The sequence below is a fragment of the Microbispora amethystogenes genome (assembly GCF_016863015.1).
GTDB classification, from domain to species: Bacteria; Actinomycetota; Actinomycetes; order Streptosporangiales; family Streptosporangiaceae; genus Microbispora; species Microbispora amethystogenes.
Genome location: NZ_BOOB01000003.1, coordinates 56,485 through 114,155 on the forward strand (window position 1 = coordinate 56,485; position 57,671 = coordinate 114,155).

The window sequence follows — 57,671 nt, forward strand, 5'->3', positions numbered from 1 at the left end:
CGGGTGCCACGACCGCCCCGTTCGCCGACGGAAACGAGAACATCAACGACAACCGGTGGAACAACGACAACAACAACTGGTGGAACAACCAGAACTTCTGGAACCAGGGCCTGTGGAAGGACGGCGTCAACGACCACTCCGGCTTCGGAATCGTCGCCAAGGGCGTCGCCCTCGGATTCCAGGACAAGACGAGCCGCGACAACGCCTGGTTCAACAACAGCTGGTGGGCCAACAACCAGTTCTTCAACAACCGCGACAACAACGACCGGAACTTCAATCACGTGAACCGCGCTCCGGTGAACGAGCGGCCCACGACCCTGGTCGTGCCGGAAGTCGTCAGGGACACCGTCGTGAAGGAGCGCCCGGTCCGCGAGAAGGAGCGCCACGAGAAGAACGACGACTGGAGCTACTGACCTGCTCGGCGCCTCGGGAGAGGAAGGCCCGGTCCGGTGAAGGCGTGACGGGTCGTCCGAGGCCAGGGCCGCCGCGACGGGGTCCGGAGCGACCGTTTGTCGCTCACGGGGGTCCGCTCGTCGTGTGAGGACGGGCCGCATGGCGCTAACTAGGGACCGCTCGTCCGAAGGGCCATCCGGCCACCCGATTACACCTCGTAGTGTTTCGCTCGTCGCAAGACACGCGGGGTAATCACAAAGTGAGCCGATTGTCATCAGGTGGTTACCAAGCGGGGCCCTACTCGGGGGGGAAGGGCCCCGCCCGCGCGTTACCGGGGGGACGCGGCGATCCGGCCATACGGGGGCGCCGGATCGCCGCGAACGCCCCTGACCGGCCACGACATGCGGCGCCGGCGGCCGCGAGCCTCCGTGGACCAGGCGCCGCTCAGCCGCTGCGGAGCTTCTTCAGCAGGTCGATGTCCTCGCGGTGCTTTTCCACCTTGCCGGGGGTCTCGATGCAGAACGGCACGCCGGCGGCCGCCGGGTGCCGCATGAGATCGGCGAACGCCTGCGCGCCGATGTGCCCGGCCCCGATGTTCTCGTGCCGGTCCCTCTTGGACCCGCACGGGTCCTTGGAGTCGTTGGCGTGGACCAGCCTCAGCCGGCCCGGGGCGACCTCGTGCAGGGCGTCCATCATCTCCTTAACGCCGCCCGGCGCGGCCAGGTCGTGCCCCGCCGCGAAGGCGTGACAGGTGTCCAGGCACACGCCCGCCTTCGGATGGTGGTCGAGCGCCTCCAGGTAGGGCCCGAGGTCCTGGACCGTGGCGCACAGCATCCGGCCCTGCCCCGCCATCGGTTCGAGCAGCAGGTCGGGGCCGTCTCCGGGCAGTTCGTCCAGCACCGGCAGCAGGTGCTCGTGGATCTGGCGCATCGCGTCCTCGCGCGACTGGCTGACGGCGGAGCCGGTGTGCACGACCACCCCTCGCGCGCCGGTCTCGGCGCCCCGGCGCAGCGTGTGGCGGATCACCGCGATCGAGTTCTCCAGGGTCGCCGGCGTCGGCGACCCGCAGTTCACGAGATAGGCGGCGTGCAGGAAGACCGGCACGCCCGACTCGCGCAGTTTCGCGTCCTCGGCGGGGTCGCCCGCGCTGAGCGCCCAGCCGCGCGGATTCGTGACGAAGACCTGGATCATCTCCGCGCCGATCTCCGACGCGTACTTCAGCCCGCCCTTGGCCAGGCCGCCCGCGACGAAGACGTGACCGCCGATGAGGTTACTTGGAGTCATGATGCCTCCAGGTTAGTCGCGGCCCCCGTGACCGCTCCCCGTGGCCGCACCCGTGGCCGCACCCGTGGCCGCACCTGTGGCCGCACCGCGGTTGTCCTGTGCGGCCCTGTGCGGCCCTGCGCCGCCCCGTGCCGCCCCGTGCCGCCCTGCGCCGCCCCGTGCCGCCCCGTGCCGCCCCGTGTGCCGGCCCCCTTTGTCACAACGTACAAAGCGGCCCCCGGAGCAGGGCACGCGGTTCGGACCTCGCGCCGCTGGACCCCGCCGCGGGCCCGGCGGTTGACTGACGGGCATGCGCGAACTGAGCCGGGAGGACCTGCGGTCCTGCTGCGCCTCCGCCCGATGGGTGGAGGAGGTGGCCGCGCGCGGGCCGTACCGCGACCTCGACGGGCTGCGCCGCGCGAGCGGGCCGGCGCTCGCCGCCCTGGCCTGGGACGACGTGCTGGAGGCGCTGGCGGCGCACCCCCGCATCGGCGAGCGGCCCGGTGGCGCCGGACGGGAGGCGGCGTGGTCGCGGTCGGAGCAGTCCGGAGCCGCCGACGCCGGCCGGGACGTGCTCGACGCGCTCCGCGAGGGCAACGCCGCCTACGAGAGCCGGTTCGGCCACGTCTACCTGGTCTGCGCGAGCGGCCGGGACGCCGACGACCTGCTGGCGCTGCTGCGCGGCCGGCTCGGCAACGACGAGGAGACCGAGCGCGGGGTCGTCAGGGAGGAGCTGTCGAAGATCGTCTCGTTGCGGCTGGCCAAGCTCTGGGAGGGCCCGTGAGCCTCTCGACGCACGTGCTCGACACCGCCGCCGGGACACCCGCCGAGGACGTGCCCGTACGGCTCTCGCGGCGCGCCGCGCACGGCTTCGTGCCGGTCGCGGAGGGCCGCACCGACGGGGACGGCCGCATCCGGGAGTGGAGCCCGCTCGGCCGGGAGTGGGACCCGGCGCTCGACCCGCGTCCCGGCACCTACCGGCTCGTCTTCGACACCGCCGCCTATCTGGGGGAGGACGCGTTCTTCCCCGAGGTCAGCGTGGTGTTCGCCGTCCGGGAGCCCGGCGGGCACTACCACGTGCCGCTGCTGCTGAGCCCCTTCGCCTACTCGACCTACCGGGGGAGCTAGCCGTGGCCGTTCTGGGACCCAACAGGTATGGCAAGGCCGAGACGAGGGTCGTACGGGTGACCCGGCACGGCGACGCCCACCGGATCAAGGACCTCACGGTGAGCACCGCGTTGTCGGGCGACATGGCCGAGGTGCACCTGAGCGGGGACAACTCCGCCGTCCTGCCCACCGACTCGCAGAAGAACACCGTTTTCGCGTTCGCCAAGAAGCACGGCGTCGGGGCGATCGAGGACTTCGCGCTGCTGCTGGCGCGGCACTTCGTGGACTCCCAGCCCGCGATCCACCACGCCAGGGTCGCCGTCGAGGAGCACGCCTGGGAGCGCAACGGCGCGTTCGGGCACTCGTTCGTCCGCTCCGGACGGGAGGTGCGCACCTGCGTGGCGCAGCACGACGGGACCCGGTCGTGGGTGGTCTCCGGGCTGCGCGACCTCGTCGTGCTCAACACGACCAACTCCGAGTTCTGGGGGTTCGCGAAGGACGAGTACACGACGCTGCCGGAGACCCGCGACCGCGTCCTCGCCACCGCCGTCGACGTGTCATGGCGGCACGCGGACGCGGAAGCCCCTCAGGACTGGGACAAGAGCTACGAGAAGGCCCGGGCGGCCCTGCTCGCGGCCTTCGCCGACACCTACAGCCTGTCCCTGCAGCAGACGTTGTACGCCATGGGCACGCGCGTGCTGGCCGAGTGCCCGGGGGTCTGCGAGGTGCGGCTGTCGCTGCCGAACAGGCACCACTTCCTGGTCGACCTCGCGCCCTTCGGGCTGCCCAACGACGGGGAGGTCTTCTTCGCCGCCGACCGGCCGTACGGGCTGATCGAGGGGACCGTGCTGCGCGAGGACGCGCCCGACGCCGGCCCGGCGTGGGAGTAGCCATGGACTTCCTGCGCCCGCGCACCTGGGCCGAGGCCCTGGACCTCAAGGCGGCACGCCCCGAGGCCACCCCGATCCAGGGCGGCACCGACGTCATGGTGGAGATCAACCTCGACAAGGGCCGCCCCGCCGCCCTGCTCGACCTCACCCCGATCCCGGAACTGCGGGAGTGGTCGCGAGAGGGGGACGTGATCCGCCTCGGCGCCGGGGTGACCTACTCCCGGCTGATCGGGGAACTGGAGGCGCGCCTGCCCGGCCTGGCCCAGGCGTCCCGCACGGTCGGGTCGCCGCAGATCCGCAACCGGGGCACGGTCGCGGGCAACCTCGGCGCGGCCTCGCCCGCGGGCGACAGCCATCCGCCGCTGCTGGCCTGCGACGCGGTCGTGGAGGCCGAGTCGGTGCGCGGCGCCCGGCTGATCCCGATCGGTGAGTTCTACACCGGGGTCAAGCGCAACGCGCTGGCGCCCGACGAACTGATCCGCGCCGTGCGCGTCCCGGTGGCGCGCGGGCCGCAGTACTTCTCCAAGATCGGCACCAGGAACGCCATGGTGATCGCGGTGTGCTCGTTCTCGATCGCCCTGCACGCGGCGGAGCGGCGGGTGGGCACCGGCGTCGGCTCGGCCGCCCCGACGCCCCGCCGGGCCGTCGCCGCCGAGGAGTTCGCGGCCGCGCGGCTCGACTGGCGGGGGCGCTCGCCGCTCGACCCCGATGTGGCCGGCCGCTTCGGCGAACTCGTCGCCGGCGCCGCGGCCCCGATCGACGACGTACGCGGCCGCGCCGCCTACCGCACGCACGCGCTGGCCGTGCTGGCCCGCCGCGCGCTCGGCTGGGCCTGGGCCGACTTCAGGGCCGGCACCGGCGCCGATTCCAGCGCCGGCTCCGGCGGCGGTGACGACAGGGGGAGCCAATGAGGGTGAACCTCACCGTGAACGGCCGTGCGACGGCGGCCGACGACGTGTGGGAGGGCGAGAGCCTGCTGTACGTCCTGCGGGAGCGGCTCGGCCTCCCGGGGGCCAAGAACGCCTGCGAGCAGGGAGAGTGCGGATCCTGCACGGTCTACCTCGACGGCACGCCGGTCTGCGCGTGCCTGGTCGCCGCCGGCCAGGCGGAGGGCCGCGAGGTCGTCACGGTCGAGGGCCTGTCCCGCGGCGACGCCCCGCTCCCCGGCGCCGGACCCGCGCACGGCGACGTCTCCGGGGAGGGGCTGCACGAGGTGCAGCGGGCGTTCCTCGACGCCGGGGCGGTGCAGTGCGGCTTCTGCACGCCCGGTCTCGTCGTCCAGGCCCACGCGCTGCTGGCCGAGGCGGACGGCGTGCCGTCGGACGCCGACATCCGGGAGGCGCTGGCCGGCAACCTGTGCCGCTGCACCGGATACGAGAAGATCCTCGACGCGGTCCGCCTCGCCGCGACCCGCCTCGGCCCGCCGCCGTGACCGCGCCCTCGGCCGCACGCGGACCGGCCGCCGCCCGCCTCCGGCCACCGCCGTGAACGCGCCGTCGGCCGTCTCCGGCGACCGCCGTGAGCGGGCCGTCGGCCGCACGCGGAACGGCCGGCCCCGTGATCGTCCAGCAAGCCGCCCGCCCGACCAGGGAGTCTTCGTTGCGTGATCCCGCACCACGGCGAGTGGTCGTCGAGAACGCCCACATCGTGCCCGTCAGGGGGGAGGAGATCCCCTCCGGCCACCTCGTGATCGAGGGCGACCGGATCGCCGCGATCGGCCCCGGCCCCGCGCCGTACGTGCCGGAGGAGGCCGAGCGGATCGACGGGTCCGGCTGCCTGGCCACCCCGGGCCTGGTCAACACCCACCATCACCTCTACCAGTGGGCGGCCCAGGGCGTGACGCCCGACGGCACCCTGTTCGAATGGCTGGTCGCGAGCTACCGGCTGTGGGCGCGGATGGACGCCGAGGTGGTGTCGGGCGCCGCGACGGCCGGGCTGGCCTGGCTCGCCCTGTCGGGCTGCACGACCTCGTCCGACCATCACTACATCTTCCCCAAGGGCCGGGGCGACCTGTTCGAGGCGGAGATCGAGGCCGCCCGCGCGGTCGGGCTGCGCTTCCATCCCTGCCGGGGGTCCATGGACCGGGGCGCCTCGCGCGGCGGGCTGCCGCCGGACGAGGTCGTGGAGGACATCGACGAGATTCTCGGGGCGACCGAGGAAGCGGTCCGGAAATATCATGACCCGTCCTTCGGGTCGATGCTGCGCGTCGCCGTCGCCCCCTGCTCGCCGTTCTCGGTCAGCGGCGAGCTCATGACCCGCTCGGCGGAGCTCGCCCGCTCCCTCGGCGTACGGCTGCACACGCACGGCGCGGAGACGGCGGACGAGGACGAGCACTGCGTGGAGCAGTTCGGCGTGCTTCCGGTCGACTACCTCGACCGGCTCGGCTGGCTCGGCCCCGACGTGTGGCTGGCCCACTGCGTGCACCTCACCGACAAGGACGTGCGGCGCTTCGCCGAGACCGGCACCGGGGTCGCGCACTGCCCGTCCTCCAACGGCCGTCTCGGCGCCGGCATCGCGCGGATCAGCGACCTGCTGGCGGCGGGCGCGCCGGTCGGGCTCGGCGTCGACGGCGCCGCCTCCAGCGAGATGACCCCGCTGGCCGGGGAGATCCGCATGGCCATGCTCATGCAGCGGGCGAGGTACGGCCCGCGCGCGCTCACCGCCCGCCAGGCCCTGGAGACGGCCACCCTGGGCGGCGCCCGCTGCCTCGGCCGGGAGGCCGAGATCGGCTCGCTGGAGCCCGGCAAGCTCGCCGACGTCGCGCTGTGGCGGCTCGGCGGCTTCCACGCCGCGATCGACGACCCCGTCGTCGCGTTCGCCTACGGCGCCACCCCGCCGCTCGCCCGGCTGCTGGTCGGCGGCCGGACCGTGGTGGACGGCGGCGAACTGCGCACCGTGCCGGGCGATGCCGCCGCACGGGCGGGGGCCGACGCGCACCGCCGCTTGCGCACCGGGGATCATGTCTGAAACGTTTCGGGACGGGACGAAGGTCGATCGAAGGGCCAGGCATGACAGGGCACACGGCAGGGCACACGGCATGACAGGGCACGTCGTCATCGCGCCGGACAAGTTCCGGGGGTCGCTCACCTCTCCGGAGGTGGCCGCGCACGTGGCCGCCGGGCTGGGCGACGTCCCCGTCGTGCCGCTGCCCGTCGCCGACGGAGGGGACGGCACGGTCGACGCGGTCGTGGCGAGCGGGTTCACCCGGGTCGAGACGGAGGTGACCGGCCCGGACGGCACGCCGGTCCCGGCGGCCTACGCGGTGCGGGACGAGCCGGGCGGCCGGGTCGCGGTGATCGAGCTGGCCGAGGCGTCCGGCCTGCGGCGGCTCCAGCGAGGCCTCGCCCCCCTCACCGCCACCAGCCGTGGCACCGGTGAACTGATCGCCCACGCCGTACGGCACGGCGCGGCGCGGATCGTGCTCGGCCTCGGCGGCAGCGCCTGCACCGACGGCGGCGCGGGCATGGCCCAGGCCCTCGGCGTACGGCTGCTCGACGCCGGGGGGAACGAGCTTCCGCCCGGCGGGGCGGCGCTGCGCGACCTGCACACGATCGACGCCTCCGACCGGCTGCGCGGGTTCGAGGTCGTGGTCGCGAGCGACGTGGACAACCCGCTGCTCGGCCCGTACGGCGCGGCGGCGGTGTACGGCCCGCAGAAGGGCGCGAGCCCGGGCGACGTCGCCGTGCTGGAGGCCGGGCTGGCCCGGCTCGCGGCCGTCGCCGCGCACACCCACGGCCTGCCGGGCGCGGCCGAGCACGACGGCCCCGTCGGAGCGATGGGCGTGGCCGGGCGGGAGGGGGCGGGTGCGGCCGGCGGGGTCGGCTTCGGCGCGCTGGTCTTCCTCGGCGCCGAGATCCGGCCGGGCATCGGCTACCTGCTCGACCTGGTGGACTTCGACCGGCACGTGGCGGGCGCCCGGCTGGTGATCACGGGTGAGGGCGCGATCGACGAGCAGACCCTGCGCGGCAAGGCGCCCGTTGGCGTGGCCGCGGCGGCGGCCGGTCACGGCGTGCCGGTCGTGGCCGTCTGCGGCCGCCGCACGGTGGGCGACGACGAACTGAAGAAGGCGGGGATCGAGGCGGCGTACGCGCTGACCGACATCGAGCCCGACGTCGCGAGGTGCGTGGCCGAGGCCGGGCCGCTGCTCGAACGGCTGGCCCGCCGGATCGCGGCCGAGCACCTCACCAGGAGGTAGACGCCGGCGCGGGACCATGCCGGCTGACGCCCGGATCGCGAGAGGAGCGGTGGGTTCTTTGCACGATCACGCGGGGGAAGAGGAGGTCTCACCCGGCGGCGGCCGGCGGTGCGACCTGGTGGTGCGGTCGCGGCGGGTCGTGACCCCGGAGGGGGAGCGGGCGCTCGCCGTCGCCGTGCACGGGGGCCTGATCGAGGCCCTCTGCCCCTACGACGACCCGCCCGAGGCCGACGAGCTGGCCGACCTCGGCGACCTGCCGCTGCTGCCCGGGCTGGTCGACTCGCACGTACACGTCAACGAGCCCGGCCGCACCCACTGGGAGGGCTTCGCGACCGCCACCGCCGCGGCGGCGGCCGGGGGCGTCACCACCATCGTGGACATGCCGCTGAACTCGCTGCCGCCGACCCTGGACGTCGCCTCGCTGGAGGTCAAGCGGAAGGCCGCCGAGGGGCGGTGCCACGTGGACGTCGGCTTCTGGGGCGGCGCGGTCCCGGGAAACCTGCCCGACCTGCGCCCCCTGCACGAGGCCGGGGTCATGGGCGTCAAGTGCTTCCTGTCGCCGTCCGGGGTCGAGGAGTTCCCCGAGCTCGACCACGACGGGCTTCGGGCCGCGCTCGCGGAGGTGGCGGGCTTCGGCGGGCTGCTGATCGCGCACGCCGAGGACCCGGCGCTGCTGTCCGAGCCCGGCGGCCCGGCGTACGACGACTTCCTCAGGTCGCGCCCGCAGGAGGCCGAGCGGCGGGCCGTGGAGCGGGTGATCGCGCTGGCCGCCGAGACGGGCGCCAGGGCGCACATCGTGCACGTGTCGGCCGCCGCCTGCCTCGGGCCGCTCCGCGAGGCGCGGGCGGCCGGGGTGCGCGTCAGCGCCGAGACCTGCCCGCACTACCTGACCCTGGCGGCCGAGCAGGTCACCGGCCCGGCGTACAAGTGCTGCCCGCCGATCCGGGAGGCGGCCAACCGCGACGCGCTGTGGGAGGCGCTCGCCGAGGGGGTGCTGATGGGGATCGTCTCCGACCACTCCCCGTCGACGCCCGACCTCAAGGTGCCCGACTTCGCCGAGGCGTGGGGCGGGATCTCCTCCCTCCAGGTCGGCCTGCCCGCCGTGTGGACCGCCGCCCGCGCCCGCGGGTACGGCCTGACCGACGTCGTCCGCTGGATGGCCGAGGGCCCCGCCCGCCTCGCGGGCCTGCCGTACAAGGGGGCGATCAGGCCGGGCAACGACGCCGACCTGGTGGCCTTCGACCCCGACGCCGAGTTCACGGTCGACGTGGCGGCGCTGCACCACCGCAACCCCGTGTCGCCCTACCACGGGCGGCGCCTCTCCGGCCTCGTCCGCACCACCTGGCTGCGCGGCGCCCCCGTCGACCTCGCCGCTCCGGCCGGTCGCCTGCTGACCCGGGGAGCGCGGTGAACGCCTTCACCCGCCTGCCCGACCTCGCCCTCCGCACGTACGGCGGGTCGGTCGTGGCGGCCAACGACGAGTCGTTCGCCGAGCGGGAGGCCCTGATCAGGCCCGGACCCGCCGAGTTCCGGCCGCACACCTTCGGCGCGAAGGGCCAGGTCTACGACGGCTGGGAGACGCGCCGGCGGCGCGAGGCGGGTCATGACTGGGCGATCGTCCGCCTCGGCATGCCGGGAGTCATCCGGGGCGTCGTCGTCGACACCGCGTGGTTCCGCGGCAACTACCCGCCGTACGCCTCGGTGGAGGCGTGCGCGGCGGAGGGCCATCCGGCGCCGGAGGAACTGGACGGCTGGGTGGAGATCGTGCCGAAGAGCCCGCTCGGGGGCGACGCGGCCCACGAGTTCGCGGTGACCGATCCCCGCCGGTTCACGCACGTCCGGCTGAACATCTTCCCCGACGGCGGCGTCGCGCGGCTGCGGGTGCACGGCCGGGTCGTGCCCGACCCGGCGTTCCTGCGCGGGCTGACCGTCGACCTCGCCGCGCTGGAGAACGGCGGGCTCGTCACCGCGTGCTCGGACGAGTTCTACTCCTCGCCGAACAACGTCCTCGCGCCCGGGCTCGCCCGCAACCAGGCCGAGGGCTGGGAGACGGCCCGGCGGCGCGACGGAGGCAACGACTGGCTCGTGGTCGCCCTCGCCGGGCCCGGCCGGATCGCCGTGGCCGAGATCGACACCACCAACCTGAAGTTCAACGCCCCCGGCTGGGCCTCCCTCATGGGCGCCGACACCGGCCACGCCGCACGGACGCCGCCGGGCCTGGACACCGGCCAGTCGCCCGAGGACGACCGCCGAGCGCCCCTGGACGACGGCCGAGCGCTCCCGCCGGAGGGCGACGCCGGTCGAGCGCCGCTGCCGGACGACGCCGCCTGGTTCCCGCTGCTGCCGAAGACCCGGCTCCAACCGGACACCCGCCACCGCTTCCGCCTCGACGACGACCGCCGCGTCACCCACGTCCGCCTCGACATCTTCCCCGACGGCGGCCTCGCCCGCCTCCGCCTCCCCGGCACCCTCATCCCCTGAGCACCTGAGCCGGTGGAATCGCTGCGAACCGAGGACCCCACGAAGTAGGGTGACAAGACGATTTCGGAGGGTAGCGAAACGAGCACGGTTCGTTCTGCTACACTGGGACCATTACTCCCCGCCGTCCTCCGGGACTGGCGGGGCTTTTTCATGTGGGGGACGACCTCGTGGCCGAACGTGTCGCGGTTTTCCTGGACTTTTAGAACGTCCATCTGAGCGGGCACGGTCTCTTCGAAAGTTACGGTCTGCCGCCGTACAGATGCGTGCCCGATCCTGCCAGGATCGCCGACCTGATCGGTCAGCGGAGATCGCGCACGAGTGAGGTGACGGCGGTGCGGGTCTACCGGGGCCGTCCTGACCCCAACTATCAGCCGTTACCGGCAGCAGCCAACGATGCTCAGGCGGCGCGGTGGACACACGACCGCCGCGTCCAGATGATCCGACGGCAACTCAACTACCGCGGCTGGACGGATGGAACGCCTCCACAGGAGAAGGGCATCGATGTCGCCCTGGCCGTCGATCTCATCCACCTGGCGCTGCGGAGGCAGTACGACGCTCTGGTGCTGTTCTCGAGTGACACCGACCTTCTCCCAGCGGTGGAGACGATCAAGGGGTTGCGACTCGGGCACATCGAGGTGGCTTGCTGGTCGGGGTTCAAGCCTCTCCGGATCAAAGGCACCAATCTTCCCTACTGCCACTTCCTGAACAAGGACGACTGGGCAGCGGTCACTGAGGACTGGACTGACCGCATCTGAGGAGAGGCGGCGCGCGGAGATTCGCAGCGGCGGTGAGGTGGGGGTCAGTGCCAGATCGTGATGGTGGTGCCCTGGGGTTGCTGGCCGAGGGGGTTCTCGCCGACGACGCGCTGGGTGCCGACCAGCTCACGGACCTTGACCTTGAAGCCGGCCGCCTTCAGTTCGGACACCGCGTCCCGCACGGCCTTGAACCGCACGTCGGGCACGTTCACGAAGTCGGGCGCCGCCTGCGAGGGATCGGTCTCCCACGGCCAGTGGAAGCCCTGGTCCGGGCCGCGTGACACGGTCAGGTGCACGGTCGCCCCGGCCACCGTCTCCGCGCCGCCCGAGGGGTCCTGCGCGATCACGGTGCCCGGCGGGGCGTCGTCGGCCGTCTCGTCGATCTGGACGTTGAAGCCCTTGTCGCGCAGGAACTTCTCCGCCTGGTCGCGCATCATCTGCGTGACGTCCGGCATGAGCAGCCCGGCGCTGACCACGAAGTTGACCGCGCCGCCCTTCCTCACGCGCTTGCCCACCAGCGGGTTCGTACGGATGACCTGGTCACGCGGGATCGTCTCGCTCGCGCTCCGGCTGACCCGTCCGGGGGTCAGCCCGGCCTCGGCGATCTTGGCCCGGGCGTCCGCCAGGCTGAGGCCCTCGACCTTCGGCACCGGGATCGTCTCCGGGCCGGCCGACGGGATCAGCTTGAGCACCGCTCCCTTGACCGCCTCGGCGCCCGGCCCCGGCTCGGTGTTCAGGACGACGTCCTTGGGGACCTTGTCGTCGAACACCGGCTTGAGGACCTGCACCTCGAAACCGCGGCTCTGCGCCTCCTGCCGCGCGACCGTGAGGGGCTTGTTCACCAGGTCGGGCACCTTCGTGTAGCGGCCCTCGGAGAACCACCAGCCCGTGAAGGCGACGCCCGCGAGCATGACGAGGGCCAGCACGGCGAGGAACCAGACCGGTCTCGGCCGTGCCCTGCGGGTCCCGCGGCGCCCTCCCGCCTCCGCGGGGCCGGTCATGACGCCGGTCAGCAGGTCCGTACGCGGCTGGATCATCGTCTGGCCGAGCTGCGCGTGCGCGGCCGTGCCGGACGCGGGGGTCGCGCCCGCCGGGGCGACGGGCGCGCGGTGCGCCCCCGTTCCGGCGCCGCTGTGCGCGCCCGTCGGGGAGCCCCCCATGGAGTCGCCCGCGGAGCCCGGGCGGGTGTGCCCGCCGGTGTGCCCGGTCCTCGGCAGCGTGCGGTGGATCTCGACGGCGGCGACCAGCATGGCGGTCGCGTCCGCCGGGCGCCGGGCGGGGTCCTTGTCGGTGGCGGCCGTGACGAGCGCGTCGATCTGCGGCGGGATGCCGGGCACGACCGAGGACGGCGCGGGCACGGTCTCGTGCACGTGCCGGTAGGCGATCGACATCGGCGTCTCACCGGCGTACGGCGGCTGCCCGGTGAGCAGCTCGAACAGCATGATCCCGGCGGCGTACACGTCGCTGCGCGCGTCGGCGAGGCCGGTCGTGACCTGCTCGGGCGACATGTAGCCGATCGTGCCGATCATCATGCCGGTCTTGGTCTGGTTGGTGGCCTCGATCGCCCGGGCCAGGCCGAAGTCCACGACCTTCACCCGGCCGTCGTCGGCGAGCAGCACGTTCTCGGGCTTGACGTCCCGGTGGATCAGCCCCGCCTGGTGGGCCGCGCCGAGGGCGGCGAGCACCGGGATGACCATCTCCAGGGCCTCGCGCGCGGGGAGGCGGCCACGCTGGCGCAGGATGTCGCGCAGCGTCCTGCCGGGGACGTACTCCATCGACAGGTAGACGTTCGCCCCGTCGGTGCCCTGGTCGAAGACCTGCACGATGTTCGGGTGCGAGAGACTCGCCACCGACTTGGCCTCGCCGATGAACCGCTGGACGAACTGCGGGTCCTCGGCCAGCGAACGGTGCATCACCTTGACGGCGACCGTGCGGTCGAGCCGGACGTCCAGAGCCAGGTAGACGGAGGCCATGCCGCCCCGGGCGATCCGGGACTCGACGCGGTAGCGCCCGTCGAGCAGCTGCCCCACGAGCGGATCGGTTAGCGTCGTGTCCACCCGCCCGAGTTTACGGGTCATTTGCCGTCGGGCGTGTTCCCGAACCCCAAACCGAGACCTGGCCGGCTCGCTTTCGCGCGACCCGGAAAGCCGTCCCTCGTCCGAAAACCGGCCTTACCCGGCGCCCAATTGGGAAAGGCGCCGGTCAGGCGGGGCGGACGGGGGAGGACGCCTCGGCGTAGCGGCGGCGGGGGATGCGCCCGGCCAGGCGGGCGAGCCGTCCGGCCGTGACCGCCTGCCGCATGGCGGCGGCCATGAGGCCGGGCCGGTGCGCCCGCGTCACGGCGCTGGCGAGCAGCACGGCGTCGCAGCCCAGCTCCATCGCGAGCGCCGCGTCGCTGGCCGTGCCGATCCCCGCGTCGAGGATCACCGGCACCGTGGCCGCCTCGGCGATCAGCTCGATGCTGTGCGGGTTGCGGATGCCGAGACCCGAGCCGATCGGGGCGCCGAGCGGCATCACCGCCGCACACCCGGCGTCCTCCAGCCGGCGCGCCAGCGCGGGGTCGTCGCCGATGTACGGCAGCACGACGAAACCGTCGGCCACCAGCCGTTCCGCCGCGTCGAAGGTCTCGATCGGATCGGGCAGCAGGGTCCGCTCGTCGGCGATGACCTCCAGCTTGACCCAGTTGGTCTCCAGTGCGTCGCGGGCCAGCCGGGCGGTCAGCACGGCCTCGCCGGCCGTGAAGCAGCCGGCCGTGTTCGGCAGCACCTTGATGTCCCTCGCCCGCAGCAGGTCGAGCACCGAGCCGCGGGCGGCCGGGTCCAGCCTGCGCATCGCGACGGTGGTCAGCTCGGTGCCGGACGCCTCCAGCGCCTGGTCGAGCACCTCCAGCGACGGCGCGCCGCCGGTCCCCATGATCAGCCGCGAGGCGAACTTCTCCCCGCCGAGCACGAAGACGTCGCCGGAGGCGTCCTGTTCCGTCATTCCCGTCATCCTCCGTTCAACCACCCTGCACCGCGGTGAGCACCTCGACGCCGTCGCCGTCCTCCACCCGTGTGGAGTCCCAGGCGCCGCGGCTCACCACCTCGCCGTTGACCGCCACCGCGACGCCCGCCGTGAGCGCCGTGAGGGTCCGTACGGCGTCGCCCACCGTCGCCCCCTCCGGCAGCTCGGCCGGGCCTCCGTTGATCGTGACCTTCATGAGTGGAATCTCCCTGGGTCGCAGGACAGGGCGGCCTCCGGCACCGCGCCGCCGGTGAGGAGCGCGGCGACGGCCTCGGCGGTGACCGGGGCCAGCAGCACACCGTTCCGGCCGTGCCCGGTCGCCGCGAGGACGCCGGGGGGCCCGGCGGGGCCGATGAGCGGAAGGTTGTCCGGGGTCCCCGGGCGGAAGCCGACGGCCGTCTCGGCCAGTTCGAGCTCGGTGAGGCCGGGCACCAGCTCGCGGGCGTCGCGCAGCAGCTCGTACACCCCGCCGGCGGTGACCCGCGCGTCGTATCCCAGCTCCTCGGAGGTGGCGCCCAGGACGATCTCCCCGTCGCCCCGGGGGACGAGGTAGGCGGGGGAACCGTGCACCAGTCCCCGTACGCACCGGGTGAGGAACCCCCGGGGGCCCCGCAACCGGAGGATCTGCCCCTTGACCGGCCGTACGGGCAGGCCGGGGAGCAGGGCCGCCGACCACGATCCGGCGGCCACCACGACCCGGCCGGCCGGGACGGTCCCGCCGGACGCCAGCCGCACCGACGGGGAGCCCCGCCCGGGGAGGACGATCCCGGCGGCGCGCTCGGCCACCAGCGTGCCGCCCGCCTTCTCGAACGCGGTCAGCAGCGCGCGTACGAGCCTGCGGGGATCGACCCAGGCGTCGTCGCGGGCCAGCAGCCCGCCGCGCACCGAGGGGGACAGCATCGGCTCGAAGGAGCGGCACTCGCGCCCGGTGAGCCGTTCGACCCGCAGGCCGAGCGTGCGCTCGAAGGCCGCGAGGTCGTCGAGGACGGCCATGTCGTCCGCGCCGCGGGCGACCTCCAGCGTGCCCTCGGTGCGATAGTCGAGCTCGGCGCCGGACTCGTCCTCCAGCTCCGCCCGGAACGCCGGCCAGGCGGCCAGCGACGCCAGCCCGAGCCGCAGCAGCGGCTCCTCCGTGTAGGTCACCTCGCTGACCGGCGCGAGCATCCCGGCGGCGGCGTGGGTGGCGCCGCTTCCCGGCGCGGGGTCCACCACGGCCACGGAAAGGCCGCGCCGCGCCGTACGCCAGGCGGCGGCGAGGCCCGCCACGCCGCCTCCCACGATCACGACGTCGTGGCCGGGCTCTCTCCCGGAGGGCCGTGTGGAGGACACCGCGCTCCCTTCGCCGGCATTACCCGGATCAGGTGGTGGGCGGTCGAGAGCCGAACGCTCTCCTCTCAGCCCGGTCCGCCGGGCTCCCGCGCGTCTTACGCCCCACAGCGTAGTACGTGGCGGATACCGGCGGATCGCCCGGTTCGGCGCTTGAGCGGACGGGCGTGACCTGGCTCACAATCGGGGCTGCCCGGGATGTGCGCGCTCCTTGCCCAACTCGTTATGGGGAGCCCGTTGGCCAGGTCCCCTGTTGACAATCTATGGTCAAGGCGTGGATCACGTCGTGGTGGTGGGTGCCGGCCTGGCCGGCGTGCGAAGCATCGAGGCGCTGAGGTCCCGGGGGTTCACCGGGCGCATCACGCTCATCGGCGAGGAACACCATCGCCCCTATGACCGCCCGCCGCTGTCGAAGGCGGTGCTGCTCGGCGACGCCGACTCCACCGTGGTCGACTCCGACCTCGACGCCATGGACGTGCGGCTGTGCCTCGGCACGGCCGCCAAGGGCCTGCGGGACGGCGTGCTGGAGACGACCGAGGGCGAGCTGGAGTACGACGGCCTGGTCATCGCCACCGGCGCCACCCCGGTCCGGCTGCGGGGCGAGGGTCACCAGCACGTGCTGCGCACGATCGACGACGCGCTCGCGCTGCGCGAGCGGCTGGTGCCCGGCGCCCGCGTGGCCGTCGTCGGCGCGGGCTGGATCGGCGCCGAGGTCGCGACGGCGGCGGCCAAGGCGGGGTGCGCGGTGACGGTGGTGGAGGCGGGGGAGAGCCCGCTCGCCGCCGCGATCGGCCCGGCGGTCGGGTGTCACACGATCGGCTGGTACGCCCGGGCCGGCGTCGAGCTGCGCCTGGGCGCGATGGTCGGGACGGTGGACGCCGACGGGCTCACGCTCATGTCCGGCGCGCGGGTGCCCGCCGACGTGGTGGTCTCCGGCGTCGGGGTGCGCCCCTCCGTCCACTGGCTCAAGGGCTCGGCCGTACGGCTCGACAACGGCGTGCTCGTCGACGAGCACCTGCGCACGTCGCTGCCGAACGTGGTCGCGGTGGGCGACTGCGCCAACTGGTGGTCGCGCAGGTTCGGCGCCCGGCTGCGGGTCGAGCACTGGGACACCGCGCTCCAGGCCCCCGACACGGCCGCCGCCACGCTGCTGGGCGAGGAGGCGGTCTACGATCCGGTGCCGTACTTCTGGTCGGAGCAGTTCGACCACATGCTGCAGTTCGCCGGCCACCCGACCCCGGACGACCGGATGCTGCTGCGTGGCGACCCGCGGGCGGACGGGAAGTGGGCGGTGTGCTGGCTGACCCCGGAGGACCGGCTGGCCGCGGTGTTCACCGTGGACCGGCCGCGCGACGTGGTGCAGGGCCGCCGCCTGGTGGAGGGCGGCCGGAGGCTCGACCCCCGGCGGGTGGCCGATGCTGCCGTGCCGCTCCGCGACTGCATTATGGCGTAATCGAGGTGTTTCCCGGCGGCTCGCATGTGGTAATGGTGGTTCCGTGACGCTTACTGTTGCGCAGATCGACCGGGAGACCGACCAGCTCGTAGGGGAGTGGCTCCCACTTCCGCAGGCCGCCGAGAAGCTGGGGCTCAGCATCGGCCGCACCAAGCAGCTACTGAAGGACAAGAAGCTCGTCGGCGCCCGGCGGAGCGGAGGCGGCCAGCCGCAGATCCCGTCGGTGTTCGTCGCCCACGGCGACGTGCTCAAGGGCCTGCCCGGCACGCTCACCGTCCTGGCCGACGCCGGGTACGACGAGGTGGAGTCGATCCGCTGGTTGTTCACCCCCGACGACTCGTTGCCGGGGTCACCGATCGACGCGATCGTCAAGGGCCGGCACACCGAGGTCAAGCGCAGGGCCCAGGCGCTGGGCTTCTGACCGCCCGCCGCATGGCATTGTTGGTCGGGTGAACGACACCCGGCGACGGCTCGCGCAGGCCAGGCTCTACCTCTGCACCGACGGCAGGAGGGACCGCGGCGACCTCGAGGACTTCCTCGACGCGGTCCTGGCCGGCGGCGTGGACATCGTCCAGCTGCGGGAGAAGGGCCTGGAGGCCCGCGAGGAGCTGGGCCTGCTGGAGGTGTTCCGCGCGGCCTGCGACCGGCACGGCGCGCTGCTGGCGGTCAACGACCGGGCGGACGTCGCGTACGCCGCCCGGCCGGACATCCTGCACCTCGGTCAGGACGACCTGCCGGTCCCCGTGGCCCGGGAGATCCTGGGCTCCGGCGTGCTCGTCGGCAGGTCGACCCACTCGGCGGCCGAGGCGTCGGCCGCCGCGGTGGAGCCGGGCGTGGACTACTTCTGCTGCGGGCCGGTGTGGCCCACGCCGACCAAGCCGGGCCGTCCGGCGCCCGGCCCCGCGCTGCTGGAGCACGCCGCGAGCCTGGGCACCGACCGGCCGTGGTTCGGCATCGGCGGCATCGGCCCGGACAACCTCGACGAGGTGATGGCGCACGGCGTGCGCCGGGCGGTGGTCGTCAGGGCCGTCACCGAGGCCGAGGACCCCGGCGCCGCGGCCGCGGCTCTGAAGGCGCGCCTGTCGGCCGTCCCGCTGTGAGCCGGGCCGGTCAGGTGCGGCGGGAGGTGGCGGCGACGGCCAGGGCGGCCAGCGCGGCGCGGGCGTCCTCCTCGATCGGCGCCTGTTCGAGGGCGTGCATCGCCTCGTCCAGATAGCGCTTGATCATGTCCTCGCAGTCCGTCAGCGCGCCGGTCTCCTCGATCACCGTGCGCAGCGACGCGACCCCGTCGGCGTCGAGCCCGGGGTCGCCCAGCAGGGTCCGTACGACGTCCTGCTGGGCGGGGGTGGCCCCGGCGAGCGCCCGCGCGATGAGCACGGTCCGCTTGCCCTCGCGCAGGTCGTCCCCGGCGGGCTTGCCGGTCTCGGCCGGGTCGCCGAACACGCCGAGGATGTCGTCGCGGAGCTGGAAGGCGATGCCGACCCGCTGGCCGTACTGCACGCACAGGCGGTCGATCCAGGGGTGCCGGGCCTGGGCGGCGAGCACGAGCCCGAGCCGCAGCGGCTGCTCGACGGAATACTTACCGCTCTTGTAAAGGGCCACCCGCAGGGCGCTGTCGAAGGTGCTCTCACCCTGCGCCTGCTCCAGCAGGTCGAGATACTGCCCGCACATCAGCTCGGTGAGCATGTAGTCGTGCAGGGGCTGGGCCGCGGCGATCGCCCGGGGGTCGAGGCCGCTGCCGCGCCACATCTCGCCGGACCACACCAGCAGCAGGTTGCCCAGCAACACGGCCGAGCCCTCGCCGAACTGCCGCGCCGACCCGTGCCAGCCCGCGTCCGCGTGCATGCGCTCGAAGCGCCGGTGCGCCGAGGGCATGCCGCGGCGTACGTCGCTCGCGTCCATGACGTCGTCGTGGATCAGCGCACTGGCCTGGAGGAGTTCGAGCGACGCGGCGGCGAAGTGCAGGCCCGGCTCGTCGCCGCCCCCGGCGGCGCGCCAGCCCCAGTGGCAGAAGGCGGGGCGCAGTCGCTTGCCCCCGGCGAGGAAGTCCTCCGCGGCGGAGAGCAGGACGGCCAGGTGCGGGTCCTCGAAGTGTGGGCGCTGCCGGTCGAGGAACTCCCGGAGAACGCGGTCCACCTCCGTACGGATGTGGTCGAGCGAGGCGGCGGAAGTGGTCATGCATCAGAGGGTAACCGGGGCAGATCCCGACATCACAGCGCAGATCCCCTCTAAATTGGTCAGCTCGCGCTGTTAGGGCAAAACGTCCGTAAGGTCCGTTCAGTCGGCCGGTCCACATGGCAAGACCGCGAGGCCGGGGAGCGGCCCGCGCGGTAATCTTTCCCGTATGGCTCTCGGTCTGCCCTCGCGGCTCCCAGATCGCGTCCCGACGGTCCGCGAACTGCTGGCCGCGGGCGAGCGCTCGTTCTCGTTCGAGTTCATGCCGCCCAAGACCGACGAGGGGGAGCGCCAGCTGTGGCGCGCGATCCGCGAGCTGGAGGCGCTGCGGCCGACGTTCGTCTCCGTCACCTACGGCGCCGGCGGCTCGACCCGCGACCGCACCGTGGACATCGTCGAGCGGCTGGCCCACGAGACGACGCTGACGCCCGTGGCCCACTTCACCGCCGTCGACCATTCCATCCGTGAGCTGCGCCACCTCGTCGGCCGGTTCGCCGACGCCGGGGTGCGCAACATCCTCGCCGTGCGCGGCGACCCGCGCGGCGGCAACCCGCTGGACGAGTGGGTCAGGCACCCCGAGGGCGTCCTGTACGCCGAGGACCTGGTGCGGCTGATCCGCCAGGCGGGCGACTTCTGCGTGGGGGTGGCGGCCTTCCCGTACAAGCACCCGAGGTCGGCCACGATCGAGTCGGACACGAACTACTTCGTGCAGAAGTGCCGGGCCGGGGCCGACTACGCGATCACCCAGATGTTCTTCCGCGCGGAGGACTACCTGCGGCTGCGCGACCGTGTGGCGGCCCAGGGGTGCGACACGCCGATCATCCCGGGCGTCATGCCCGTGACGCAGATGAGCACGATCGCCCGGTCCGAGCAGCTGTCCGGCGCGCCGTTCCCGCCGGAGGTGGCCGAGCGGTTCGCGGCCGTCGCCGACGATCCGGTGGCGGTCCGCCGCCTGGGGATCGAGCACGCCGCCGAGATGTGCCAGACGCTCCTGGACGAGGGCGCCCCCGGCATCCACTTCATCACCTTCAACCGGTCGAGCGCGACCCGCGAGGTGTTCAAGGCGCTGCACGGCGTGCCCGCCGTCGCGGGCTGACCCGCCCGCTCAGTCCTTCGGGAACGGCGCGGGGCCGGGCAACGGCAGCCGCACCCCGGCGATGACGTACTCCTCGTAGCCGCCGGGGAACACGAACCGGGTCATCAGATCGGCGAAGCCCACATCACGGTAGAGATGGCGGGCGGCCGTGGGGGCGTCGTGCGTGGACAGCACGGCGGTGCGCTCCGGGCGGCCCTCGCACAGCGCGTGGATCATGCGCCGCCCGACGCCCTTGCCCTGATACTCGGGGCGCACGTGGATCTCGGCGATCTCCAGGGCGTCGCCGAACCACTCGTCGGCCACCACCGGGCCCGCCCGGTCCTGCAGGCCCCCACGGACGACGTCGTGCCACCACTGTCCGGGGCCGCCGTGGAAGCCGTACGCGAAGCCGGCGATGCCCGGGCCCTGCGGGTCCTCGGCGAGGACGCAGGCGAAGTCGGGATAGGCGGCGTGGTTGCGCATTATCGCCATGCGGCCCGCGAGCTGGTCCGACGGCGGCCGCATGGCGTCCGTGTAGATCTCCAGCACGGTGTCCAGCACCGCCCTGAACGTGTCGGGCCCCACCCGGCGCAGTCGGATCACCCGTCGCACACTAGCAAAGCGGCCCGAGGCCGGTCGCGGACGTCACCCGACCTCGGCGGGCGTGCCCCCGGTGATCCGTACGAGCTCGTCGAAGGACGTGGGGAAGACCGAGTGGGGATGCCCGGCGGCGGCCCACACGACCTCGTGCTTGCCCAGCCAGGTGTCCACCAGTGTCCGCACGGGCGCGGGGTGCCCGACGGGGGCCACGCCGCCGATGGGCTGCCCGGTGTGCTCGCGGACGAACTCCGGCGTGGCCCTGCGCACCTTCGCGGCTCCGACGAGCCGCGCGATCAGATCGGTGTTCACGCGGTGGGCCCCGCTGGTCAGCACCAGCAGCGGCGTGCCGTCCGCGTCGAAGATCAGGCTGTTGGCGATCGCGCCGATCTCGCAGCCGAGCTGGGCCGCCGCCGTGGCGGCCGTCGGCGCGGCGTCGTCCAGCACGACGACCTCACCGGTCACCTGCCGGTCCCGCAGGGCCTGCTCGACTCGGACGACGTTGGGATGCAACTTTTCCGGCACCCGGCCACTCTAAACGGATTGCCAGGACAGACGCGGCCGATTATCGCCACTTGTGATCACACGGCTCGCAATCGGACCGTAAGGTGAGTCCTTTGTTCGGAATCAGGCTTATGAGGGGTTGGTCATGATGAGAGGTCGACGGCGGCCGGCCGTGGCCGTGCTCGCCGCCGTGGGAGCCGTCGTGGGGGCCGCGGCGTTCGCGACGGCCGGGGTCGCCGGCCCGGCGCGGGCCACCGCGGTTCCGGCGGGAGCCGTGACGTACGCGACGGCCGGTCTCACCGGTGCGGCGCCGGCGGGTGCGGCGCGAACGCTCACGGTACCGGCGGCCGGGACGCGGGGAGCGCTGCCCGGACGGGCCGGATACCCGCCGTTCGAGGCGCCGGGGAAGACGCTCAAGCTCGGCGCCAAGGGCGGCGCGGTGAAGGCGCTGCAAGTGCGGCTCAAGGAACTCGGCTACATGCCCGGCAGCGCCGACGGCCGCTACGGCGGGGCCACGCTGACGGCGCTCTGGGCGTTCCAGAAGGTGCAGGGCATCACGCCGACCAGCACGGTCGCCGCCCGCACCTGGAGGGCGCTGGAGAACCCCCGCGCGCCCCGGGTCCTCGTGCCCCGCGGAAAGGCCACCCGGGTCGAGGTGGACCTGACCAAACAGGTGATGGTTCTGTATCGTTCCGGCGTCCCGGTGCTGATCAGTCACATCTCCAGCGGCAGCGGCGTTCCCTACACCGAGTACGCCGTGTGGAACGGCAAGAGGCAGGTGTTCTCCGGCAGCGCCCGCACGCCGACCGGCGACTACAAGACCACGTGGCGGGCCAGGGGCTGGCACCGGTCCTACCTGGGGCAGCTCTACAACCCGATCTTCTTCAACGGCGGCATCGCCCTCCACGGCGCGTTGTCGGTGCCGCTCTACCCGGCGTCGCACGGCTGCGTGCGGCTGCCGATGAACGTCGCCGAGATCCTGCCGGGCATGCTCGGCAAGGGTGTTCCCGTGCACGTCAGAGGTGCTTTCCGGCGATAGCCCGCTGATGGGAGGGCCCCGCGCGACGCGATCGCGCGGGGCCCTTCGTCGTACGTGCCCCCGCCAGTCCTCGAACCCTTGTTCGTTGACAGTCTTGACAGCAGCCATGATCGAATCTATGTTCGATGGAGTGGGCGCGGGACTCGCGGCCTGCGCCCACACCGTCGGATCCGTGCCTACGTCGTCGGCGGAGACGGATGCGGCACGGCCCGCGGCGTGGGCCGGACGGGGAGAGGGGAAGCTCCTCGTCCGGCCGCCCACGGGAGCGTGAGAAGGCGTGTGGTCCCGGTGGTGCCCGGGATTACGCGGCCGAGCGAAATTGTCGGTGCTGTCTGCGACTGTGAAGTCACCGGTGGAATTCGCCGGATGCCACGACTCAAGGAGGCGGGCATGACTGAAGAGAACGGTGATCAGCGGACCGGGCCCCGGCTTCCGCAGGCGGTCCTGGCGCGTCTCGCGGACGCCAGGGCGTGCCTCGCGGACGCCACGGTCGGGACCACGCCCGCGGACCGCTACGTGGCGGCCCATCTCGCGGCGCTGCGCGCGGCCGCCGGGATCCTCGCCGCGCGCCCCCGTCCGATGGACGGACGCAGGCGGCGGCTGCGCAGCGCCTGGGAGCTGCTTCCCGAGGCCGAGCCGAAGCTCGCGGACTGGGCGGCCTACTTCGCGATGAGCGCGACCAAGCGAGCGGCGGTCGAGGCCGGAATGGTCCGGGCCGTCACTCAGAACGACGCAGACGAGATCATAGCGGAAGCGGACAGGTTCGTCGGCGAGGTCGAGTCGATCCTCGGCCTGCCCGGCCGCCCCACCCTCCCGATGGCCGGCTGACGGCGTCAGGCCGGATCGCGCTCCAGAGGGCAGCTCATGCAGCGGGGCCCGCCCCGTCCCCGGCCGAGTTCGCTGCCGCGGATCGGGATGACCTCGATGCCGTGCCGGCGCAGGTGGTTGTTGGTCGTGGTGTTGCGCTCGTAGGCGACGACCACTCCCGGCTCCAGGGCCAGCACGTTGCAGCCGTCGTCCCACTGCTCGCGCTCGGCCGCGTGCACGTCCTGCGTCGGCGTGAGGACCTTGATGTCGTCCAGGCCGAGGGCCCGCGCGATCGCCCGGTGCATGTCCTCGGGCGGATGGTCGGTGACCTTCAGCTCCTTGTCGGTGTCGCCCGGCTCCACCGTGTACGACGGCAGCATGCCGAGCCCGGCGTACTTCGTGAACACCCCCACGTCGACGTTGGTCATCACGGTGTCGAGGTGCATGAACGCGCGGGTCTTGGGGAGGTCGAGCGCCACGATGCGGGTCGCCGCGCCCGCGCGGAAGAGGTTCGTCGCGAGCATCTCGACCGCCTGCGGCTGGGTGCGCTCGCTCATCCCGACGAGCACGACGCCGTCGCCGAGCACCAGCACGTCGCCGCCCTCGATGGTGGCCGGGGCCATGCGGGTGCCGTCGTACCAGACGTCGAACCCCCCGCCGGACGGGTCGCCGTAGCCCGGGGCGAACATCGGGTGCCACCGGTAGACCGCCTCGAAGTTGAGGGTCTCGCGCCTGCGCGCCTTCTTGCGCATGGCGTTGATGGACACCCCGCCGTACACCCAGCAGGAGGTGTCGCGGGCGAACAGGTGGTTCGGCAGCGGCGGGAGGACGAAGTCGTCCAGGCCGAGGGCGTGGAAGACGACCGACCCCGGGTCGCAGCCCAGCTCCCTGATCTCGCGCTTGGTGATCCCGCCGGTCAGGTACGGCGCGAGTGTGGCGCCGTCGAGGGCGTCCAGCGTGTTGCGGATCGCGTCGGCGGCGAGTGGGCCGAACCAGTGCTCGTCGACGCTGCCGTCGAGGATGTGCTTGCGCGCATCGGGGACCTCGATCACCTCCCGGAGGAGGTCGCCGAGGTGGTGCACCGTGACGCCGCGCGCGGTGAGCACCTCGCACCACTCACGGTGCTCCTCCAGCGCGCGCTGCACCCAGAGCACGTCGTCGAAGAGCAGGCCGTCCTTGTTGCCGGGGGTGAGCCGCTTGAGCGCCAGTTCGGGGATGTCGACCAGGACCTGGCGGAGCCTGCCCACCTCCGAGCCCACGAAGAAAGTCATGTCCTGTCCTATCCCCGTATGACAGGAATCACTCGTGACGCGGCTCCCCGGCGCGGAGGGGACCGACGGGGGCCGCCGCGGCGGCCCGGCGGCCGGAAGGAGCGGTCAGAAGGACTCGACGGCGCGGCGGGCCTCGGCGTCGAGCACGCCCCAGTTGATGAACTCCTCGGTCAGCTCGACGGGCGACTTGTCGTAGATGACCGCCAGCGAGCGCAGGTCCTCCTGCCGGATGGACAGCACCTTGCCGTTGTAGTCACCCCGCTGGCTCTGGATCGTGGCCGCGTAGCGGGCCAGCGGACCGGCCTTGTCCTTCGGCAGCTGCGACAGCCGCTCCAGGTCGATGACCAGCTTGGGAGCCGGCGCGAGCGGGCTGGGCGCGGCCCCGCCGGGCAGCAACTCGGAGACGGGCACCCCGTAGAAGTCCGCGAGCTCGGCGAGCTTCTGCACGGTCACCGCACGGTCGCCCCGCTCGTAGGAGCCCACGACGACGGCCTTCCACCGGCCGCGGGACTTCTCTTCGACACCGTGCAGGGACAACCCCTGCTGGGTCCGGATGGCGCGCAGGCGCGCGCCCAGCGACTTGGCGTAGTCAGACGGCATCGTGTGGCCCCCGGCTTTCTATGTCTCTTCTCACTTGATTGTGCGTCCTTGTCCTAAGCGTTCCGAACACCGGGGCTGGCACCGGGACTGGCACTGGGCCCGGCACCTTCGGTGACCGCTGCGTCGGGTTTTACCCAGGAAGGTCGCGTGTTGTGGTTACGGACAGTGACGGTAAAGCCGACACTCCCAAAGGTCAAGCTGATTGGAAAAAAGAGCGCCAAACAGTGCTCTCACCGAAATCCCCGACACCCGATGTGATGCGGCTTCCGATCCGTCGAGGGCCGGGGGCGGGCGTCGCCCTCCCGTCGCATCACCCCTGGCGGGAGGGGGGATGACGGAGGGCCCTGATACTCTATGCAGACCTGACACCCTTTTAAGACCCGTCCCGTGAGGCGGGAAAGGTGGTGACTTTTTCATGTCCGATGCCCAAAATCAGGCCCGTGCCGTCCTGGAGGGGCCCGACATCCACCGGGCGCTCACGCGGATCGCGCACGAGATCCTGGAGCGGACGAGAGGCGCCGAGAGCGTCGTCCTGCTCGGCATCCCCACCCGCGGCGCCACCCTGGCCCACCGGATCGCCGGCCGGATCGCGCAGTTCGAGGGGATCAAGGTCCCCGTCGGCGCGATCGACATCACGATGTACCGCGACGACCTCCGCCTGCGCCCGGCGCGCCCGCTCGGCCGCACCGAGCTTCCCCCGGACGGCGTGGACGGCAGGACCGTCGTCCTCGTGGACGACGTCCTCTTCTCCGGGCGCACGGTGCGCGCCGCGCTCGACGCGCTGAACGACGTCGGCAGGCCCCGGGCGGTCCAGCTCGCGACGCTGGTGGACCGCGGCCACCGGGAGCTGCCGATCCGCGCCGACTACGTCGGCAAGAACCTGCCGACCTCCAAGAGCGAGAAGGTCAAGGTCTTCCTGCAGGAGACGGACGGGCGCGACGCGGTCGTGCTCATCAAGGGGGACGACCGATGAAGTCGCACCTGCTCTCGACCGGCGACCTCAGCCGCGACGACGCCCTCCTCATCCTCGACACGGCGGAGGAGCTGGCCCGGGTCTCGCAGCGGTCGATCAAGAAACTGCCGACGCTGCGCGGCCGGACGGTGGTGAACCTCTTCTTCGAGGACTCCACCCGGACCCGCATCTCCTTCGAGGCCGCGGCCAAGCGCCTGTCGGCCGATGTGATCAACTTCTCGGCCAAGGGGTCGAGCGTGTCCAAGGGCGAGTCGCTGAAGGACACCGCGCTCACCCTGGAGGCCATGGGCGCCGACGCCGTGGTGATCCGGCACAGCGCCTCGGGCGCGCCGCACCGCCTGGCCAACTGGGTGCGCGGCAGCGTGGTGAACGCCGGCGACGGCACCCACGAGCATCCGACGCAGGCGCTGCTCGACGCGTTCAGCATCCGCCGCAGGCTCGGCCGGCTCGACGGACTGAAGATCTCGATCGTCGGCGACGTGCTGCACAGCCGGGTCGCCCGGTCGAACGTGCTGCTGCTGCACACGCTCGGCGCCGAGGTCACTCTGGTCGCGCCGCCGACCCTGCTGCCGGTGGCGGTCGAGAGCTGGCCCTGCCAGGTCTCGTACGACCTCGACGCGGTGCTGCCGAAGTCGGACGTCGTGATGATGCTGCGGGTCCAGCTCGAACGGATGAACGCGGCCTACTTCCCCTCGGCGCGGGAGTACAGCCGCCGCTACGGCCTCGACCGCGACCGCTTCGCCCGCCTGCACGACGACGCGATCGTCATGCACCCCGGGCCGATGAACCGCGGCATGGAGATCTCCGCGGAGGTCGCCGACTCGCCGCGCTCGACGATCGTCGAGCAGGTCGGCAACGGCGTGACGGTCCGGATGGCCGTCCTCTATCTGCTGCTCGGCGGTTCCGAGCCCGCCATCGGAGGTGCCGAATGAGCGCGTACGACCTTCACGAGGGAGCTGTGACCACCATCCTCATCAGGGGCGCCCGCATCCTGGGCGGCGCCCCGCGCGACATCCTGCTGCGCGACGGCCTCGTGGCCGAGATCGGCGACCTCGCGGGCGCCGATGCCGGCCAGACGATCGACGCCGCCGGGCTGGTCGCCCTGCCCGGCCTCGTCGACCTGCACACCCATCTGCGCGAGCCGGGCCGGGAGGACGCCGAGACCGTCGAGACCGGCACCCAGGCCGCGGCGCGCGGCGGCTACACCGCCGTCCACGCGATGGCCAACACCTCCCCGGTGGCCGACACCGCCGGGGTGGTCGAGCAGGTCTGGCGGCTCGGCCAGGAGTCCGGCCACTGCGACGTCCAGCCCGTCGGCGCGGTGACCTCCGGCCTGGAGGGCCGCCAGCTCGCCGAACTCGGCGCGATGGCCGACTCCGCGGCCCGCGTCCGGGTCTTCTCCGACGACGGGAAGTGCGTCTCGGACGCGGTGCTGATGCGCCGGGCGCTGGAGTACGTCAAGGCGTTCGACGGCGTGGTCGCCCAGCACGCCCAGGAGCCCCGGCTCACCGAGGGCGCCCAGCTCAACGAGGGCGAGGTGTCGGCCAGGCTCGGCCTGACCGGCTGGCCGGCCGTCGCCGAGGAGGCGATCATCGCCCGCGACTGCCTGCTCGCCGCGCACGTCGGCTCCCGGCTGCACGTCTGCCACGTCTCCACCGCGGGCTCCGTCGAGATCATCCGGTGGGCCAAGTCGAAGGGCTGGGACGTGACCGCCGAGGTCACCCCGCACCACCTGCTGCTGACCGACTCCTGCGCGGAGACCTCGCCGCTCGGGCCGTACAACCCGATCTACAAGGTGAACCCGCCGCTGCGCACCGCCGAGGACGTGCGGGCGCTGCGCGAGGCCCTCGCCGACGGCACGATCGACTGCGTGGCCACCGACCACGCCCCCCACCCGGTCGAGGACAAGGAGACCGAGTGGGCCGCGGCGGCGATGGGCATGATCGGCTTGGAGACCGCCCTGCCGGTGGTCCAGGAGGCCATGGTCGAGACCGGGCTGCTCGACTGGGCCGGCGTCGCCGACCGCATGTCCGCGCGGCCGGCCAGGATCGGCCGCCTGGCCGGGCACGGCCGGCCCATCGAGCCCGGCGCGCCCGCCAACGTCACCCTGTACGACCCGTCGGTCCGGCGTCCCGTGGACCCCACCGCGATGGCGTCGAAGAGCCGGAACACCCCGTACGAGGGGATGACCCTGCCCGGCCACGTGGTCGCCACGTTCCTGCGCGGCCGCCCCACCGTTCTCGAAGGGAAGCTCGTATGACAGCCCTGCTGGTTCTCGAGGACGGACGCGTCTTCGAGGGAACGCCGTACGGCGCCGTGGGTGAGACGTTCGGCGAGATGGTCTTCAACACCGGCATGACCGGCTACCAGGAGACCCTCACCGACCCCTCCTACCACCGCCAGATCGTGGCGATGACCGCCCCCCACATCGGCAACACCGGCGTCAACGACGAGGACCCCGAGTCCCGCCGCGTCTGGGTCGCGGGCTACGTGGTGCGCGAGCCGTCGCGGATCCCCTCGAACTGGCGCTCCCGCCGGACCCTCGACGACTACCTGCGCGAGCAGGGCGTCGTCGGCATCGCCATGTCCGGCACCCGGGCCCTCACCCGCCACCTGCGCGAGCGCGGCGCGATGCGCGCCGGCGTCTTCAGCGAGGGCGGCGACGTCGCCGAACTGGTCGAGCGCGTGCGGCGCTCGCCCGGCATGGAGGGCGCCGACCTCGCCCGCGAGGTCAGCACGCCCGAGCCGTACGTCGTGCCGGCGCGCGGGCGCAAGCGCTTCACCGTCGCCGCGGTCGACCTCGGCATCAAGGCGATGACCCCCGAGCGGATGGCCGAGCGGGGCTGTGAGGTGCACGTGCTGCCCGCCACCGCCGGCGCCGCCGACATCCTCGCCCTCGGCCCCGACGGCGTCTTCTTCTCCAACGGCCCCGGCGACCCCGCCGCGGCCGGGTACGCGGTCGAGTCGCTGCGCGAGGTGCTGGACGCGAGCGTGCCGTTCTTCGGCATCTGCTTCGGCAACCAGATCCTCGGCCGGGCGCTCGGCCTCGGCACCTACAAGCTGCGGTACGGCCACCGCGGCGTGAACCAGCCCGTGCAGGACCGCAGGACCGGCAAGGTCGAGATCTCCGCGCACAACCACGGCTTCGCCGTGCGGGCGCCGCTCGACGGGCCCTTCGAGACGCCGTACGGCGCGGCGGAGGTCAGCCACGTCAACCTCAACGACGACTGCGTGGAGGGGCTGCGCCTGCTGGACCGCCCGGCGTTCAGCGTCCAGTACCACCCCGAGGCGGCGGCCGGCCCGCACGACGCGGCCTACCTGTTCGACGAGTTCTGCGAGATCATGAACAAGAAGGGGGCCAAGGGTGCCTAAGCGTACGGACATCAGGTCCGTCATGGTGATCGGCTCCGGCCCGATCGTCATCGGACAGGCGTGCGAGTTCGACTACTCGGGCACCCAGGCCTGCCGGGTCCTGCGCAGCGAGGGCTTCCGGGTCGTCCTGGTCAACAGCAACCCGGCCACGATCATGACGGACCCCGAGTTCGCCGACGCCACCTACGTCGAGCCGATCACCCCGGACATCGTCGAGAAGATCATCGCCAAGGAGCGGCCCGACGCGCTGCTGCCCACGCTGGGCGGCCAGACGGCGCTGAACACGGCCGTGGCGCTGCACGAGGCGGGCGTCCTGACCAAGTACGGCGTCGAGCTGATCGGCGCCGACATCGACGCCATCCAGGCGGGGGAGAACCGCGAGCGGTTCAAGGAGATCGTCGCGAAGGTGGCCGCCGAGCACGGCCTCAACGCCGAGTCGGCGCGCAGCGCGATCTGCCACACGATGGACGACTGCCTGCGCGCGGCCGGCGAGCTGGGCTACCCGGTCGTCGTCCGCCCGAGCTTCACGATGGGCGGCGCCGGGTCCGGCTTCGCCCACGACGAGGAGGAGTTGCGCCGCATCGCGGGCGCCGGCCTCGACGCGTCCCCGACCACCGAGGTGCTCCTGGAGGAGTCGATCCTCGGCTGGAAGGAGTACGAGCTGGAGGTCATGCGCGACCGGGCCGACAACGTGGTCATCGTGTGCTCCATCGAGAACATCGACCCGATGGGCGTCCACACCGGCGACAGCGTGACCGTGGCGCCCGCGCTGACGCTGACCGACCGCGAGTACCAGAACATGCGCGACGTCGCGATCGCGGTCATCCGCGAGGTCGGCGTCGACACCGGCGGCTGCAACATCCAGTTCGCGGTCGACCCGGCGACCGGCCGGATGATCGTCATCGAGATGAACCCGCGCGTGTCGCGGTCGTCGGCGCTCGCGTCGAAGGCCACCGGCTTCCCGATCGCCAAGATCGCCGCCAAGCTCGCGATCGGCTACACGCTCGACGAGATCCCCAACGACATCACCAAGGAGACCCCGGCGTCGTTCGAGCCGTCGCTCGACTACATCGTGGTCAAGGTGCCGAGGTTCGCGTTCGAGAAGTTCGCCGGGGCGGACGAGACGCTGACCACCCACATGAAGTCGGTCGGCGAGGCGATGGCGATCGGCCGTTCGTTCCCCGAGGCGCTGCAGAAGGCGCTGCGGTCGCTGGAGAAGAAGGGGTCGTCGTTCACCTGGGCGGGCGAGACCGGCGACCTGGACGCGCTCCTGGAGGCCTGCCGCAGGCCCCACGACGGGCGGCTGCGCACGATGCAGCAGGCCATCAGGGCCGGCGCCACCCCCGAGCAGGTCCACGAGGCCACCTCGGTCGACCCGTGGTTCGTCGACCAGCTCTTCGCGATCGACGAGGTCGCCCGGTCGATCACCGCGCTCGACCGGCCCACCCTGGAGACGGCCAAGCGGCACGGCTTCAGCGACGCGCAGATCGCCGAGATCCTCGGCGTGGCGGAGGCCGAGGTGCGCTCGGCCCGGTACGAGCTGGGCCTGCGGCCCGTCTACAACACCGTGGACACCTGCGCCGCCGAGTTCGCCGCGCGCACGCCCTACCTCTACTCCACGTACGACGAGGAGACCGAGGTGCCGGTGGGGGACCGGCCCAAGGTGATCATCCTGGGCAGCGGGCCCAACCGCATCGGCCAGGGCATCGAGTTCGACTACGCCTGCGTCCACGCGTCGTTCGAGCTGGCCAAGGCCGGCTACGAGACCGTGATGGTCAACTGCAACCCCGAGACCGTCTCGACCGACTACGACACCTCCGACCGGCTCTACTTCGAGCCGCTCACGCTGGAGGACGTGCTGGAGGTCGTGCACGCCGAGCAGGAGACCGGGCCGGTCGCGGGAGTGGTCGTCCAGCTCGGCGGCCAGACGCCGCTCGGGCTCGCCCAGGCGCTCAAGGACGCCGGGGTGCCGGTGGTCGGCACCTCGCCCGAGGCGATCCACCTCGCCGAGGACCGCGGGGCGTTCGGCCGGGTCCTCGCCGAGGCCGGGCTGACCGCGCCCAAGCACGGCACCGCGACGACCGTGGACGAGGCCAGGGCGGTCGCCGAGGAGATCGGCTACCCCGTGCTCGTACGGCCGTCGTACGTCCTCGGCGGGGCCGGCATGGCCATCGTGTACGACGAGGACACGCTCGCGACCTACATGTCCAGGGCGGCCTCGGAGCACCCGGTGCTGATCGACCGGTTCCTCGACGACGCCATCGAGATCGACGTGGACGCGTTGTTCGACGGCGAGGAGCTCTACCTCGGCGGCGTCATGGAGCACATCGAGGAGGCCGGCATCCACTCCGGCGACTCGGCGTGCGCGCTGCCCCCGATCACGCTGGGCGGCTACGACATCAAGCGGATCCGCGCGGCCACCGAGGCCATCGCCCGCGGCGTCGGCGTGCGCGGCCTGCTGAACGTCCAGTACGCGCTGGCCGCGAACGTGCTCTACGTCCTGGAGGCCAACCCCAGGGCCAGCCGTACGGTGCCGTTCGTGTCCAAGGCCACGGCGGTGCCGCTGGCCAAGGCCGCGGCGCGGCTGACGATGGGCGCGACGATCGCCGAACTGCGCGCCGAGGGCATGCTGCCGGACGGCTACGACGGCGGCACCCTGCCGCTGGACGCGCCGGTGGCGGTCAAGGAGGCGGTGCTGCCGTTCAACCGGTTCCGCGGCGTCGACACCGTTCTCGGGCCGGAGATGCGCTCGACCGGCGAGGTCATGGGCATCGACGAGTTCTTCGGCACGGCCTACGCCAAGTCGCAGTCGGCCGCGTACGGCGCGCTGCCCACCAAGGGCCGGGCGTTCGTCTCGGTGGCGAACAAGGACAAGCGGGCCGCGATCTTCCCCGTCAAGGCGCTGGCGGACCTCGGGTTCGAGATCCTCGCCACGGAGGGCACCGCGGAGGTGCTGCGCCGCAACGGCGTCCGTGCCAGGATCGTGCGCAAGCAGAGCGAGGGGACGGGCCCCGGCGGCGAGCCGACGATCGTGCGGCGCATCCTCGACGGGGAGGTGGATCTCATCGTGAACACCCCGTTCGGCAGCCCCGGCCAGTCCGGGCCGCGCCTGGACGGCTACGAGATCCGCACCGCCGCGGTCAACCGCGGCATCGCCTGCATCACCACCGTCCAGGGCCTCGCCGCCGCTGTCCAGGGCATCCAGCACATCGTCCGGGGCGACATCGACGTGTGTTCCCTCCAGGAACACGCCAGGAGGCTGCGAGACTGACCCGGGACAGCGGAGCGCGCCACGAGCGCAAAGGAGCAGGGAGTGGCCGGGAGTCCGGTTCAGGTCACGGGCACGGTGCTGACGACGCGCCGGGTGGACGCCTACCATGCGCTCACCGTCGTCGCCCCGGGCATCGCCGACCGGTTCCGGCCCGGCCACTTCGTCACGGTCGCCGTGGGCGGCCGGAACACCTCGATGCTCACCCGGCGGGCCTTCACCGTCCACGACGTGAAGCCGGACTACGGTGGCACGGTGGAGCTCGTCTTCGGCGTGCGCGGCGCGGGGACGGCCTGGCTCGCCGATCTCAGGGTGCGCGACACACTCGACCTGGTCGGCCCGCTGGGCCGGCCCTTCCCGCTGCCCCGTGACCCCTGCACCTGCGTGCTGGTGGGCGACGAGCACGGCTCGGCGGCGCTGTTCGCGCTGGGCGACGCGCTGCAGCAGCGGGGCTGCCGGGTCGACTTCGTGCTCGGGGCGCCGTCGGCCGACCGGGTCTTCGGCGCCCTGCGGGCCCGCCGGATGGGCGAGACGACCACGCTGACCACCGAGGACGGCTCCCTCGGCATGCGCGGCAGGGTGACCGACGTGCTGCCCGGGGTGATCGCCGACGCGCGGGCCGACGTCGTCTACGCCTGCGGCCCGATGGAGACGCTGCGCGGCGTCACCGCGGTCGCGGCCGAGTTCGGCATCCCGGTGCAGGTCGCCGTGGAGGAGCGGATGGCGTGCGGCATCGGCGTCTGCATGACGTGCGTGGTGCCGGTCATCGGCGACGACGGCGTGACCCGGATGCTCCGCGCGTGCGCCGACGGGCCGGTGTTCCGCGGCGAGCGCGTGCGGTTCGACGACGTCGGAACGATCCCGTTCGACGCGCTCGGCGCGCCAGGCGGACGGCATGCCTGAGCCGGGGCGGAGGCGCCGGCGGTGATGGCCGACCTCCGGACCTATCTGGCGCACGTGGAACTGCCCAACCCGATCCTGACCGCCTCCGGCTGCGGCGGGACCGGCCGTGAGCTGGCCCAGTTCTCCGACGTCCACCGGCTGGGCGCGTTCGTCACCCGGTCGATCACCATGGCCCCGCGCGCGGGACGGCCGACGCCGCGCATGGCCGAGACCCCCTCCGGGCTGCTGAACGCCGTGGGCCTCCAGGGCCCCGGCGTCGAGGCGTTCCTGGAGCGCGAGCTGCCCTGGCTGGCCGAGCGGGGCGCCCGCACGGTCGTGTCGATCGGCGGCGGCACCGTGACCGAGTACACCGCGCTGGCGCGGCGCCTGGCCGAGGTCTCCGGCGTCACCGCCGTCGAGGTCAACCTGTCGTGCCCGAACGTCGAGGACCGCGGCAGGGTGTTCGCCCGCGAGGGCTCGGCCGCCGCGGAGGTCGTGGCCTCGGTGCGCGCGGCCACGCCGTACGACGTGCCGGTGATCGCCAAGCTGTCGCCGGACGTGGCCGACATCGTCGCCGTCGCGCGCGCGTGCGTGGACGGAGGCGCCGACGCCCTCGCGATGATCAACACGCCGGTCGGGATGAGCATCGACGTGGACACGATGCGCCCCGCGCTCGCGGCCGGCACCGGGGGCCTGTCCGGCCCCGCCGTACGGCCCCTGGCGGTGCGCTGCGTGTGGCAGGTGCACGCCGCGCTGCCCGGGGTGCCGATCGTGGGCATGGGCGGCGTGACGACCGGCAGGGACGCCCTCGAGCTCGTCCTGGCGGGCGCCTGCGCCGTCGCGGTGGGCACGGCCCTGTTCCACGACCCCTACGCCTGCCCGCGCGTCCTCAGGGAGCTTGAGGAGCTTCTGCAGGCGCGCGGGTTCGACCGCCTCGCCGACGCCGTGGGCCTGGCCCACCGCCCGGCGGGCGCGCAACCACGCACACGCACGGATCTCGAGGAGAGTTCGCTTTGACCACGCCCGCCCCCATCGCCGTCGCCCTGGACGCGCCCGACCTGGAGACCGCGGCCCGCTGGGCCGGCCTGGTCACCCCGCACGTCTCCACGGTGAAGGTGGGACTGGAACTGTACCTGCGGTACGGGCCCGACGTGATCGCCTCGGTGCGCGGCGCGAGCGGCGTGCAGGTCTTCCTGGACCTGAAGCTGCACGACATCCCGAACACCGTGGGCGCCGCCGCCCGGGCCGTCGCCCGGCTCAAGCCCACCTACCTGACCGTGCACGCCGCAGGGGGTCCCGCCATGGTCAGGGCGGCCGTCGAGGCGTCCCCCGGCACGCGCATCGCGGCCGTGACGCTCCTGACGTCGCTCTCGGAGGCCGATCTCCGCGAGGTGGGCATCCAGGGACCCCCGGTCGACGCCGCGCGCCGTATGGCCGCCGTGGCCGTCGGAGCGGGGGCGCAGGCCCTGGTCTGCTCGCCCCGGGAGGTCGCCGCGGTGCGGGCGGAGGTCGGTCCGGAGATCACGCTCATCACCCCCGGCGTACGGCCCGCGGGAGCCGAGACGCAGGACCAGGCGAGGGTGGCCACCCCCGAGCACGCCGTCGCCCAGGGGGCCGACCTCCTCGTGATCGGGCGGCCCATCACCGGGGCGCCCGACCCCGGCGCCGCCGCCGCCGCGATCGCCGCCGCGCTCCGCCGCGTGCGCCCCGTGGGCACTCCGTGAGCACCCCCTGAAAATCCCTGAACGTCTCATCGGGCCCGTCACCAAGCGTCATCCGGTTCCGGGCCTGCTGAGGCGGTTTTGATCTACACAGAGTAACTTTTCCAATACTGGAAGTAGTAAAATCAATTTTATGGTCCGAGAACCGTCTCTTGACGTTGCCGATACGGCCAAGACCAGCTAGTTTCCCCCATCGTCCGAGTACATCGACATGAAATTCGAGGTGACCCGGCGTGGCTCTTCCTCCCCTGACCCCCGAGCAGCGCGCCGCAGCTCTTGAGAAGGCTGCCAAAGCACGCAAGGAGCGTGCCGAGGTCAAGAACCGGCTCAAGCACGGCGCGGTTTCTCTGGCTGAGGTGCTGAAGGATGGGCAGACCGACGACGTCATCGGCAAGATGAAGGTCTCGGCTCTGCTGGAGTCGCTCCCTGGCGTCGGCAAGGTCCGCGCCAAGCAGCTCATGGAGCGCCTTGGTATCGCCGAATCCCGCCGTGTGCGGGGTCTCGGCGCCAACCAGCGCGCCTCCCTGGAGCGCGAGTTCGGCGGCGCCGAGAGCTGATCTCGGCGGCGTACGAACGAGTTCACGGGGGTACGGAGTGACCGACACGTCCTGGTCCGCTGGAGATCGGGCCCATGAGGCGGCCACCTGCAGCGGGTCCCGGGCACGCGGAGGTGACTCCACGCCCCGCCCGCGCCTGACGGTCCTGTCCGGTCCGTCGGGTGTGGGCAAGTCCACGGTCGTCGCCGAGCTCCGGCGGTCCCACCCGGAGGTGTGGCTGTCGGTCTCGGTGACAACCCGGAAACCCCGCCCGGGGGAGACGCACGGCGTGGAGTACTTCTTCGCCGGCAACGACGAGTTCGACCGGCTCGTCGCCTCCGGCGAGCTTCTCGAGTGGGCCGAGTTCGCCGGCAACCGGTACGGCACGCCCAGGCGTGCGGTGCTGGAGAAGCTGGCGGCGGGCGTCCCCACTCTGCTGGAGATCGACCTGCAGGGCGCCAGGCAGGTGCGCAGGACCATGCCCGAGGCCCTGCTGGTGTTCCTGGCCCCGCCGACCTGGGAGGAGCTGGAGCGGCGGCTGCGCGGCCGCGGCACCGAGCCTCCCGACGTGATCGCCCGCCGTCTTGAGGCGGGGCGCGTCGAGATGGCGGCGGAGAAGGAGTTCGACCTCACCCTCGTCAACACGTCGGTCAATGACGTGTGCCACCGGCTGATAACCTTGCTGGGACACTCACCTAGCTAGGGGAATCACTGACGTGGCAAGCAGCGCCGCCTACGCGGAAGGCATCACCAACCCGTCGATCGACTCGCTCCTCGACATCGTCGACAGCAAGTACAGCCTTGTGATCATGGGTGCGAAGCGGGCGCGCCAGATCAACGCCTACTACTCCCAGCTCGGCGAGGGCCTGCTGGAGTACGTCGGCCCCCTCGTGGAGACCCACGCCCAGGAGAAGCCGCTGTCCATCGCCCTGCGCGAGGTCGCCGAGGGCCTGCTGACCTCCGAGCCCATCGAGGGCTGACCCCCGCCCCGCCCACGGACAAGCGGGAATCCCCGAGCGAGCCGGAGGGGCGCGCCGGTTTCTGGACCGAGGAGCGCGCGGGAGCGAAGCGACCAGAGCGCGACGAGGGCTGTGTTCCCAGCGAGCCTCCGGCACGACATATCGGAAGTGAGCGCCCCGATGAGCGACGCGGGAAACACATGACATCCATCGTGCTGGGTGTGAGCGCGGGCATCGCGGTCTACAAGTCCTGCGAGCTGTTGCGTCTCTTCACGGAGTCGGGACACGACGTGCGCGTCGTGCCGACCAGGGACGCCCTGCGTTTCGTCGGCGAGCCGACCTGGGCCGCGCTCTCGGGCAATCCGGTGACCACCGAGGTGTGGGAGTCGGTGCACGAGGTGCCGCACGTGCGCATCGGGCAGTCCGCCGACCTGGTGGTCGTCGCCCCGGCGACGGCGGACGTGCTGGCCCGGGCCGCGCACGGCATGGCGAACGACCTGCTGACCAACACCCTGCTCACGGCGCGCTGCCCGGTGGTGTTCGCGCCCGCGATGCACACCGAGATGTGGGAGCACCCCGCCACGCGCGCCAACGTGGCGACGCTGCGGGAGCGAGGCGCGGTGGTGATCGAACCCGCGACCGGCAGGCTCACCGGCGCCGACACGGGCCCCGGGCGGCTGCCGGACCCCGCCGAGATCTTCGAGGTCTGCCGGCGCGTGCTCGCGGGCCGCGGCGGCGATCTGGCGGGGCGGCACGTCGTCGTCTCCGCGGGCGGCACCCGTGAGGCGATCGATCCCGTCCGCTTCATCGGCAACCGCTCCTCCGGGCTGCAGGGATACGCCCTCGCCCGTACGGCCGTCGCCAGGGGCGCGGAGGTCACGCTGGTGTCGGCCAACGTGGCGCTGCCCGACCCGGCGGGCGCGAAGGTCGTGCGGGTCGAGTCGGCGACCCAGCTCCGCGAGGCGGTCCTGGCCGCGGCGGAGCACGCCGACGCCGTCGTCATGGCCGCCGCCGTCGCGGACTTCCGGCCCGTACGGCAGAGCGGCACGAAGATCAAGAAATCCGCTGCCGAGCCCGATCCAATCCATCTCACGAAAAATCCGGACATCCTGGCTGAGCTGGGGGAGACCCGCCGGGCCGGGAGCGGGACGCACCCCCGGGTGATCGTCGGTTTCGCGGCGGAGACGGACGACGTGCTCGCCAACGGGCGCGCCAAGCTGGAACGCAAGGGCTGCGACCTGCTCGTGGTCAACCAGGTGGGGGAGAACCTGGCGTTCGGCACGCCCGACAACGCCGCTGTCGTCCTCACAGCGGAGGGCGACTCGGTGGAGATTCCGAGGGGTCCCAAAGAGGATCTCGCCGACGTAGTGTGGAACCTGGTGGTACGGCGTCTCCCCTGACCCCTCGTGGACCTCGACCCTCGTGGACCTCGCGTGGTGCCGGTGCGGGCGTCCGTGCCCGCCTCCGCAGGGTGCGTCGAGGGAGCGATCGCCATGCCGGTGTCCGCCACGATCCGAGAGCGCTGCCGGGCCATGCTCGGCCCCGGCGAGGACATCCGCTACGTCTTTCCCGCGGTGGCGCTGCCTCCTCCCGCCATGATCAGTTTTCTCGTCGTCGTGACGAACCGCTCGGTCACGCTGCTGTCCACCAAGATGCTCACGCGGGACGAGCCGTCGCGGGTGTGGGCCCGCTACCCGCGCCGCACCCGCCTCGGGCCGGTCGAGTTCGGGTCGGGGCCGAGGATCGAGATCGACGGCATGACCCTGGAGGTCGACGACGAGTACGCGGCGGTGGTCGCGGCCGCGGACGCCGAGGCATTCTCCCCGGGTGACCTGCCCAGAGATCCTCTCCCCGACCTCTGACGGGCGTCCGGCGCCCCCGAGGGCACGTCCTTCCCGCCGCCGATCGGGGGACGGGTGACAGAGCCGGTACCGGTGTGGCTGTCCCGCGCCGCATCGCCTGAGGCTAGACTCGCGTGAGCATCGAACGGCCGCCGGTAGGCCCTACCGCCGGTCGTTCACAGACGTCAGCAGCCGCTGCATGAGGAGCCCAGAGTTGTCCCGTCGCCTGTTCACCTCCGAGTCGGTCACCGAGGGCCACCCGGACAAGATCGCTGACCAGATCAGTGACGCGATTCTCGACGCGATGCTCAAGGACGACCCGAAGAGCCGGGTCGCCGTCGAGACGCTGATCACCACTGGCCAGGTCCACGTCGCCGGCGAGGTGACGACGGAGACCTACGTCGACATCCCCGCCCTGATCCGGGAGAAGATCCTCGAGATCGGGTACGACGCCTCCCACAAGGGCTTCGACGGCGCCTCCTGCGGCGTGTCGGTGTCCATCGGCGCCCAGTCGCCCGACATCGCCCAGGGCGTGGACGACGCCTACGAGCACCGTGCGGGCGAGGGCGCCGACGACTTCGACCGCCAGGGCGCGGGCGACCAGGGCCTGATGTTCGGCTACGCCTGCCGCGAGACCCCCGAGCTGATGCCGCTGCCGATCACGCTCGCGCACCGGATGGCCCGGCGCCTGTCGGAGGTCCGCAAGAACGGGACCGTTCCCTACCTCCGCCCGGACGGCAAGACCCAGGTCACGATCGAGTACGACGGCGACCGGCCGGTCCGCCTCGACACCGTGGTGGTCTCCACCCAGCACGCCCCGGAGATCGACCTGCGGGAGATGCTGGCCCCCGACATCCGCGAGCACGTCGTGGAGCCGGTGCTGGCCGACCTGGAGATCGAGACCGAGGGCTACCGCCTGCTGGTGAACCCGACCGGCCGCTTCGAGATCGGCGGCCCCATGGGCGACGCCGGGCTCACCGGCCGCAAGATCATCATTGACACGTACGGCGGTATGGCCCGCCACGGCGGCGGCGCCTTCTCGGGCAAGGACCCGTCCAAGGTGGACCGTTCGGCTGCCTACGCGATGCGCTGGGTCGCCAAGAACGTCGTCGCGGCCGGTCTGGCCGACCGCTGCGAGGTCCAGGTGGCGTACGCGATCGGCAAGGCGCAGCCGGTCGGCCTCTTCGTCGAGACGTTCGGCACCGAGAAGGTGCCGGTCAACGCGATCCAAGACGCGGTGCTCCAGGTCTTCGACCTGCGCCCGGCCGCGATCATCCGCGACCTCGACCTGCTGCGCCCGATCTACTCCGAGACCGCCGCGTACGGCCACTTCGGCCGTGAGGGCGTCTCCTGGGAGTCCACCGACCGGGCCGACGCCCTGCGCACCGCCGCAGGCCTGTGACCCGTCCCTGAAAAACCCCGGCACCGGGCTTCGGTGCCGGCTGGACTTCGGCGCCGTCGTCCGGCGCCGCCCTTCGCGGCGGCGCCGGACGAGCACGCCCGGCTGCGGCACGCCGGTCCGGATCCTCGGGCGGCATCGCCCACAGCCTGCGGGCCTGGAGGCGATTGCGGCCCGCCAGGTCTGGTAGGACGTACACGTGACCGAGCCGACCCGTGCCCCTCATCCGCAGGAGGCGCTCCTCCCGGTGCCTCCCGCCGCCGGGAAGCGGTACACCCGGCTCACCGAGCGGACGCGTGGCAGCAGTCAGCGGACCGGTGGCGGCACCGAGCGGGCGGGTGCGCGCAAGGGGGCGCGTGAGGCCGCGGCGAGCCTTCCGGTCGCCCGGATCGTCGTGGACACGCCGTTACCGCACCTGGACCGGCCGTTCGACTACCTTGTCCCCGCCGCGATGGACGCCGAGGCCGTGCCCGGTTGCCGCGTGCGGGTCCGCTTCGCCGGCCAGCTGGCCGACGGCTACCTGCTCGAACGGCTGGCCGAGAGCGAGCACGAGGGACGGTTGTCCTTCCTGGAGCGGGTGATCTCCCCGGAGCCCGTTCTCACCCCCGAGATCGCCCGCCTGGCCCGCGCGGTGGCCGACCGCTATGCCGGGACCCTGCCCGACGTCCTGCGGCTGGCGATCCCGCCGCGGCACGCCCGGGTCGAGGCCGAGGCGCGCACTCCCGTCCGCCGCGCCGATCTGCCTGCCGATCTCCCCGCCGACAACGGCGCCGCCGCCCCGGCGGAGGGCGACGAGGCGGGCCGGGTGACGACGAGCCCGGCATCCGTACGGGAGGAAGACCCAGCCGCCGAGACGGCGGACGCGACCCCGGTGCGGGGGGACGACGCGAACCGGGATGACGCGGACCGGGATGCGAAGAGCGCGGCCCCAGTGCGGGGGGACGACGCGGACCGGGACACGGAGAGCGCGGTCCCGGCGCGGGACGACGGCGCGGATCGTGAAGGGGCGCGGCGGGAGCACGCGACGGGGGAGCACATGAGGCCCGCGCCGCAGCACGGCGACCGGCCCACGCCGGTGAGCGCGTACGCGGGTCCGTGGGAGGCATATCCGGCGGGGGTCTCGTTCCTGGAGGCGCTGGCGGAGGGCAGGGCGCCGCGGGCGGTGTGGACCGCCCTGCCCGGCACGGACGCCGGCGGACCGGCCTGGCCCCACGCCATCGCGGCGGCCGCGCGGGCGACGCTGGACGGCGGCCGGGGCGTCGTCGTGGTGCTTCCCGACGGCAAGGACGTGGCGCTGGTGGCCGAGGCGCTGGGCGACACCCCGCACGTCGCGATCACCGCGGACCTCGGGCCCGCCGAGCGATACCGGCGCTGGCTCAAGGCGCTGCGCGGGGAGGCCGGCATCGCGGTGGGCAACCGCCCCGCGGCCTTCGCCCCGGTGGCCCGGCTGGGCCTCGCGGTCATCTGGGACGACGGCGACGACCTGCACGCCGAGCGCCACGCCCCCTATCCCCACGCGCGGGAGGTTCTCGGCCTGCGCGCCCACCAGGCGGGCGCGGGCCTGCTCGTCGGGGGCTACGCCCGCACCGCCGAGGCGACGGCGCTCGTCGAGACGGGCTGGGCCGGCCCGCTCGTGCCCGACCGCGCGGCGGTGCGGGCGCGGGCCCCGAGGGTCCGCCCGGCGGGCGACGACGCCGAGATGGCTCGCGACCAGGCGGCCAGGGCCGCCCGCCTGCCCAGTGTCGCCTGGCGGGCGCTGCGCGAGGGCCTGGAGCACGGGCCGGTTCTCGTGCAGGTGCCGCGCAGGGGCTACCTGCCCGCGCTCGCGTGCCGCCACTGCCGCGCCCCCGCCCGCTGCTCGGGCGCGCAGCCGGTGCGCCTCACCACGGAACCGTCGCATACAGGGCCGTCGCATACAGGGCCGCCGAACACAGGGCGGTCGTACGCGGGGCAGCCGAACACAGGGTCGTCGCACACAGGGTCGCCGAACACAGGGCCGTCGTACGCGGAGCCGTCAGACGGGGAGCCGTCGTACACGGGGCCGGTCTGCTCGGGACCCCTGGCCCTGCGCGGCGGGCACGCCATGCCGTACTGCCGCTGGTGCGGCCGGATCGCGGGTGACTGGCGCTGCCCCTCCTGCGGGGGGAACGGCGTGCGGGCCGTCATCGTCGGCGCCCGGCGCACGGCGGAGGAGCTGGGCCGGGCCTTCCCGTCCGTCGCCGTGCGCACGAGCGGGCGGGACGGCGTCCTGGCCAGGGTGAGCGGGGCTCCGGCGCTGGTCGTGGCGACTCCCGGGGCCGAACCGGTGCCCGACGGCGGCTACGCGGCCGCCGTGCTGCTCGACGGATGGGCCCTGCTCGGCCGTCCCGACCTGCGCGCGGCCGAGGAGACCCTGCGGCGCTGGGCGAACGCCGCCGCGCTGCTGCGGCCGGCGGGTGAGCTGGTCGTCATGGCCGACGCGGCGGTCCCGGCCGTACAGGCCCTGCTGCGCTGGGACCCCGTCACCTTCGCCGAGCGGGAGCTCGACGACCGGGCCGAGCTGGGCTTCCCGCCGGCCGTGCGGATGGCGACGCTGACCGGCCCGGCGGCCGCCGTCAGGGAGACGCTCGCGGACGCCGGTCTGCCCCCGGGCGCGCAGGTGCTGGGGCCGGTGCCGGTGGACGGAGGGCAGGAGCGTGCCATGGTCCGGGTGCCGCGCCACCTCGGCTCGGCGCTCGCCCGAGCGCTCAAAGGAGCCTCCGGAGTGCGCTCGGCACGCAAGGCACCGGACGTGGTCCGAGTGAACATTGATCCGCTCGATCTCATCTGACCGATTCGCCTCGCACAAAGCGAGCCGTTAGCGTGCGTGTGTGTCGATCGAATGGGTGAACCGGGCCGTCGACGGCCTCCGCGCCTGGGGGCGGGAGAGGAACGTCGAGGTCGACGTCGACGAGGTACGGCTGCTGTGCGACTACGCCAGCGACTATCTGGAGGTCAACGAGCTGGGCGATTTCCGGCCGGGCACCTTCGAGGAGCTCCTGCTGGAGATCTACCCGCGCAAGGTCATCGCGCCGCCCGAGAGCGCGCCGGAGACGGTCGCCGCGGCGCGCACGCTGGTCGAGTTCCTCCTGGACACAGGCGAGATCGGCGGCAAGACCGCCGCCCGGATGCGGGCGACGATCGACGAGATCGAGCCCGAGATGCCCCGGGCGCTCGCCGACACGTCCAAGTTCGGCATGGCCAAGAGCCTCTTCAGCGCCATCGGCCCCGACTCGCTGGAGCTCGACGCCGCGGGCGGCCGGGCCGAGGGGGAGACGGACGGCCCCGACTGCGACTGTCCTGGCTGCGCGCCGCTGCCGCCCGTACGGCTCGCGCCGCCCGACGAGGTGGCGCGCGCGGCGCGCGAGGTGCCGCTGCTCGCCGACGCCCACCGCGTGGTGACGTGGCTGGCGGAGGGCCGCCGCACCCTCACCCTGCGCCGCTCGCTGCGCGCCGCGGACGCCCGCGCGATCAGGGACGGCCTCGGCGTGCGGCGCCCCGAGGCCGCCTGGCGGCTGGCGCTCGAACTGGGGCTGGCGCACTCCGGCCCTCCGGCCGTCGAGGCGGCCGAGGGCTTCCGCGACCTTGCCGGGCGCGGCGACGAGGAGGTGCTCGACCTCTGGACGGGGGCGCTGGAGCTGCTGATCGAGGGCCTGGTGCCGCTGACCGGCGAGCGGGTGGTCGACGACGGGATGGCCCAGATCCACGACCTGCTCTACCGGCTGCAGTCGCCCGTGCCGGTGGACGCGCTCGCCGACTACCTGCGTGAGCTGGCCGACGGGCGGCCGGTGGGACGGCTGGACGAGGCGCTGAACGGCCTGGTGTACGCGGGAACGGTCCAGCGTACGGAGGACGGCCTGGCCCTCACCGCGCACGCACTGTGGGGCCTGCGCGAGGTCTACGCGGGCATGGGCATGGACGCGCCGCTCGCCCCCGACCTGGCCGAGGGTGACGCGAGCGGCCTCATCGCGGGCCTCATCGGCGACGGCCCGGCGGACGAGGCGGCCGAACGGGACATCGCCGAGTGGCTGTCCCGCCGTACGCCCGAGCAGGCCGCGGCGGAGCTGCTGGCCGCCGTCGCGGGCGCCCCGGCGGAGGTGCGCGGGGTCGCGGTGACCATCGTCGACCGGCTGGGCCGGGAGGCGGCCCCCGTCGTGCGGACCTACCTGGACGACGCCGAGCTCCGCCCGCACGCCATCCACTGGCTGTCCTCGCGCGGCCTGGAGGCCCCCGCGCTCACGCCGGACGAGGTGCTGTGGATGAGCGTCGACATGCTGGCGCTGGCGCTGCCCGCCGCCGAGGCCGACCCCGAGGGCTTCGCGGAGAACATCGCGGCCTCCGGCCCGCCCCCGCATCTGATCGAGGACATGTGGCGGGTGGAGCACCCCGACGTCGTCGAGGTTCTGGAGCTGCTCGGCAACACGCTGCGGGACCAGGCCGCCGCGAAGGCCGCCCGGAAAGCGGCCTTCAAGGCACGTTCGCGGGGCATCAGGTGACTGCTGTGCAGTAAGTTGCTGGAATGGCCGACAGCGACGTGCTCACCTTCCCGCCGGTCGACATCGCCCCCGACGAGGAGCTCGTCCACGCGGTCCGGGAGGTCCCCCTCGTACGCGACGCCCGCCGCCTCGCCGAGTGGGTCGAGGGCCGTTGCGCGGCGTCCCCCCGGGGCGTCTGCGAGGTGACGGAGCAGGGGCTGCCGCACCCGGCCGAGGCGGAGGCGGTCGTCGCCGCGCTGGACCTGGCGGCCGCCCGGCTCCGGCTGCTGTGGGTGGTCGCGGTGAACGGCCGTCTCGTGGAGGTCACCCGCCAGGGCGCCCGTCCCGGGCCGGGCGTGCCCGACCCCATGGAGTTCTGGGACGGCGTGGTCATGGACGTGCTCGACCGGACCGAGGAGGGCCTCACCGGCTCGGCCGTGGTCGACGAGCATCTCACCGAGATCCTCGCCACGATCTACTCGGTGCGCGAGGGCATGCCGCTCGCGGCGCTCGCCGGAGGCATCCTCCAGGCGCACGAGGTGGGCTGCGAGGCGCGGGCGGCGGACCTGCGCCGGCTGCGGATGACCCTGCCGGGCGAGCTGTCGGCGGCGATGGCGCTGCTGGAGTACTGCGGGCTGATCGAGCTGACCGGCGAGCTGGTCCGCCTCACCCAGCCCGGCGTGTGGGCGGTGCGCCGCGACCTGCTGCGGGAGGGCCACGACGCGCCGTCCCTGGGCGAGGTGGCCGCGCTGGCCGAGCTGGGGGCGGCCGACCTCATCGACGCGATGCTGCACGGCCGGGCGTCCGCCAGCGCCGCCACCCTGTGGCTGGAGCGCCGGGTCCCGGAGGACGCCGCGCGGGAGCTCATCAAGATCGCCGCCTCGGGTGACGCGGCCCAGCGCGGCACCGCGGGGACCGTGCTGGAGGAGCTGGGCCCCGAGGCCGCCCAGGCCGTACGGGAGGCTCTGGACGAGCCGATGATGTGGCGCTACGCCGCGGCCTGGCTGGGCGTGCGGGACCTGGAGGCGCCCGCGCTCGGGGAGGGCGACGGCGCCTGGGTGGCGGTGGACACCCTCGCCGCCCTGCTCTACATCGGCGCCCCGGTCGACTCGGTGGCCCACTTCGACCTGCTCGGCGAGGACCTGCTCGCGCTGGTGCCCGAGATGGGCCGGGCCGATCACCCCGACGCCCTCGCCGTGCTGGAGATGCTCGGCCGGCACCACCCCGATCCGCTGATCGCGAAGACGGCCAGGAAGACGGCGATGAAGGTGCGCTCGCGCCCTTAGCGGGCACTCCCGCGTGGGCCTTCACCCCCGGCGTGAGCGCCGGAGCACAGGCTCACAGTTCGGTAGACTGTGGTGATCCTCCTCGTGTGCGTGACGTGAACGGAGCCCACCCTTGGCCATTCAGCCGATCCGCCTGTTCGGCGATCCCGTGCTGCGCACGCCGGCCGAGCCGGTGGTCGACTTCGACAAGGAGCTGCGCAGGCTCGTGAAGGACCTGACCGACACGATGATGGACGCGCCGGGCGCCGGGCTCGCCGCGCCGCAGATCGGCGTCGGGCTGCGCGTGTTCACCTACTACGTGGACGAGCAGCTCGGGCACGTCATCAACCCCGATCTCGACCTCGGCGACGAGCTGGACGAGGAGGGCGAGGAGGGCTGCCTGTCCTTCCCCGGCCTGTCCTTCCCCACGCCGCGGGCGATCCGGGCGGTCGCCAAGGGCTTCAACATGCACGGCGAGCCGGTGACGATCGAGGGCACCGACATCATGGCGCGCTGCTTCCAGCACGAGACCGACCACCTGGACGGCGTGCTGTTCATCGACAGGATGGACGTCAAGCAGCGCAAGATCGCCATGAAGGCGATCCGCGAGGCCGAGTGGAGCGGCCTGTCCGCCCCGGTGGTGAAGATCTCGCCGCACGCCACGCAGGGACGGGCCCTGTAGTGCGCCTGGTCTTCGCTGGCACCCCCGACACCGCGCTGCCGTCGCTGCGCGCCCTGCTCGACTCGCCCCGGCACGAGGTGGCCGCCGTCGTCACCCGGCCGGACGCGCAGTCGGGCCGGGGGCGGAGGGTGCATCCCAGCCCGGTGGCCCAGCTCGCGGAGGAGTCGGGCATCGAGGTGCTCAAACCGGCGAAGGCCGGCGACCCGGACTTCCTGGAGCGGCTGCGGGCGATCGGCCCGGACTGCTGCCCGGTGGTCGCCTACGGTGCGCTGCTCCCGCAGACGGCCCTCGACATCCCACCCCGCGGCTGGATCAACCTGCACTTCTCCGTGCTGCCGGCGTGGCGGGGCGCGGCCCCCGTCCAGCACGCCGTACTGCACGGCGACGACGTGACCGGCGCCTCGACCTTCCGCATCGTGAAGGAACTGGACGCCGGGCCGGTCTTCGGCGTGCTGACCGAGCCGATCCGCGACGACGACACCAGCGGCACGCTGCTGGCCCGGCTCGCCGAGGCGGGCGCGGGCCTGCTGCTGGCCACTTTGGACGGCGTCGAGGACGGCGCGCTGGAGGCGCGCCCGCAGCCCGCGGACGGCGTCAGCCTCGCCCCCAAGATCGAGGTCGACGACGCGCGCGTCGACTGGGCCGCGCCCGCGATGCGGGTGGACCGGCTCGTGCGGGCCTGCACGCCCGCTCCCGGCGCGTGGACCGAGTTCCGCGGCCAGCGGGTCAAGATCGGCCCGGTACGGCTCGCCCCCGACGCGGACAAGCTCGCCCCGGGCGAGATCGCGGCCACCAGGAAGACCGTGCTCGTCGGCACCGCGAGCCACCCCGTCGAGCTCGGCGAGGTGCAGCCGCAGGGCAAGCGGCAGATGACCGCCGCCGAGTGGGGCCGTGGTGTCCGCTTCGACGACGGTGAGACGCTGGTCTGAGGGACCTCGCGCCGCTGTCACCAGCGGTGTGCCCGGACGGCGTCGCGTCGAGGCGTTCCGGGCGGTGCCGGCGCGGGCCCCCGTACGCCCGGCGGCGCGTGGCGGAAGAAGGCGCTAGGGTTGCCCGCTGGTTCGCGGATGGCAGGGTCGAATGGTGGCAGGGTCGGTGGCAGGGTGAAGCAGGGCAGGGGTCAGGGCGGCGACGCCGGGGGCGGCGCGCGGCGCGGACAGCGGGGCGGCCAGGCGGGAAGCCAGGGCGGCCCGACCGGCGGCCAGGGCGGGGGCCAGAGCGGCGGAGGACAGCGCGGCGGTTCCGGCCGGGCCCGCCCGGGACGCGGCGCGCAGCAGGGACGCGGCGCGCAGGCGGAGCACGCGGCCAAGCCCGGGCAGCCGAGGCAGGGCCGTGGCCGCCCGCCGCGCGACGAGGCGCGTAACGCCGCCTACGACCTGATGCGGGCCGTCGACGAGCGTGACGCGTACGCCAACCTGCTCATGCCCACGCTGCTGCGGCAGCGCCGGATCGGCGGCCGGGACGCCGCCCTCGCCACCGAGCTGGCCTACGGGACGCTGCGCGGCCTCGGCACCTACGACGAGGTGATCGCCGCGTGCAGCGACCGCCCGCCGGAGAAGGTCGACCCGCCGCTGCTCGACGCGGTGCGTCTCGGCGTGCACCAGCTGCTGAGCACGCGGATCCCGCCCCACGCCGCCGTCAGCGCCACCATCGACCTCGTACGGCTGCGCGTCGGGCCGGGCCCGTCCAAGTACGCCAACGCCGTGCTGCGGAAGGTCGCGGGCCGCACGCTGGAGCAGTGGCTGGAGATCGTGGCGCCGCCCCGCGAGGAGGACCCGACCGGCAACCTCGCCGTCACCTACAGCCATCCGCGCTGGATCGTCACCGCGTTGCGCGACGCGGTGGGCGGCGACCTGGACGAGACGGCCGCGCTGCTGGAGGCCGACAACGAGCGGCCCCGGGTGGCGCTGGTGGCGCGGCCCGGGCGGGCCACGGTGGCGGAACTGGCCGACGCGGGGGCGGAGCCCGCCGCCTACTCGCCGTACGCCGCGTATCTGCCGGAAGGCGACCCCGGCTCCCTCGCGGCGGTGGGGGAGGCGCGGGCGGCGGTCCAGGACGAGGCCAGCCAGCTTGTCGCGCTCGCGCTGACCCGCGTGCCGCTCGACCACGACACGACCTGGCTGGACATGTGCGCGGGCCCCGGCGGGAAGGCCGGGCTGCTCGACGCGGTGGCCACGGAGCGGGGCGCCCGGCTGCTCGGCGCCGACCTGCAGTATCACCGCGCCCGCCTGGTCTGGGGCACCACCCGCGAGGCGAAGGTGATCACGGCGGACGGCACCCGGCCCGCCTGGCGGCCCGGCGCGTTCGACCGGGTGATGCTCGACGCCCCCTGCACCGGGCTCGGCGCGCTGCGCAGGCGGCCGGAAGCCCGCTGGCGGCGCGACCCCCGGAGCATCCCCGAGCTCACCGCGTTGCAGCGGCGGCTGCTCGACTCGGCGCTGGAGGCCGTCAGGCCGGGCGGCGTCGTGGCGTACGTGACCTGCTCGCCGCACCTGGCCGAGACCCGCGCGGTGGTGGAGGACGTGCGCGACCGGGCCGAGGTGCTGGACGCGCGGGCGTTCCTGCCCGAGGTCCCGGGGCTCGGCGACGGGCCGTACGCGCAGTTCTGGCCGCATCGGCACGGCACCGACGCGATGTTCCTGGCCCTGCTGCGCCGTCCCTGAGAAGCGTCGCCGCCACCGCCTTCCCGGGGCGGCACAGGGGCAGGCACAGGGGCAGGCACAGGGCAGGCACAGGGCAGGCAGGGGGCAGGGGCGGTGACTCGCGGCGCGAACGCGGCGTCGCACCGGGCCGAACGGCCGCGTCCGGCCCGGGCCGCCCCGCCGTCGCCGCGGGGCAGGGGCGGGGACTTCGGGCCAGGGCTGAATAGACTGCAGGGACTATGGCCGTTCAGATCTCGCCCAGCATCCTGTCCGCCGACTTCGCCCGCCTCGCCGACGAGGCCGCGCGGGTCGAGAACGTCGCCGACTGGCTCCACGTCGACGTGATGGACTACCGGTTCGTGCCCAACCTCACGCTCGGCCTGCCGGTCGTCGAGTCGCTGCTCAAGACGACCTCGACGCCGGTCGACTGCCACCTCATGATCGAGGAACCGGACCGGTGGGCGCCCGACTACGCCGAGGCCGGCGCGGGCAGCGTCACGATCCACGCCGAGGCCGCCAAGGCGGCCGTGCGCACGCTGCGGGCGATCCGCGCGGCCGGGGCCAGGGCCGGTCTGGCGCTGAACCCGGCGACCGCCGTGGAGGGCTACGAGGACCTGCTGCCCGAGATCGACATGCTGCTCGTCATGACCGTGGAGCCGGGCTTCGGCGGGCAGCGGTTCCTCGACATCGTGCTGCCGAAGGTGTCGCGGGCCCGCACCCTGATCGACAAGTACGGCGGCGAGGTGTGGCTCCAGGTCGACGGCGGCGTGTCCACGGAGACCATCGAGCGCTGCGCCGAGGCCGGAGCCGACGTCTTCGTGGCCGGCAACGCCGTCTACGGCGCCGACGACCCCGCCCGCGCCGTCGAGGAGCTCAGGAACCTCGCCGAGCGGGCCACCCCGCCGGCCTGACCGGCCCATCCGACCGGCCTTCCCAGCCCGGGCAGGGCGCGGCCCGGGTACGCGGTGGCGCACCCGCGCGGCCGGCGCCGAGGACAGAGGTGGGGCCGGGCAGGAGCAGGCCAGCGCGGGATCAGGCCAGGGCGGGGTCGAGGACCACGTCCTCGCCCTGGGTGGTGGGCGCCTCGGGGAAGTGGCACGCGGTCAGGTGGCCCTCGCGGTTGCCGCTGAGCCGGACCAGGGGCGGCACCTCCTCGGCGCACTTGTCCTGCGCCTTCCAGCAGCGCGTGCGGAACCGGCAGCCGGACGGCGGGTTGATCGGCGAGGGCACGTCGCCCGCGAGGCGGATGCGCTCACGCGGCTCGCTCGACATGTCGGGCTCGGGCACCGCCGACAGCAGGGCGTGCGTGTACGGGTGCCGGGGCCGCTCGTAGATCGACGCGCGGTCGCCGATCTCGACGATCTTGCCGAGGTACATGACCGCGACCCGCTGCGAGAAGTGCCGGACGATCGCGAGGTCGTGCGCGATGAACAGGAACGCGATGCCGAGGTCGCGCTGCAGTTCCTGGAGCAGGTTGACCACCTGCGCCTGGATGGAGACGTCGAGCGCCGACACCGGCTCGTCGGCGATGATCAGCTTGGGGTCGAGCGCCAGGGCCCGGGCGATCCCGATGCGCTGCCGCTGGCCGCCGGAGAACTCGTGCGGGAAGCGGTTGTAGTGCTCGGGGTTGAGGCCGACGATCTCCAGCAGTTCCTGCACCCGCTGCCTGCGCCCGCCCGGCGGGTCGATGTCGTTGACCTCCATCGGCCCGCGGATGATCGTGCCGACGGTCTGGCGCGGGTTGAGCGAGCTGTACGGGTCCTGGAAGATCATCTGGATCTCGGGCCTGATCGGCTTGAGATCCCGGCGCGAGCTGTGGGCGATGTCCCGCCCGCGATAGAGGATCTCGCCCGAGGTGGGTTCGAGCAGGCGGGCCGCCAGGCGGCCGGTGGTGGACTTGCCGCAGCCCGACTCGCCCACCAGGCCCACGGTCTCGCCCTCGCCGACGGCGAGGTCGATGCCGTCCACCGCGTGGACGGCCCCGACCTGGCGCTTGATCAGCGCGCCGCCCCGTACGGGGAAGTGCTTGACCAGGCCCTTGAGCTCCAGCAGCGTCTCGTTCATGCGCGGTCCTCGGTCCGGTCCTCGGTCTGCTCGGTCTGGGCGGTGCGAAGTTCGCTCTTCTGGGCGAGGGTGAGATAACAGGCGTCCCCGTGCCCCGTCTCGGGGGAGATGTCCGGCCGTTGCCCGAAGCACAGTTCGGGCCCCGCGAGCCGCGGATAGTCGCAGCGCGGGTGGAACGGGCAGCCGGACGGCGGGTTGAGCAGGCTCGGGGGAGTGCCGCGCACCGGCTTCAGCGGGACGTCCACGCTGGAGTTCAGCCGCGGCATCGACGACAGCAGCCCCCACGTGTAGGGGTGGCGCGGCTCGCGCAGCACCTCGCGGACCGTGCCGCGCTCGGCCGCCCGCCCGGCGTACATGACGAGGACGTTGTCGGCGGTGTTGGCCACGACCCCGAGGTCGTGGGTGATCAGGATGATCGAGGTGCCGAACTGCTGCTGCAGGTCCTTGAGCAGGTCGAGGATCTGCGCCTGCACGGTCACGTCGAGCGCGGTGGTCGGCTCGTCGGCGATGAGCAGGTCGGGGTCGCAGACCAGCGCCATGGCGATCATGGCGCGCTGCCGCATGCCGCCGGAGAACTCGTGCGGGTAGTGGTCCACCCGCACCTCCGGCTGCGGGATGCCCACCCGCCGGAGCATCTCGACGGCCCGGTCCCGGGCCTCCTTCTTGCTCGCGCCCCGGTGCTTGCGGTAGACCTCCCCGATCTGCCGGCCGATCGTGTGGAACGGCGACAGCGCGGTCAGCGGGTCCTGGAAGATCATCGCGACCCGGTCGCCGCGGAGCTTCTCCATCGTCGCGCGGTCGGCGGAGATCAGCTCACGGTCCTCCAGCCAGATCTCCCCGCCGATCCGCGTGTACGCCGGGTTGTGCAGGCCCAGGATGGCGAGGTTGGTGACGGACTTGCCCGACCCCGACTCGCCGACGATGCCGAGCGTGGTGCCCTTCTCCAGATCGAAGGACAGGCCGTCGACGGCGTGCACGACGCCGTCCTCGGTGCTGAACTCGACGCTCAGGTCACGGACGGAAAGGAACGGCCCGGGGCCGCGAGAGGTCCCCGGCTCGCCGCTCCACGACACGGTGGTCACTTGCTGCTCCAGTTCCAGGTTTCGGGCGTTCGGCTCGATGCGGCGCGGCTCAGGTCAGGCGGACCCGCGGGTCGATGAACGCGTAGAGCACGTCCACGACGATGTTGAGGAGGACGATCATCGCGGCGCCCACGATGGTCACTCCGAGCAGCATCGGGAGGTCGTTGTTCTGCACCGCCCGCACGGCGAGCTCGCCGATGCCGTGGAGGGTGAACGTCTGCTCGGTGATGATGGCGCCGCCCAGCAGGGTGGCGAGGTCGACACCGAAGATCGTGACGATGGGGATCATCGCGCCGCGCCAGGCGAACCGGAAGAACACCGTGCGGTTCGACATGCCCTTGGCCCGCGCCGTGCGGACGTAGTCCTCGGCGAGCTGCTCCACCATCTGGGAGCGGGTCATCCTGGTGTAGTTCGCGGTGAAGATGATCGACAGCACCACCCACGGGAGGAGCAGGTGGGTGAACCAGCCCACCGGGTCGTCGGTGATCGGCACGTAGGACGGGCGCGGGATCAGCTGCATGGTGTCGACGAGGTAGAAGGCCAGCAGCGGGCCGACGAAGTAGATCTGCAGCGAGGCCCCGATGACGGACGAGGCACTGGCGATCTTGTCGAGCGGCTGCCCGACCTTCCAGGCCGCGATCATGCCGGTGACGATGCCGAACGCGAGGATGACGATCGACGCACCGAAGGTCAGGGACAGCGTCACCGGGAAGCGGTCCACGATGGCGCCGAACACCGGCTCCTGCGTGGCGAAGGAGTAGCCGAGGCAGGGGGCGGGGCAGTCGCCGAACTGCACGAGCTCCCGGCCGGCGAATATGCCCGCCAGCCAGTGCCAGTACTGCACGAACAGCGGCTCGTCCATGCCCAGGTTGTGCCGGACCAGCTGGAGCGTCTCCGGCGGGCAGATCTTGCCGCAGAACGCCCGGGCGGGGTCGCGGGGGACGGCGTAGAAGAGGTAGAACGTGACCGCGCTGATGATCAGCAGGATCATGAGGGCGCCGAGGATCCGGCGTACCAGGAAGCTGGTCATGGTCTCGTACGTGCTCCAGCGGTCGGAACGGGCGGGGGCCCGCCGCCCCACCCGCGGGGGCGGAGGCGGCGGACCCGGGTGGTGCTACTTCACGTAGATGTTCAGCGCGGACTGCTCGCCCTGGATCGGGTCGAACCGCACCCCGCCGAGGCCCGAGCCGTACAGGCCGAAGTAGGTCTGGTAGAACTCGGGGATGATCGCGGCCTGCTCCATGATCTGCCGGTCGATCGCGGCCCACGCCTTGCCGGCCTCGGCCGGGTCGGTGGCCGCGTTGGCCTTGTCGATGGCCGAGTTGATCTCCGGCACGTTCAGGTGGCTGTAGTTCGGCGCGTTGTCGGAGATCTGGCGGCCGTCGAACTGCGGCTGGATCGCGGTGGAGCCGGTCGGCCAGTCGGCCGCCCAGCCGCCCCAGTAGACGTCGTACTTGTTGTCCACCGGGCCGATGGCGTCGTAGTAGGTGCCCGCGTTCAGCGGCTTGCCCACGACCTTGATCCCGGCCTTGCCCAGCGCCTCCTTGATGGCGATGGTGACCTTCTCCTGCGTCGGCGTCTGGTTGTAGGCGTAGACGATGGTCGGGGTGGCGTTCCCGGCCTTCGCCAGCAGCGCCTTCGCGGCCTCGGGGTCGCCCTCGGGCTTGCTCGACTTCTCGTACAGGTCGAACGCCTCGTAGCCCAGCACGGTCGGGCTCATCACGGTGGTGGCGATCTTACCGGCCGAGATCTCGCCGCCCTGGAGCTGCTGGATCTGCTTGGACGGCCAGGCCAGCTGGATCGCCTTGCGGACGTTGACGTCCGTGACCCGCTTGGTGTTGATGTTGTAGAAGGTCGTGAACGGCGTCAGGCCCTGCAGCGACCGCTTCATCAGGTCGGGGTTGCCGAGCACCTCCTGGATCCGCTCGGGGGCGACCGGGTTGTGGAAGGTGAACGCCTGCTTGTCGTTGCCCGTGTCGGCCATGAAGCGCTCGGTGGACTGCTGGCTCTGCAGGCCGAACTCCATGTGGAACTTGTCCGGGTACGCGTGCCGAATCGGGTCGGTGTTCTTGTCCCAGTTCTCGTTGCGCTCCAGGTCGAGCGACTTGTCCGTCACATGGCTGACGATCTTGTACGGACCGGACGACCAGGGCTGCTTGTCGTACTTCTGCTTGGTGTCGTGCGCCTTCGGCACGGCGCCGTAGCCGGTCATGGCGACGGTGAAGTTGAAGTCCGGGTGCGCCGCGTTCAGGTGGAAGACCACCGTCTTGTCGTCCGGCGTCTCGATCGTGTCGAGTTCCTTGCCGTCGTACGGGCCCTTGTACTGGTCGCGGAACGGCTTGTTCGCGTCGGGGACCAGCCACGACTCGGCGTAGTCGGGGCCCTCGGTGATGAAGTCGGCGAACAGGCGCTCGAAGCTGTACTTGATGTCACCGGAGGTGATCGGCGCGCCGTCCTGCCACTTCAGGCCGTCCTTGAGGGTGAACTTCCAGGTCTTGCCGCCGTCGGTGGTCGTGCCCGTGTCGGTCGCGAGGTCGCCGACGAGCTTGATGTTGCCCGCGTCGTCCTGCTTGTAGTTGGTCAGCGTCCGGGTGAACAGGGCCGACACCGAGGAGTTGTAGTTCAGGTAGACGCGGCCGGGGTCGAGGTGGCTGAAGTCGTCACGGTCGATCATGTAGACCGTGCCGCCCGGCTTGGCACCCGGGACCTCGGGGGCCGGTCCCGTGGAGTCGCCGGCGGTGCCGACCGATATCGCGCTGACGGCCTTGTTCTCCAGCGGCTTCTGGGAGCTGCCCGCGGCACCCTCGGGGGCCCCGCCGCCACCGCCCTTGGCGCAGCCGGCCAGCGCCAGCGCGCCCGCCGCGAGCACGGCCGTCATGGAGACGAATCGCCTGCTGTGCGATCTCATGTGGTCCTTCCTATGGAGGTGCGCGCTCATGGGTCAGCGCTTGGTGCGTGGGTCGAAGGCGTCGCGGATGGAGTCTCCGAGCAGGTTGAAGGCCACAACGAAGATCAGCATCGAGACGCCGGGGAACAGCAGGTAGGTGACGTCGGAGTGGTAGACGTTCACGCCCACCTGGAACATGCGGCCCCAGTCCGGGGTGGGCTCGGTCATGCCCACGCCGAGGAAGCCGAGTCCCGCCTCCGCGCCGACGTAGAGCGGGAGCGCGAGCGTGGCCTGGATGATGATCGGCGTCCAGAGATTGGGCAGCAGTTCCTTGAAGATGACCCGGGCCGGCGACGCGCCGGTGACGCGGGCGGCCTCCACGAACTCGCGCGCCCGCAGCGACAGCACCTGGGCGCGCAGCAGGCGGGCGATCGTGGCCCAGCCGAGAACGGTGAGGACGACGCAGATCGACACGTACCGCAGCCAGACCGGCGTCTCCTCCTCGGGCAGCACGAGAGCCGCCTCGACGACCGGGAGGAAGACGATCAGGAAGAGCTGCGAGGGGAACGCGAGCAGCGTGTCGATGACCCGCCCGATCACGTAGTCGGTGCGGCCGCCGATGTAACCCGACGTGATGCCCATCACGACCCCGATGATCGTGGTGAGCACGGTCACGATGACGGCGATGCTCAGCGAGGTGCGGATGCCGTACACCAGTTGCGTGAAGACGTCCCGGCCCAGGCCCGGCTCCAGGCCGAACCAGAAGTCCCCGCTCATGCCGCCGTTCGGCGCGACGGGATAGCCGAACGGGTTGAGCAGGCCGGGCTGGTTCTGCCCGTACGTGGTGTACGGGTCCTTGCCGTACAACCCGGCGATCACGGGAGCCAGGAGCGCGATCAGGAAGAAGGCGAGCACGACGATCGCCGAGGCGACGCCTGTCCTGTCGCGCCGGAAGCGGCGCCACATGAGCCGCCCGGGCGAGCGGCCGACGACGGCGGAACCGGACGCGGCCGGGTCCGCGGTGTCCGCGGGCTCCGCGGCGGCGTCGGTCGCGGTCGAGGGGGGGAACGTCACGGTTCGGTGCTCCCGGGTGGACCATTAACGATCGGAAGAGATCCGACTATAGGGAACCCTGGCAACTGATTTCGCAGGGGTCAATCACTTCGCGCGGACAGTTCGCCGCGTTCTTGCTTCGTTGTGCAATGTAAATCACCTTGTGTCCTGCTACCGCGTTGACCTTGGTGGACGCACCGCGGGACACTGCATATTACATGAATGCACTTATGTCACAACTTTGTGACATAACCCACACATACCCGAGAAGAAGTGCACCGGTAAGAATCCTTGTTCGATCACCACTCCGATCACCGCAATCCCGCGCTATGGCCGTCGAGCCGGGCATGGCTACACTGGTGGTAGCAGAGCAGCGTGCTCCGGGGTCGGTGTAATTCCGAACCGGCGGTGACATCCCTGCCCCCAGGGGTGAAGTCCGCGACCCGGCCGAAGCCATCGGCCGGTGGACCTGGTGAGACTCCAGGACCGACGGTGAAAGTCCGGATGGGAGGAAGCGCGCGAACGGGCGGCCGTGTGCCGCCGGGCGTCCCCACGGGGCCGCCCGGCAGCGGGCTGCCCGAGCAGGTGGTGCGAGGCCGCATCCCGATCGTTCCCCGGGGCCCGCCGTTACGGCAACGGCGAGAGGAAGACCGGGTGACCTCGCGGGACATCCTTCACATGCGGCGCGCGATCGCGCTCGCCGCCCGCGGACTGGGCGGCACCAGCCCCAACCCCGTCGTCGGCTGCGTCGTCCTCGACCCGTCGGGCGAGGTCGCCGGGGAGGGCTTCCACGCCTACGCCGGCGGCCCGCACGCCGAGGTCGCGGCGCTCCGCGAGGCGGGCGGACGGGCCCGGGGCGGAACGGCCTACGTGACGCTGGAGCCGTGCGCCCACACCGGCAGGACCGGGCCCTGCGCCACCGCCCTCCTGGAGGCCGGGGTGGCGCGGGTCGTCGTCGCCGTCCCCGACCCCAACCCCGTGGCCGCGGGCGGCGCGGAGGTCCTGCGGCGGCACGGCGTGCGGGTGGACGAGGGCGTGCTGACGGCGGAGGCCGAGGAGGGCAACGCCGCCTGGCTGACCTTCGTACGGGCCCGCAGGCCCTATGTGACCTGGAAGTTCGCCGCGACGATGGACGGCCGCTCGGCGGCCTCCGACGGCACCAGCCAGTGGATCACCTCGCCGGAGGCGCGCGCCGACGTGCACCGCCTGCGGGCCGAGAGCGACGCCGTCGTCGCCGGCATCGGCACCGTGCTCGCCGACGACCCCCGGCTGACCGTACGGCCGCCCGTCCGTCCGGCCGCCCGCCCGCCTGCCGAACCCGGCGCGGCCGCCGACGGGCCGCCGCGCGCCGCGCCCGTGCTGCGCGTCGTCGCCGACCCCGGCGCCCGTACCCCCGCCGGCGCCCGCGTGCTGGACGGCGAGGCGCCGACGCTGGTCGCGGTGGCCGAGGACGCCGCCGTCCCCGCCCACCTGTCCCAGGTCGTACGAATCCCCCGTGTCCAGGGGGGAATAGATCTCCACGCTCTCCTGGCTGAGCTGCACGGGAGGCAGATCGTGAGCGTGCTGGTCGAGGGAGGTCCCACGCTCGCGGGCGCGTTCCTGCGGGAGGGCTTGGTCG

General features: G+C 72.8%; 54 protein-coding genes and 2 riboswitches (2 of these 56 only partly in view). Of the genes, 39 read left to right on the plus strand and 15 right to left on the minus strand.

The annotated features are described in order from the left end of the window. Nucleotides 1-413, plus strand: the 3' portion of a protein-coding gene (locus Mam01_RS01450) for a hypothetical protein (RefSeq protein WP_204283532.1). It extends 82 nt beyond the left edge of the window; the window shows 413 of its 495 coding nt (coding positions 83-495); its start codon lies off the left edge, out of view; the stop codon is at nt 411-413. Between the two features lie 424 nt (nt 414-837). Here the strand turns inward: Mam01_RS01450 and Mam01_RS01455 are convergent, their stop codons facing one another. Then, a complete protein-coding gene (locus Mam01_RS01455; RefSeq protein ID WP_204283534.1) occupies nt 838-1,677 on the minus strand; it encodes a deoxyribonuclease IV in 840 nt (279 codons plus the stop codon). A 289-nt stretch (nt 1,678-1,966) separates the two neighbouring features. Here Mam01_RS01455 and uraD point away from each other — a divergent pair, with 289 nt between their 5' ends. The 10 genes from uraD to Mam01_RS01505 all read left to right on the plus strand — a co-directional run bounded on the left by uraD (nt 1,967) and on the right by Mam01_RS01505 (nt 11,084). Further along, nucleotides 1,967-2,440, plus strand: coding sequence for a 2-oxo-4-hydroxy-4-carboxy-5-ureidoimidazoline decarboxylase (gene uraD / locus Mam01_RS01460; RefSeq protein ID WP_204283536.1), 474 nt, complete (start codon nt 1,967-1,969; stop codon nt 2,438-2,440). Continuing rightward, nucleotides 2,437-2,784: a hydroxyisourate hydrolase gene (uraH, locus tag Mam01_RS01465; protein ID WP_204283538.1), complete on the plus strand. Its 348-nt coding sequence runs from the start codon at nt 2,437-2,439 to the stop codon at nt 2,782-2,784. Before uraD ends, uraH begins: the two co-directional genes overlap by 4 nt. A 2-nt stretch (nt 2,785-2,786) precedes the next feature. Beyond that, a complete protein-coding gene (gene pucL / locus Mam01_RS01470) occupies nt 2,787-3,653 on the plus strand; it encodes a factor-independent urate hydroxylase (RefSeq protein WP_204283540.1) in 867 nt (288 codons plus the stop codon). A gap of 2 nt (nt 3,654-3,655) precedes the next feature. Then, a complete protein-coding gene (locus Mam01_RS01475; RefSeq protein ID WP_204283542.1) occupies nt 3,656-4,564 on the plus strand; it encodes an FAD binding domain-containing protein in 909 nt (302 codons plus the stop codon). Beyond that, on the plus strand, nt 4,561-5,085 hold the full coding sequence (locus Mam01_RS01480; protein ID WP_204283544.1) for a (2Fe-2S)-binding protein: 525 nt from the start codon (nt 4,561-4,563) through the stop codon (nt 5,083-5,085). Before Mam01_RS01475 ends, Mam01_RS01480 begins: the two co-directional genes overlap by 4 nt. A gap of 167 nt (nt 5,086-5,252) precedes the next feature. Next, on the plus strand, nt 5,253-6,620 hold the full coding sequence (locus Mam01_RS01485; RefSeq protein WP_239100950.1) for an 8-oxoguanine deaminase: 1,368 nt from the start codon (nt 5,253-5,255) through the stop codon (nt 6,618-6,620). 70 nt (nt 6,621-6,690) lie between these two features. Further along, entirely contained in the window at nt 6,691-7,848 is a 1,158-nt protein-coding gene (locus tag Mam01_RS01490; protein ID WP_204283545.1) for a glycerate kinase, read from the plus strand. Nucleotides 7,849-7,897: 49 nt separating this feature from the next. Beyond that, nucleotides 7,898-9,259, plus strand: a complete 1,362-nt coding sequence (gene allB / locus Mam01_RS01495) for an allantoinase AllB (protein WP_373868671.1) — start codon at nt 7,898-7,900, stop codon at nt 9,257-9,259. After that, nucleotides 9,256-10,329, plus strand: coding sequence for an allantoicase (gene alc, locus Mam01_RS01500; RefSeq protein ID WP_204283549.1), 1,074 nt, complete (start codon nt 9,256-9,258; stop codon nt 10,327-10,329). Before allB ends, alc begins: the two co-directional genes overlap by 4 nt. A gap of 263 nt (nt 10,330-10,592) precedes the next feature. Further along, nucleotides 10,593-11,084: an NYN domain-containing protein gene (locus Mam01_RS01505; protein WP_204283551.1), complete on the plus strand. Its 492-nt coding sequence runs from the start codon at nt 10,593-10,595 to the stop codon at nt 11,082-11,084. A 44-nt stretch (nt 11,085-11,128) separates the two neighbouring features. On the opposite strand, the gene pknB is transcribed toward Mam01_RS01505, so the two are convergent. The 4 genes from pknB to thiO form a co-directional block, all read right to left on the minus strand. Continuing rightward, on the minus strand, nt 11,129-13,141 hold the full coding sequence (pknB, locus tag Mam01_RS01510) for a Stk1 family PASTA domain-containing Ser/Thr kinase (RefSeq protein ID WP_204283553.1): 2,013 nt from the start codon (nt 13,139-13,141) through the stop codon (nt 11,129-11,131). Nucleotides 13,142-13,286: 145 nt separating this feature from the next. Continuing rightward, a complete protein-coding gene (locus Mam01_RS01515) occupies nt 13,287-14,075 on the minus strand; it encodes a thiazole synthase (RefSeq protein ID WP_373868672.1) in 789 nt (262 codons plus the stop codon). A gap of 7 nt (nt 14,076-14,082) precedes the next feature. Further along, nucleotides 14,083-14,283, minus strand: a complete 201-nt coding sequence (gene thiS / locus Mam01_RS01520; protein ID WP_204283556.1) for a sulfur carrier protein ThiS — start codon at nt 14,281-14,283, stop codon at nt 14,083-14,085. Continuing rightward, nucleotides 14,280-15,416, minus strand: a complete 1,137-nt coding sequence (gene thiO / locus Mam01_RS01525) for a glycine oxidase ThiO (RefSeq protein ID WP_204283558.1) — start codon at nt 15,414-15,416, stop codon at nt 14,280-14,282. The genes thiS and thiO overlap by 4 nt, the downstream gene beginning before the upstream one ends. Continuing rightward, a riboswitch (TPP riboswitch) is annotated at nt 15,405-15,514 on the minus strand. It overlaps the preceding gene by 12 nt. 173 nt (nt 15,515-15,687) lie before the next feature. On the opposite strand from thiO, the gene Mam01_RS01530 reads away from it, so the two are divergent. The 3 genes from Mam01_RS01530 to thiE are packed head-to-tail and all read left to right on the plus strand — an operon-like array spanning nt 15,688 to nt 17,966. After that, entirely contained in the window at nt 15,688-16,866 is a 1,179-nt protein-coding gene (locus tag Mam01_RS01530; protein WP_204283560.1) for an NAD(P)/FAD-dependent oxidoreductase, read from the plus strand. 43 nt (nt 16,867-16,909) lie between these two features. Next, a complete protein-coding gene (locus Mam01_RS01535; RefSeq protein WP_150933024.1) occupies nt 16,910-17,287 on the plus strand; it encodes an Rv2175c family DNA-binding protein in 378 nt (125 codons plus the stop codon). A 28-nt stretch (nt 17,288-17,315) separates the two neighbouring features. Continuing rightward, a complete protein-coding gene (thiE, locus tag Mam01_RS01540) occupies nt 17,316-17,966 on the plus strand; it encodes a thiamine phosphate synthase (RefSeq protein ID WP_150933025.1) in 651 nt (216 codons plus the stop codon). 10 nt (nt 17,967-17,976) lie between these two features. On the opposite strand, the gene Mam01_RS01545 is transcribed toward thiE, so the two are convergent. After that, nucleotides 17,977-19,044: a polyprenyl synthetase family protein gene (locus tag Mam01_RS01545; RefSeq protein ID WP_204283564.1), complete on the minus strand. Its 1,068-nt coding sequence runs from the start codon at nt 19,042-19,044 to the stop codon at nt 17,977-17,979. Between the two features lie 166 nt (nt 19,045-19,210). Here Mam01_RS01545 and metF point away from each other — a divergent pair, with 166 nt between their 5' ends. Further along, nucleotides 19,211-20,137: a methylenetetrahydrofolate reductase [NAD(P)H] gene (metF, locus tag Mam01_RS01550; RefSeq protein ID WP_204283565.1), complete on the plus strand. Its 927-nt coding sequence runs from the start codon at nt 19,211-19,213 to the stop codon at nt 20,135-20,137. 9 nt (nt 20,138-20,146) lie between these two features. Here metF and Mam01_RS01555 read toward each other — a convergent pair whose 3' ends face one another. Then, complete coding sequence (locus tag Mam01_RS01555) at nt 20,147-20,719, minus strand: GNAT family N-acetyltransferase (RefSeq protein WP_150933028.1); 573 nt, start codon at nt 20,717-20,719, stop codon at nt 20,147-20,149. Between the two features lie 42 nt (nt 20,720-20,761). After that, nucleotides 20,762-21,238: a YbaK/EbsC family protein gene (locus Mam01_RS01560; RefSeq protein ID WP_239100951.1), complete on the minus strand. Its 477-nt coding sequence runs from the start codon at nt 21,236-21,238 to the stop codon at nt 20,762-20,764. A gap of 124 nt (nt 21,239-21,362) precedes the next feature. Between Mam01_RS01560 and Mam01_RS01565 the strand changes: the two genes are divergently transcribed. Together Mam01_RS01565 and Mam01_RS01570 are read left to right on the plus strand one after the other, a co-directional pair. Beyond that, nucleotides 21,363-22,256, plus strand: a complete 894-nt coding sequence (locus Mam01_RS01565) for a L,D-transpeptidase family protein (protein ID WP_239100952.1) — start codon at nt 21,363-21,365, stop codon at nt 22,254-22,256. Nucleotides 22,257-22,646: 390 nt separating this feature from the next. Then, nucleotides 22,647-23,084, plus strand: a complete 438-nt coding sequence (locus Mam01_RS01570) for an SAV_6107 family HEPN domain-containing protein (RefSeq protein WP_204283567.1) — start codon at nt 22,647-22,649, stop codon at nt 23,082-23,084. 5 nt (nt 23,085-23,089) lie between these two features. Here Mam01_RS01570 and Mam01_RS01575 read toward each other — a convergent pair whose 3' ends face one another. Together Mam01_RS01575 and bldD are read right to left on the minus strand one after the other, a co-directional pair. Next, nucleotides 23,090-24,334, minus strand: coding sequence for an arginine deiminase (locus Mam01_RS01575; RefSeq protein WP_204283569.1), 1,245 nt, complete (start codon nt 24,332-24,334; stop codon nt 23,090-23,092). Nucleotides 24,335-24,439: 105 nt separating this feature from the next. After that, nucleotides 24,440-24,934: a transcriptional regulator BldD gene (bldD, locus tag Mam01_RS01580; protein WP_117408562.1), complete on the minus strand. Its 495-nt coding sequence runs from the start codon at nt 24,932-24,934 to the stop codon at nt 24,440-24,442. Between the two features lie 415 nt (nt 24,935-25,349). Here bldD and pyrR point away from each other — a divergent pair, with 415 nt between their 5' ends. The 21 genes from pyrR to rpe all read left to right on the plus strand — a co-directional run bounded on the left by pyrR (nt 25,350) and on the right by rpe (nt 49,878). Further along, complete coding sequence (gene pyrR / locus Mam01_RS01585) at nt 25,350-25,907, plus strand: bifunctional pyr operon transcriptional regulator/uracil phosphoribosyltransferase PyrR (protein ID WP_150933032.1); 558 nt, start codon at nt 25,350-25,352, stop codon at nt 25,905-25,907. Beyond that, nucleotides 25,904-26,839: an aspartate carbamoyltransferase catalytic subunit gene (locus Mam01_RS01590; RefSeq protein ID WP_150933033.1), complete on the plus strand. Its 936-nt coding sequence runs from the start codon at nt 25,904-25,906 to the stop codon at nt 26,837-26,839. Before pyrR ends, Mam01_RS01590 begins: the two co-directional genes overlap by 4 nt. Nucleotides 26,840-26,865: 26 nt before the next feature. Continuing rightward, the gene (locus tag Mam01_RS01595) at nt 26,866-28,167 is read left to right on the plus strand and encodes a dihydroorotase (protein WP_204283571.1); all 1,302 of its coding nucleotides are present in this window, start codon (nt 26,866-26,868) and stop codon (nt 28,165-28,167) included. Beyond that, nucleotides 28,164-29,279 (plus strand): glutamine-hydrolyzing carbamoyl-phosphate synthase small subunit, encoded by a 1,116-nt coding sequence (gene carA / locus Mam01_RS01600; RefSeq protein ID WP_204283572.1) that lies wholly within the window; start codon nt 28,164-28,166, stop codon nt 29,277-29,279. The genes Mam01_RS01595 and carA overlap by 4 nt, the downstream gene beginning before the upstream one ends. Beyond that, nucleotides 29,272-32,550 carry a carbamoyl-phosphate synthase large subunit gene (carB, locus tag Mam01_RS01605; RefSeq protein ID WP_204283574.1) on the plus strand — a complete coding sequence of 1,093 codons (3,279 nt, stop codon included), beginning with the start codon at nt 29,272-29,274 and terminating at the stop codon, nt 32,548-32,550. The genes carA and carB overlap by 8 nt, the downstream gene beginning before the upstream one ends. Nucleotides 32,551-32,592: 42 nt before the next feature. Beyond that, nucleotides 32,593-33,450: a dihydroorotate dehydrogenase electron transfer subunit gene (locus Mam01_RS01610; RefSeq protein ID WP_204283576.1), complete on the plus strand. Its 858-nt coding sequence runs from the start codon at nt 32,593-32,595 to the stop codon at nt 33,448-33,450. A 24-nt stretch (nt 33,451-33,474) separates the two neighbouring features. After that, nucleotides 33,475-34,446, plus strand: coding sequence for a dihydroorotate dehydrogenase (locus Mam01_RS01615; protein WP_204283578.1), 972 nt, complete (start codon nt 33,475-33,477; stop codon nt 34,444-34,446). After that, nucleotides 34,443-35,153 (plus strand): orotidine-5'-phosphate decarboxylase, encoded by a 711-nt coding sequence (gene pyrF, locus Mam01_RS01620; RefSeq protein WP_204283580.1) that lies wholly within the window; start codon nt 34,443-34,445, stop codon nt 35,151-35,153. The genes Mam01_RS01615 and pyrF overlap by 4 nt, the downstream gene beginning before the upstream one ends. A gap of 230 nt (nt 35,154-35,383) precedes the next feature. After that, complete coding sequence (mihF, locus tag Mam01_RS01625; RefSeq protein WP_030450375.1) at nt 35,384-35,707, plus strand: integration host factor, actinobacterial type; 324 nt, start codon at nt 35,384-35,386, stop codon at nt 35,705-35,707. 136 nt (nt 35,708-35,843) lie between these two features. Beyond that, on the plus strand, nt 35,844-36,389 hold the full coding sequence (gene gmk / locus Mam01_RS01630; RefSeq protein ID WP_150933374.1) for a guanylate kinase: 546 nt from the start codon (nt 35,844-35,846) through the stop codon (nt 36,387-36,389). Between the two features lie 13 nt (nt 36,390-36,402). Further along, nucleotides 36,403-36,666, plus strand: coding sequence for a DNA-directed RNA polymerase subunit omega (gene rpoZ / locus Mam01_RS01635; protein WP_117408572.1), 264 nt, complete (start codon nt 36,403-36,405; stop codon nt 36,664-36,666). Nucleotides 36,667-36,845: 179 nt separating this feature from the next. Next, nucleotides 36,846-38,045, plus strand: coding sequence for a bifunctional phosphopantothenoylcysteine decarboxylase/phosphopantothenate--cysteine ligase CoaBC (gene coaBC, locus Mam01_RS01640; RefSeq protein WP_204283582.1), 1,200 nt, complete (start codon nt 36,846-36,848; stop codon nt 38,043-38,045). A 93-nt stretch (nt 38,046-38,138) separates the two neighbouring features. Next, on the plus strand, nt 38,139-38,507 hold the full coding sequence (locus Mam01_RS01645) for a hypothetical protein (protein WP_117408574.1): 369 nt from the start codon (nt 38,139-38,141) through the stop codon (nt 38,505-38,507). A 193-nt stretch (nt 38,508-38,700) separates the two neighbouring features. After that, nucleotides 38,701-39,888, plus strand: coding sequence for a methionine adenosyltransferase (metK, locus tag Mam01_RS01650; protein ID WP_150933041.1), 1,188 nt, complete (start codon nt 38,701-38,703; stop codon nt 39,886-39,888). 196 nt (nt 39,889-40,084) lie between these two features. Further along, entirely contained in the window at nt 40,085-42,694 is a 2,610-nt protein-coding gene (locus Mam01_RS01660) for a primosomal protein N' (protein ID WP_373868673.1), read from the plus strand. 40 nt (nt 42,695-42,734) lie between these two features. After that, on the plus strand, nt 42,735-44,399 hold the full coding sequence (locus Mam01_RS01665) for a hypothetical protein (protein WP_239100954.1): 1,665 nt from the start codon (nt 42,735-42,737) through the stop codon (nt 44,397-44,399). 23 nt (nt 44,400-44,422) lie between these two features. Next, nucleotides 44,423-45,664 (plus strand): hypothetical protein, encoded by a 1,242-nt coding sequence (locus Mam01_RS01670; protein WP_204283583.1) that lies wholly within the window; start codon nt 44,423-44,425, stop codon nt 45,662-45,664. A 112-nt stretch (nt 45,665-45,776) separates the two neighbouring features. Then, a complete protein-coding gene (gene def, locus Mam01_RS01675; protein WP_204283585.1) occupies nt 45,777-46,325 on the plus strand; it encodes a peptide deformylase in 549 nt (182 codons plus the stop codon). Next, the gene (gene fmt / locus Mam01_RS01680) at nt 46,325-47,254 is read left to right on the plus strand and encodes a methionyl-tRNA formyltransferase (protein ID WP_204283587.1); all 930 of its coding nucleotides are present in this window, start codon (nt 46,325-46,327) and stop codon (nt 47,252-47,254) included. The genes def and fmt overlap by 1 nt, the downstream gene beginning before the upstream one ends. 450 nt (nt 47,255-47,704) lie before the next feature. Next, on the plus strand, nt 47,705-48,988 hold the full coding sequence (locus Mam01_RS01685) for an RsmB/NOP family class I SAM-dependent RNA methyltransferase (RefSeq protein WP_239100986.1): 1,284 nt from the start codon (nt 47,705-47,707) through the stop codon (nt 48,986-48,988). Between the two features lie 218 nt (nt 48,989-49,206). Beyond that, complete coding sequence (rpe, locus tag Mam01_RS01690; protein ID WP_150933048.1) at nt 49,207-49,878, plus strand: ribulose-phosphate 3-epimerase; 672 nt, start codon at nt 49,207-49,209, stop codon at nt 49,876-49,878. Between the two features lie 121 nt (nt 49,879-49,999). Here the strand turns inward: rpe and Mam01_RS01695 are convergent, their stop codons facing one another. From Mam01_RS01695 to Mam01_RS01715, 5 genes are all read right to left on the minus strand, one after another. Further along, the gene (locus Mam01_RS01695; protein ID WP_150933049.1) at nt 50,000-51,031 is read right to left on the minus strand and encodes an ABC transporter ATP-binding protein; all 1,032 of its coding nucleotides are present in this window, start codon (nt 51,029-51,031) and stop codon (nt 50,000-50,002) included. Beyond that, nucleotides 51,028-52,113: an ABC transporter ATP-binding protein gene (locus Mam01_RS01700; protein ID WP_275408885.1), complete on the minus strand. Its 1,086-nt coding sequence runs from the start codon at nt 52,111-52,113 to the stop codon at nt 51,028-51,030. Before Mam01_RS01700 ends, Mam01_RS01695 begins: the two co-directional genes overlap by 4 nt. Before the next feature lie 49 nt (nt 52,114-52,162). Continuing rightward, nucleotides 52,163-53,143, minus strand: a complete 981-nt coding sequence (locus tag Mam01_RS01705; RefSeq protein WP_150933051.1) for an ABC transporter permease — start codon at nt 53,141-53,143, stop codon at nt 52,163-52,165. An 84-nt stretch (nt 53,144-53,227) separates the two neighbouring features. Then, nucleotides 53,228-55,021, minus strand: coding sequence for an ABC transporter substrate-binding protein (locus Mam01_RS01710; protein ID WP_204283591.1), 1,794 nt, complete (start codon nt 55,019-55,021; stop codon nt 53,228-53,230). 33 nt (nt 55,022-55,054) lie between these two features. After that, complete coding sequence (locus tag Mam01_RS01715) at nt 55,055-56,074, minus strand: ABC transporter permease (protein ID WP_204283593.1); 1,020 nt, start codon at nt 56,072-56,074, stop codon at nt 55,055-55,057. A gap of 350 nt (nt 56,075-56,424) precedes the next feature. Beyond that, nucleotides 56,425-56,575: riboswitch (FMN riboswitch) on the plus strand. A 132-nt stretch (nt 56,576-56,707) separates the two neighbouring features. Here Mam01_RS01715 and ribD point away from each other — a divergent pair. Then, a protein-coding gene (gene ribD, locus Mam01_RS01720; RefSeq protein WP_239100955.1) for a bifunctional diaminohydroxyphosphoribosylaminopyrimidine deaminase/5-amino-6-(5-phosphoribosylamino)uracil reductase RibD crosses the window boundary here: on the plus strand, nt 56,708-57,671 show its 5' portion. The gene runs 251 nt beyond the window's last position; 964 of the gene's 1,215 nt are visible here — the first part of the coding sequence; it begins with the start codon at nt 56,708-56,710; its stop codon lies beyond the right edge, outside the window.

Coding starts and splice junctions, on each gene's coding strand:
- Mam01_RS01705 (WP_150933051.1), bottom strand. CDS start 53,143: ATGACCAGCTTCCTGGTACGCCGGATCCTCGGCGCCCTCATGATCCTG.
- Mam01_RS01685 (WP_239100986.1), top strand. CDS start 47,705: ATGCGGGCCGTCGACGAGCGTGACGCGTACGCCAACCTGCTCATGCCC.
- Mam01_RS01575 (WP_204283569.1), bottom strand. CDS start 24,334: ATGACTTTCTTCGTGGGCTCGGAGGTGGGCAGGCTCCGCCAGGTCCTG.
- Mam01_RS01670 (WP_204283583.1), top strand. CDS start 44,423: ATGGCCGACAGCGACGTGCTCACCTTCCCGCCGGTCGACATCGCCCCC.
- Mam01_RS01480 (WP_204283544.1), top strand. CDS start 4,561: ATGAGGGTGAACCTCACCGTGAACGGCCGTGCGACGGCGGCCGACGAC.
- metF (WP_204283565.1), top strand. CDS start 19,211: ATGGCTCTCGGTCTGCCCTCGCGGCTCCCAGATCGCGTCCCGACGGTC.
- Mam01_RS01645 (WP_117408574.1), top strand. CDS start 38,139: ATGCCGGTGTCCGCCACGATCCGAGAGCGCTGCCGGGCCATGCTCGGC.
- carA (WP_204283572.1), top strand. CDS start 28,164: ATGACAGCCCTGCTGGTTCTCGAGGACGGACGCGTCTTCGAGGGAACG.
- coaBC (WP_204283582.1), top strand. CDS start 36,846: ATGACATCCATCGTGCTGGGTGTGAGCGCGGGCATCGCGGTCTACAAG.
- Mam01_RS01710 (WP_204283591.1), bottom strand. CDS start 55,021: ATGAGATCGCACAGCAGGCGATTCGTCTCCATGACGGCCGTGCTCGCG.
- Mam01_RS01490 (WP_204283545.1), top strand. CDS start 6,691: ATGACAGGGCACGTCGTCATCGCGCCGGACAAGTTCCGGGGGTCGCTC.
- Mam01_RS01515 (WP_373868672.1), bottom strand. CDS start 14,075: ATGACGGGAATGACGGAACAGGACGCCTCCGGCGACGTCTTCGTGCTC.
- Mam01_RS01570 (WP_204283567.1), top strand. CDS start 22,647: ATGACTGAAGAGAACGGTGATCAGCGGACCGGGCCCCGGCTTCCGCAG.
- uraD (WP_204283536.1), top strand. CDS start 1,967: ATGCGCGAACTGAGCCGGGAGGACCTGCGGTCCTGCTGCGCCTCCGCC.
- Mam01_RS01565 (WP_239100952.1), top strand. CDS start 21,363: ATGATGAGAGGTCGACGGCGGCCGGCCGTGGCCGTGCTCGCCGCCGTG.
- Mam01_RS01590 (WP_150933033.1), top strand. CDS start 25,904: ATGAAGTCGCACCTGCTCTCGACCGGCGACCTCAGCCGCGACGACGCC.
- thiS (WP_204283556.1), bottom strand. CDS start 14,283: ATGAAGGTCACGATCAACGGAGGCCCGGCCGAGCTGCCGGAGGGGGCG.
- rpe (WP_150933048.1), top strand. CDS start 49,207: ATGGCCGTTCAGATCTCGCCCAGCATCCTGTCCGCCGACTTCGCCCGC.
- Mam01_RS01455 (WP_204283534.1), bottom strand. CDS start 1,677: ATGACTCCAAGTAACCTCATCGGCGGTCACGTCTTCGTCGCGGGCGGC.
- Mam01_RS01615 (WP_204283578.1), top strand. CDS start 33,475: ATGGCCGACCTCCGGACCTATCTGGCGCACGTGGAACTGCCCAACCCG.
- Mam01_RS01545 (WP_204283564.1), bottom strand. CDS start 19,044: ATGACCACTTCCGCCGCCTCGCTCGACCACATCCGTACGGAGGTGGAC.
- bldD (WP_117408562.1), bottom strand. CDS start 24,934: ATGCCGTCTGACTACGCCAAGTCGCTGGGCGCGCGCCTGCGCGCCATC.
- Mam01_RS01695 (WP_150933049.1), bottom strand. CDS start 51,031: ATGAACGAGACGCTGCTGGAGCTCAAGGGCCTGGTCAAGCACTTCCCC.
- pyrR (WP_150933032.1), top strand. CDS start 25,350: ATGTCCGATGCCCAAAATCAGGCCCGTGCCGTCCTGGAGGGGCCCGAC.
- Mam01_RS01475 (WP_204283542.1), top strand. CDS start 3,656: ATGGACTTCCTGCGCCCGCGCACCTGGGCCGAGGCCCTGGACCTCAAG.